Consider the following 57671-nt stretch of genomic DNA (forward strand, 5'->3'; position numbering starts at 1 on the left):
ACAACAAAAACATGCTTGGTTTCGTAGTGAAGAATTCATTGGACAAACCGTAGAAGTTTTAGTAGAAAAAGTTTCGAAAAAATCAACTGAGGAATTTTCAGGAAGAAATTCGCAAAGTATTACGGTGGTTTTTCCAAAGGAGAATTATAAAATTGGGGATTTTGTAAATGTGAGAATCACATCTTGCACCAGCGGAACTTTAAAAGGTGAAGCCGTTGGTTTTAGCAAAATGAATTGATTTTTTTACCACAAATTTCGCAAATTTCCGCAAATTAATTAAACTATAATATCGAGCATGACTGATTTTAATGAATATTATTATAAAAAAGACGAAAACTACGAAATAGTTGGTCTTTGTATGGAAGTACATTGAATACTCGGACCTGGCTTACTTGAAATCGTTTATAAAGATGCTTTAGAAATTGAATTCAAAAACCATAATATTCCTTACAAAAGAGAAAAAGAGTATAATGTAGAATACAAAGGAATTATTTTGCCTCATAAATTTTATGCCGACTTTGTGGTCTATAGCGATATTATTTTAGAAGTAAAATCAATAAAAGAAATCAGTAATGATCATCTTGCACAGACATTAAATTATATGAAACTAGCCGATACCCCCATTGGAATAATAGCAAATTTTCAAAACAAATCGTTGGTTCACAAAAGATTAATAAATACCTAAAATTATAAATTTGCGATAATTTGTGTAATTTGTGGTTGAGAAAAAAAATATGGAATCAGTTCAAAACATAAAACAACGATTTGAGATTATCGGGAATGACCCGAAGCTTAATCGTGCGATAGAAAAAGCCATTCAGGTTGCTCCTACTGACATTACTGTATTGGTAGCTGGAGAAAGCGGAGTTGGAAAAGAGAATATTCCCAGAATTATTCATTCTCTTTCACATAGAAAACATGGGAAGTACATTGCTGTAAACTGCGGAGCCATTCCAGAAGGCACGATTGACAGTGAACTCTTCGGACATGAAAAAGGCGCTTTTACTGGAGCAACAGGCACTCGTGAAGGTTATTTTGAAGTGGCTGACGGCGGAACGATTTTTCTAGATGAAGTGGGCGAATTACCCTTAACCACGCAAGTGCGCTTATTACGTGTTCTTGAAAATGGCGAATTTATAAAAGTAGGTTCTTCACAGGTTCAAAAAACTGACGTACGCATTGTAGCGGCAACCAATGTTAATTTATTCGATGCCATAGAAAAAGGAAAATTCCGTGAGGATTTATATTATCGTTTGAGTACTGTGGATATTACTTTACCTCCTTTGCGGGATCGAAAAGAAGATATTCATTTGTTATTCAGGAAATTTGTTGCTGATTTTGCGCATAAATATAAAATGCCTCCATTGAAACTGGATGAAAATGCGATTGAGCTGCTGCAAAAATTCCGTTGGAGCGGAAATATTAGACAATTGCGTAATGTAGCCGAGCAAATCTCTGTTTTAGAAACGAATCGTGACATAACTACAACTACACTACAGTCTTACTTACCTGAGCAAGGCAGCAACCTTCCGTCAGTCATTAAAGACAAGAAAAGTAAAAATGATTTCTCAACAGAAAGAGAAATTCTATATAAAGTACTTTTTGACATGAAAAGTGATTTGAATGATCTAAAAAAATTAACGTTGGAATTAATTCAAAACGGAAGCTCGAAAGTGCAAGAGACCAATCAAAATTTGATAAAAAAAATATATGGTTCCAAAGAAAACGATAGCGAGATCGATTTTGAGGAAGAACCTGGTTCATCGTTAATCTCAACAAAACAGAATAATGAAGAGCATTATCAAGAACATGAGGATAATTATCTTTTTGCAGAAACCATCGAGGAAGAAGAAACGTTACGTTTAGAACAGAAAGAAATCGAAATGATTAAAAAATCATTAGAAAAAAACAAAGGAAAACGAAAAGCAGCAGCAGATGAATTGGGTATTTCTGAACGAACATTGTACCGCAAAATCAAACAATTTGATTTGTAGCATTTTCAAAAAAAATGGCACGAGTGTTTAAACACAAAATGAATATCTTTGACAAAAGTGTTAACAAGTTTGCGAAGTAATTTAAAATAGAAAATGAAACATATAAAACGTATTCTTTTTTCCATAATTATATTGGGTATTAACAGTTGTTCCGTCTACAATTTTACGGGGACAGGAAAAATTGATGGAGAAACATTTCAAGTTGGTTTTTTTCAGAATAATGCTGAGCTAATTGAACCCGGAATAGACAGAACATTTACATTAGAACTCCAAGATTTAATTCAAAACCAAACTAATTTAAACTTAGTCAAAAATGGTGCAGATTTAACATATGAAGGTGAGATTGTGGATTATAGAATAAGTCCAATGACAGCAACTGCTGATCAACAAGCGGCTCAAAATCGTTTGACTATTCGGGTTAATGTTCGTTTTACAAACAAGAAAAAAGAAACAGATGATTTTGAAAAACCATTTGCCTTTTTCTACGATTATCCTGCAGAACAACAATTGACTGGCGCTACTTTGAATAGTGCTTTGAAAGATATTTTTGAAAGAATAACGCAAGATATTTTTAATGAGTCGCTTGCAAAATGGTAAATAAAATATTGATTCGTTAAATAAAATAACAAATTAACGAATAACTAAAATGCTACTAGCTTTTATGAATGTAACTGATTATACCTATTTGATTAATAAACCTGATGCTACTCAAGAAAAGCAAACGGAGGCTTTGGAAAAAGTACTCGATGAGTTTCCTTATTTTCAAAGTGCCAGAGCCATACAATTAAAAGGGCTTTACAACCAAAACAGCTACAAATACAACGAAGCATTAAAAACTACTGCTGCATATAGTACCGATAGAAGTGTTCTATTTGAATTCATTACTTCTGATACGTTTACTTCTATTCAAAAGGGACTATATGATAAAAAAGCATTAGAAATACTCGATATACAAGTAGTAGATAGCGAGATTATTGAAACTGAAGTTAAACAGGAAACAAAAATTAACGCAATAGAACGTTCAATACTTACCTCGATAAAAGAGGCTACTCCAATACAAGTCGATGAGCAAACTAAATCCACGGAAGAGAAATTGTCCATTGGTCAGCCGTTAGACTTCTCTAAAAGTGAACAACATTCTTTTCAGGAATGGCTTCAACTCTCGAGAAAACAACCTATTCAAAGAGAAAAAGAGATCCAAACTCCTTCAGAATACCCTTTACATGATGAAGATAAAAGAAAGAAATTAAAACTGATCGATAAATTCATTCAAGCAAGTCCAAAGATCTCACCAATTAAGCATGGCGTTGCCTCCACTATTACTTTTGAATCACATGCGACAGACACTTCGTTCTTGATGACAGAGACTTTAGCAAGAGTGTATTTAGAACAAAAAAAATATCAAAAAGCGATTCAAGCATATGAAATATTAATTTTGAAATATCCAGAAAAAAGTAGTTTCTTTGCAGAACGCATATCGGATATTAAGATTTTACAAAATAATAATAACAATTAAACAATGAGCACATTTTCAATTTTTTTAGTTTTAATAACTATAGTTTGTTTTCTATTAATCGTGGTTATCATGGTTCAAAATCCTAAAGGTGGTGGATTATCCTCTACTATAGGTGGATCTCAAATGTTAGGTGGGGTACAAAAAACAACAGACTTTTTAGATAAAAGTACTTGGACATTAGCTACAATATTAATAGTACTTATTTTATTTTCTAGCTTTAGCTTTACAGGAACATTTAGTGATACTGATTCTAAAATCATTGAAAACACAGGAAGTGCGACACCAGCTACAAACACGCCTGCTACTCCTGCTACAAATACACCTGCAGCCGCAAATCCAACAAAATAAATTATTACAATATATTCTAAAATGCCAGCCTGTCAAAGCTGGCATTTTTTATAAGAAATTATGTCAGTTTGATTAGGATGGCATAATTTCTGAAATAAATATATTGTAATAAAAATAAATACTAAAAAAATATAAAATCATGGCTTTAAACATTAAACCACTTTCAGACAGAGTTCTAATTGAACCTGTTGCTGCAGAGACAAAAACTGCTTCAGGGATTTTTATTCCAGATACAGCAAAAGAAAAACCACAAAAAGGAACTGTCGTTGCTGTTGGAAACGGAACAAAAGAACACACAATGACTGTGAAAATTGGCGATTCTGTTCTTTACGGAAAATATGCTGGTACTGAATTAAAACTGGAAGGAAAAGATTATTTGATCATGCGTGAAGACGATATTTTAGCAATAATCTAAAATCCCCTCCCACCTCCCCAAAAGGGAGGAGATTGGAATACATAAAAAATATTTACAAACAATATTCATCTCGACTCCCTCTCCTTTGGAGAGGGTGGGGTGATGAAAAATAAAGAATAAAATGGCAAAAGATATAAAATTTGATATTGAAGCACGTGACGGATTAAAACGTGGTGTTGATGCATTAGCAAATGCAGTAAAAGTAACTCTTGGACCAAAAGGTCGTAATGTAATTATTGGAAAAGCTTTTGGTGGACCAAACGTTACTAAAGATGGTGTAACAGTTGCAAAAGAAATAGAATTAAAAGATCCATTGGAAAACATGGGTGCTCAAATGGTAAAAGAAGTAGCTTCTAAAACTAATGACTTAGCAGGAGATGGAACTACAACCGCTACAGTTTTGGCGCAAGCAATTGTAAAAGAAGGATTGAAAAACGTTGCTGCTGGGGCAAATCCAATGGATTTGAAACGCGGTATTGATAAAGCAGTTGAAGCTATTGTAGCTGACTTAGCAAAACAAGCAAAAGTAGTAGGAAGTGATTCTGAAAAGATCAAACAAATTGCTTCAATTTCCGCTAACAATGACGAAGTAATTGGTGAGTTAATCGCTACTGCTTTCGCAAAAGTTGGAAAAGAAGGAGTAATTACAGTTGAAGAAGCAAAAGGAACAGATACTTATGTTGATGTTGTAGAAGGAATGCAGTTTGATAGAGGATATCTTTCTCCTTATTTTGTGACTAATTCAGAAAAAATGGAAGTAGAATTGGAAAATCCTTACATCCTTTTATATGACAAAAAAGTTTCTTCCTTAAAAGAATTATTACCAGTTCTTGAACCAATAGCTCAATCTGGAAAACCATTATTAATTATTGCTGAAGATGTTGATGGTGAAGCATTATCTACATTGGTGGTAAACAAATTGCGTGGAGCCTTGAAAATTGCTGCTGTAAAAGCACCTGGTTTTGGAGACAGAAGAAAAGCTATGTTAGAAGATATTGCTATCTTGACTGGAGGAACTGTAATTTCAGAAGAGAGAGGGTACACTTTAGAGAATACTACGATCGAAATGTTAGGTACTTCTAAAAAAGTAACTATTGATAAAGACAATACTACTATTGTGAGTGGTGCTGGTGAAGCGGACATGATTAAAAATCGTGTGAATCAAATTAAAGGTCAAATGGAAGCGACTACTTCTGATTATGACAAAGAAAAATTGCAAGAGCGTTTGGCTAAATTAGCTGGTGGTGTTGCTGTACTTTACGTTGGTGCTGCTTCTGAAGTAGAAATGAAAGAGAAAAAAGACAGAGTTGATGACGCACTTCACGCTACTCGTGCTGCAGTTGAAGAAGGAATTGTTGCAGGAGGTGGTGTTGCTTTATTAAGAGCTAAAAATGTTTTAAGCAGTATTAAAGCTGACAATGCTGATGAAGCAACAGGAATTCAAATTGTATCTCGTGCGGTAGAGTCACCATTGAGAACTATTGTTGAAAATGCAGGTCTTGAAGGTTCTGTAGTTGTTGCTAAAGTTGCTGAAGGTTCAGGTGATTTTGGATACAATGCCAAAACAGACGAGTACGTTGACATGCTTGCAGCAGGTATCATTGATCCTAAAAAAGTTACTCGTGTAGCATTAGAAAACGCAGCTTCGGTTGCTGGAATGATATTGACTACTGAATGTGCTTTGATTGATATTAAAGAAGATAATGGCGGCGGACACCCAATGGGTGGTGGTATGCCAGGAATGATGTAATTCCATTTTCTTTTAATCCTAAAAAAACCGTCTCAATAATTATTGAGACGGTTTTTTTACGCTTTGAATTTACTCTATTCTTGAACCTTAGATCTTTTACTAAACTTGTAAATTACTGGTAAAACTGTTATGGCGACAAGTGCAATAACAATAAGTTCGATGTGTTCTTTTAAATCGATTTGATAATTTTCTAGTAAAAAGCCATACAAATAATGCCCTGCGAAAATCAGTGTGAATGACCAAATAAAGGAACTTAAGATATTGTAAAACATAAACTTCTGTTTATCCATAGAAACGATCCCAGCAACTATAGGGGCAAATGTTCGGAATATTGGAAGAAACCGAGCGAAAATAATGGCTTTACCACCATATTTTTCGAAAAAATCTTTGGACTGAACCAAATATTTTCTTTTGAACCAAAAACTATCTTGCTTGTTGTACAAATAATAGCCACTTTTTGAACCAAACCAATAACCAACAACATTACCTAAAATCCCTGATAATGCTACAAATGTTGCTAAAAGAGCGACATTAATGAAATCATTTTCGATGAATAAAATATTTTCAATTAAATCTCTATTGTAGATTCCTGCCAAAAACAACAAACTATCACCTGGCAAAAAGAAACCTGCAAAAAGACCAGTTTCGGCAAAGACAATAAATAAAACTATATAAATTCCCAATTTAATTCCATTAATATCAAAATGAATATAAAAAAGTGGGTCAATCAAATTCTTCCAATCAAAATCGCTCATTCTAGGGGGTTTTATGCTACAATTATTCGTTCGTGAAAGTACGGATAATATATCTTAACCACAATTTATGAAACTATTTTAAAGTTTTATTAACTATTTAAATGAACTATAATAACGCTACATTTTTTTAAAGTCTAAAATTACTGCTCACAAAAAATTAATAGCACTCCAAACTATATAAGTTCCTTTCACTTTCCTCTAAGGGTAGCGACGCTAAAAAAATCGCTACAAAACACCCATAAAAAAACCAAAGCTTTCACTTTGGTTTACCACATTATTTCCGATCATATTGACAGCAGGAATGCAAACCATCATAAACCTCCTTAGATGCTTTAAATTCGCCAGTGTCGTGACCTACAGCAGCAATCACTTTTTGAATTGTTGTTACATCTGTTTTCTGCTCGTTTACGATTAAATAAAGCGTACCACAGTCCATGTGCCAATCTGAAGACTTTACTCCTGAAACACTCAATGCCGCTTTTTCGATCCTTTTTTTACACATTTCACAGTTTCCACTTACATGAAATTCAATCTTTGCATTTTTATTTTTTACTTCTTGTGCACTGCTTGTAAATACAGCAAATAACAATAAAACTCCAACAATAATATTTTTCATCCTTTATTTTTTTAAGATTATTTAATTTTAAATCGCAAACCCATGTAATACATTTGTCCAAAAACTGGACCATAAACTATTGACGCATCAAAAGTAGGTCCAAATGGGTTTTCATTACCCAGTATTACATTTTCCTGTTTGTAATTTCCAATATTTTCTCCGCCAATGTATATTTCAAAAGTGTTAGAAAAAATTCTTGTAACTTGAGCGTTCATTACAGAAAATGATGGCGAAAATTCAGGTAACCTGTCTACTTCTGGATTGGTTGTAGTAGTAGGCAATTGCTGCTTTCCTAGCCAATTCAACGTGTAATCAAACTTCCATTGTTTTCCCTTATCTAAAACAGGAGTTTCATATCCTAAATTCCCAAAGAAACGATGTTTTGCCTGCAACGGCCTTTGATAGGTTCCTGACAAATAATCAGTTTGAATATCATAGAATTTATAGGCTGTTCGCAAATTAAAACGCTTTTTCAACTCATAATTAAATTCTACTTGCAAACTATTCGCATACGAATTCCCTTTTAAATTATAAAACAAAACCTGTTGCGGACTTTGTAGCACATCAACAACAGCTTGATTTTGAAAATCGGTTCTGTAGAAATCAAAACCAACATCAGCACTTTTGTCAAAAAGTAAAAAACCCTGCATAAAACTCAACCCGTAATTCCATGCAATTTCAGGATTTAAACCGTATATTTTACCTTTGGTATCTAAAAAATCAAAGGTTCTTGAACTTGCTAAAAGCTGTTGATTTTCGGCAAAAACATTAGCGCTTCGTTTCCCTCTTCCTGCCGAAAATCGCAAAACTCCTTTCTCCCAGGGATTGTATCGCACATGTAATCTTGGCGTAGCAAAAATCCCCAAACGATTATGATTGTCTATTCTACCGCCAAGAACTATGCTAAAATCATCCGTGTTATCATAGGTATATTCAAAAAAAGCACCCACCGAGTTATCAATTCTGCTGTAATCATTCACATTGACAAATTCCCCGTATTTATCATAGGTAAAGTTCAAACCCGTTGAGAACTTATTCTTCGTATTATTGATAATCGAATTAAAAATTAGGTTTGAGTAATAACTTTTTTGTTTAATGTTATATTGGTTTAAACCAAAATACGACTTTTGATCATGACTATTGAAAGCATTCTGAAAACCAATACTCTGATAGGGCATATCCGGAAAAACATATCCTACTTTAGTGGAAACATCCACACGTTCAGTATTGATTTCGGAACCCCAATAATTAGTTGTTCCCTTATCTTTATCTGGGTCAAAATTTAATTCTCCCGTTTGTTTTTGATCATTCATATACCGGAAATTGATAAAACTTACCCATCCTTTTTCGGCATTAGTATATTGCCAACGGTTTAGAACATTAATTTGTTTGGCCAACGGATTATCGAGAAAACCATCGTCGTTCATATCATTTTTTGAAACTCTTGTGTTTCCATGCAGGAACAAACTACTACTCCACTTCTCAGAAATCTTTTTGTTGAAATGAGTATTTAATTCAAAACGAGAATCTGTCGCACCGTAGAAATTCAAAAAAAATGGAATATCACTGATTGGCTTTATTAATTCAGTATTAATTTGTCCCGAAATACTTTCGTACCCATTGACAACACTTCCAGCACCTTTGGTAATTTGGATGCTTTCTACCCAAGTTCCCGGGGTAAAGGACAATCCGTAGGCTTGAGAAGCACCACGTACCGAAGGAATATTCTCCTCGGTAATCATTAGATAAGGGCTCGTTAATCCTAGCATTTTTATTTGTTTCGTTCCCGTCAATGCGTCCGAAAAATTGACATCAATTGAAGGATTGGTTTCGAAACTTTCTGCCAGATTACAACAAGCAGCTTTGAGCAATTCTTTGCTTGTGAGAGTAGTCGTATTTGCCGTAAGGCTATATGATTTTTTTAAACTTTTACGGTCATTCTGCACTTTAATCTCTTGCAAAGTATCTTGCGAAAACGAATTAAAACTACAAAATAAGAACAATAAAAGTATTGAAATTTGTTTTTTCATTATTGATTTTTAATGTTTTAAAAAATATAAAATCACAAATAACGTGATTTAACTTTTGTAGAAACATTGAAACTACGCGTAGAAAATATATTGGTGGTATAATTTAAAAAAAGGAGACGCATTTGCATCGCAGTAATACGAAGTAAATGAGTCTTTTTTAAAATTTGAAACAAATGAAAACACGGAAGAATTCCATTCATTCGTTAGAAACATAAAATCCAAATGATAAGAGACTGTTTTTTGAATTAAATCATCTGTGTTCTTTTGAAATTTAACCTCTTTATCTTTGCAACAATGTGATTTTTTTTCAACAACTCCACAACAATCTTTTTCTAAATTCTGATCCTGAGCAGGCGTTTTCAGCGTAACCGAAGTAATATCGTTACCGCAATAACGAATATTAAATGCGAATCTCATATTGGAAAACAATATGAAAAATGCGAGAAAAATACAGATCTGTTTGGTTTGTTTCACGTTGTAAAATTAGCAATTAATACCTTAAAAAAATTAATTTTAATAAAAATTCACAACCTTAAAATTGCATGGAATGAATGCTTTACTATTTAAGATTTTAAAAAAAAGTATCATCCAAAACAATATAAATTGGCTTATTCTAAAGAAAAACGGAATCAATTTTTTTGTTTTTGATAATAAAATCCGGGAATAAATAATAAAACAAAAATAGGCTGAATCAAGAATCTACGAACATAGAATAAAAGCAAATTATTGCTTTCTCTATCTAGATTGATAACACAAAAAAAAGCAACTATTAAAATTAAAAAGAAAAAACAATACAGGACGAAGGCAAATTTGACCATCGTTACATCTTTGAAAAAGACATAAATAATTCCTAATGAAATAGTTGTATTCAATGTATAACGAAAGAATAGCCCTAAAAATAATTGTGTTGAATCAAAATATGGCAACCTTAATATCGTAAAATCTTTTTTGAAAAAATCAAGAAAAGGATCATAGAACAACTGATTTTCAAAAGCGCGAACAAGCACTAATAATACAACCAAAAAAAGAAATTGTACAAACGTCAGTTTGTCATTTAGTATCTTTTGAAGCATATCTTGAAAATTTACGAACCCAAATTAACCACAAAATAAAAACTACACCATAAATATACAAAGGGAACAGCACTCCGTGCAGAAATGGCTCTTGTTTTGGGAAATAAAAAATAAGTGCACTAAGAGCTGCTATTCTCATTACATTCAAAACATAAATAAGAAGGCTACCGCCAAAAATAAAAAACAGTGTCGTTTTTAATTTTCCAGAAAAAGCAATTACAAATGAGATGAATAAAATAATTACGCTAGTTGCATTACAACCTTCTACGATTCTCGCAACATATTTTTGATTGAAAAATAGTTTAATGTAAGGGTGCGAATCACTTTCTACTATTGAGGAACCTTCATCGAAGAGTAGCAATAGTTGTTCTGTATTCTCACTAACTAATCTGGTAATACCATCAACTTTATTCACTTCAAAACTATTAAGATACTGCTGATAGCAAACAGTCAGGATAATATACGTTAAAAAAAAAGATGCCAAAAAAAGCAAAAAAGGTTTGTAAAGAATAAAATATTTTTTCAAGATCTATTTTTTAACAAATTTATGTAATTTTTGAAACTGGCTTTAAATACTTTTGTATAAATAAAAATTTAAAAATATGACATTTCAAGAATTACAACCAAAAGTAACCGAAATCACATTAAATACAACACTTTCAAGAGACGAAAAACTACTCTCTATTTGTGAGCTACTAAGCAACTCTATTGACTATTACAATTGGGTTGGATTTTATTTTGCAAATCACGATACCAAAACATTGCACTTAGGGCCTTATGTGGGTGCTGAAACCGATCATACCGTTATCCCTTTTGGAAAAGGAATTTGCGGACAAGTGGCAGTTTCTAATGAAAACTTTGTAGTTCCCGACGTTGCAGCTCAAGACAACTATATCGCGTGTAGTTTTACCGTGAAATCAGAAATTGTTGTCCCATTATTTGTAGACGGTAAAAATATTGGTCAAATAGACATTGACAGCCACGTGTTAGATCCTTTTACTGCTGAAGACGAACGATTTTTAGAGTTTGTTTGTGCAGAAATATCAAAATTGTATTAAACTGATTGACAAAATTAATACAAGCATCCAACTATGAAATATCACTTTATTAATTTGCTCCTTTTATTTATTTTAACACCTTCATTTGGCCAAGAAAATAAAGATGCGGCATTCTATATTGATTCCTTAGGCAATATTAGCGAAGAAGTTAATTACAAATTCATAAGAACCGTGAAGGAATACTATGTAGAAAAAAAAGAGTACCAATTTTCAGAGTATTACAAATCTGGTCAAGTAGCATTAACAGGCACCACAAAAGATAGAGACAGAATACGATTGGATGGTACTGCAGTGACATTTTACGAGAATGGTACCAAAAAACAGATTTCGAATTATAATGATTCCCATTTAGAAGGAAAACAATTTCAATGGTACGACAATGGAGTTTTACAATTTGAGAAGGACATTACTTTTGATAAAATCAAAAACGAAAGTGTTGAAAAACTACTCCAGTATTGGGATTCCAACAATTCCCACCAGATTATTGACGGCAATGGAACGTACGCTGCATTAATTGAAAATGACAGTGAAGGCATCGAACACAAGAATTCCGTTTATGAAAAAGGTGAAATCAAGAATGGATATAAACATGGCGTTTGGAACGGAAATTCATCCCATCCAAAAATTACATTTCAAGAGGAGTACGAAAATGGTAAATTGATAACAGGCACCAGTACTGATGACAATAATATTCAATATACATACACTGAAGTTAGACAAAAACCAACTCCTAAAACGGGTATTAATGATTTTTATAAATACGTAGGTAGAAACTTTAAAACACCAAATATACAAGGTCTAAGTGGCAAAATATATTTAACGTTTATTGTAGATCTAGAAGGAAAATTAGTAGAAACTAAGATAATTCGTGATATAGGATTTGGAACCGGTGCAGAAGCGCTACGAATTATAAAGGAGGCCAAAAATTGGATTCCCGGTAAAATAAGAGGAATTCCTATTCGATTTTTTTATGCATTGCCCATAACGGTTAAAGTGCCTTAGTATTAAACACCTGAATATAAAGTTTTTAAAAACTTTTGAAAGTTTAATTTTAGTTTTAAAAAATAAATAGTACTTTTGCACTCGTCTTATAATAGATGTAAGACATACATAAAAATCATTAAACAAATATTGGAATGTATTTAACTAAAGAGATTAAAGAAGAAATCTTCGCTAAACACGGAGAAAAAACAAACACTGGAAAATCCGAAGCTCAAATTGCTTTGTTCACTTACAGAATTAGCCATTTGACTGAGCACTTGAAAAAAAATCGTCATGATTACAACACAGAGCGCTCATTAGTATTGCTAGTAGGTAAAAGAAGATCTTTGTTGGATTATTTGAAGAAAACAGAAATCAACAGATACCGTGAAATTATCAAAGTATTGAATATCAGAAAATAATCAATAGAAAAGAGGTGCGAAAGTGCCTCTTTTTTTATTTTATAATTTACAGTCAAATGATTTTATTGCAGTCCTGACACAAAAGGGATTAGAATCAAGGCTACACCGAAAAGTCATCATAATTTTGTGATGATGAATAAAAAAAGTTTGGTTTTTCATTGGGTTTTAGGCATTAACTACGCAAAACAACAACTACAACACAACTAGAACCCATGTTTAACTAATAAATTAAATTTATGATTCCACAATTATTTGTAGAAAGTATCGATTTAGGTGATGGCAGAAACATCACAATCGAGACAGGTCGTCTAGCCAAACAAGCAGATGGATCTGTAGTAGTAAGAATAGGGAAAACTGTTATTTTAGGAACAGTAGTATCCTCAAGAAAAGCAAGTCCAGGTATCGACTTTTTGCCGCTTACGGTAGATTATCGTGAAAAATTTGCAGCAGCAGGACGTTTTCCCGGTGGTTTTTTCAAAAGAGAAGCGCGACCAAGTGATAACGAAGTACTAACCATGCGTTTAGTAGACCGTGTATTGCGTCCACTTTTCCCATCAGATTACCATGCTGAAGTTCAAGTGATGATCCAATTAATGTCTTATGATGAGGATGTAATGCCAGACGCATTAGCAGGTTTAGCAGCATCAGCAGCATTAGCTTTATCTGACATTCCTTTTGAAACTTTAATTTCTGAAGCTAGAGTTGGAAGAATTGATGGTAAATTCATCATCAATCCAAGTCGTGCACAATTAGCATTGTCTGATATAGATATGATGATTGGAGCTTCTATGGATTCAATCGCAATGGTAGAAGGAGAGATGAAAGAAATCTCAGAAGCAGAAATGCTTGAAGCCATTAAATTTGCACACGAACACATCAAAAACCAAATCTCAGCTCAATTGCGTTTGCAAGCTGCATTTGGTAAAAAAGAAGTTCGTACTTACGAAGGAGAAAGAGAAGACGAAGCTATTTATGCAAAAGTAAAAGCGGCAGCTTACGATAAAATTTATACTATTGCAAGCAAAGGTTCAGCAAAACAAGAACGTACAGCAGCATTTGAAGAGGTAAAAGAAGAGGTGAAAGCTTTATTTACTGAAGAAGAATTGGCAGAAAACGGAGATTTAGTTTCTAAATACTTCAAGAAAACAAACAAAGAAGCAGTTCGTAACGTAACCTTAGATTTAGGAACACGTTTAGACGGAAGAAAAACTACAGAAATCAGACCAATCTGGTGTGAAGTAGATTATTTACCATCTGTACACGGATCAGCATTGTTTACACGCGGAGAAACTCAAGCATTGGCAACGGCAACTTTAGGAACTTCTAGAGAAGCAAACCAAATTGACTCTCCATCAGAACAAGGTGAAGAAAAATTCTACTTACATTATAACTTCCCTCCTTTCTCAACTGGTGAAGCACGTCCTTTAAGAGGTACTTCAAGAAGAGAAGTAGGTCACGGAAACTTAGCGCAAAGAGCATTAAAGAACATGATTCCTGCTGATTGTCCTTATACAATTCGTGTGGTATCTGAAGTATTAGAATCGAATGGTTCGTCTTCTATGGCAACCGTTTGTGCTGGAACACTATCTTTGATGGATGCTGGTATTCAAATGATTCGTCCAGTATCCGGAATTGCAATGGGATTAATTACTGATGGAGATCGTTTTGCTGTATTGTCTGATATTCTTGGTGATGAAGATCATTTAGGAGATATGGACTTTAAAGTAACTGGAACTTCAGTAGGAATTACAGCTTGCCAAATGGATATCAAGATTGACGGATTGAAGTATGAGATTATGGAAGCAGCATTAGCGCAAGCTCGTGACGGACGTTTACATATCCTTGGAAAATTAATCGAAACTCTTGCTGCTCCAAAAGAAGATGTTAAAGCATACGCTCCAAAAATCATAACAAGAAGAATTCCTAATGCATTCATTGGTGCCTTAATCGGACCTGGTGGAAAAGTAATTCAAGAATTACAAAAAGCTACTGGAACAACGATTGTTATCAATGAAGATCCAACTACAGAAGAAGGAGTAATCGAAATTTTAGGAACAGATCCTGCTGGAATTGAAGCAGTATTGGCTAAAATTAAATCGATCACTTTCAAGCCTCAAATGAATGAGTCATATGATGTGAAAGTTATCAAAATGCTAGATTTTGGTGCAGTAGTTGAATACCTAGATGCGCCAGGAAATGAAGTTTTACTTCACGTATCGGAACTAGCATGGGAACGTACAGAAAATGTTGCTGATGTAGTTAATATGGGAGATACTTTCCAAATTAAATACCTAGGAATGGATCCTAAAACTCGTAAAGAGAAAGTATCTAGAAAAGCACTTTTACCAAGACCTCCACGTGAGGAAAGAAAAGAGTAATCAGATCTTAGTTTACTAAAGGTTTATTTATAGAAAATCCCGTTCGCCCTGGCGAACGGGATTTTTGGTTTAATTAATGAAAGTATTACATTTGAATACTAAATCTCTAAAAATATGTTCTCTAAAGGATTCAAAAAAGCAATAGAAGAATTACCAAGTACCGAAAAAGACAAGTTGATATTCCGACTTTTAAAAAAAGACTTAGATCTGGCTAACCGTCTTCATTTTGAACTAGTCGCTACAGAAACCGTGGATGAAAAGAGAAATGATTTTGAAAAAGCAATGCTAAAAAAAATCAATTACCTAAGTAATAGATTTTATTCAGTTGGGTATTTATTACAAGATATTCGCTATGTAAGCGGCGACATTAATGAACATGTAAAAATCACTAAAGACAAGTTTGGTGAAATAAGCCTAAATCTTAAAATGTTAATTCATCTCTTAACAATTAACGGGGAAAGAATAGAAACTGTGCCTTATTCAAAAGCGTACACGTTGTGCATCTATGTAATTGCACGAGCTTTTAAAATTTTACTTTTAATAAAAGCTATTAACGAAGACTATTTTTTAGATTTTAAAGAAGATCTTTCCACATTAGGAAAACTAATTTATGACATTCCTTTTTTAATGCACACCGCTATTAATAATGAATTAGATGTTAATTGGCTGATTTCCGGAGAAATCCCTGAAGATATTGCGCGAATTCACAAAGAGATTAGAGCTAATGGATATTTAAAATAAAAATGCTACACATAATAAACATGATCGACTATAACCAATAAAAAACCCAGAGCAAGTCTGGGTTTATCTTATTTTTTTATAGTGCAGCACTAAAGCAAATGAATAGTAGGGCACTTAATAGAGCGCAAAGATATAAAGAAAACTATAATTATTATGATAGTCTTTCAATTTTATTTGGTGTAATTCTAAATGCAAATGGTCTATTATCTGATGATTTTTTTTTAATTTCTGGCCAACGTTTAATTAATTGTTCTACCATTTCCCAAAAACTAAAACCCGTAGATGGCGGTTTGAAAAAGAAAACACCTAGCCCGTGTTTTTTGTATAGCTCATTTTGATGTCTGGTGGTATGAATTCTTAAATCTTGTGTTATGACAATTCCTCTTTCTTCTCCTACTAACGGAATCCAATCTTCATCTTTGACTCCTTTTCCAAATACTTGTTTAATAGACAAAACTTGAATTTGTAATTTTTCATTTGAATTTAAATGTTTTTGAAAAACATTCAAGCCATCGGCAAGGTGATGTGAAAAATTTTCATCAATGTAAATGTTTGTCATTATGCTACGCTTTTACAATAATCAATAGCATCATTAACCTGTTTTAAAGATATTTCGTATGATTCTGCAATAAATTTTTTAGTCTCTTTTGATTTATATAGATTATAAATTGTTTGCGGATAAATATTGGTGTCTTTAATAACTGGTTGTCCAAACTGATGATCAGGATCTACAATTACACAATTAGATTTTCCTAATGGATAAAATTTATTCGCCAAATTATTTTTATCAAAATCTAAATTCTGAGCAAATTGTTTTATAAATTTTAAATTTAATTGTTTTGTAGCATCTAAATTTATAATTTCATTTTCATTAATCTCAAATAAAATTCTTTTTCCCGCACAGGTCATTTTTTCTATTATTTTAGAACTTGCAAAAGGAAAAGCCGTATCAAATCGTTTAGATAGCTGACTATGTGCATCTAAAATTCTTTGGGTTGGTACACCAACTTCTTTGAGTTGAAAAAAAATATAAAATTCAACTAAAGTGTGAAAACTTACCGCTTTACTATTATGAACTTTCCAAGAATATTTTTCACCATATTGGCTTGCAAATCTTTTATCCCAATATTCGTTTAGTAGACTATTAACTTTAGAATATTTTAAATTTAATATAGACGCAATGTCAGGAACTGTAAAAATCCCCAAACCTATTTCTATATGATTTTCAAACTCCATATTTTCTAATATTTTACACAAATCTAACGATTTATCTTTAAAGTCAAATTTTATTTAGCATTTGGCACCAAACTTATTTATGGAAAACAATACCTTTTTTTTATAAATTCTAATCAACTATATTTGCTACATAACTAAAATCAGTATTGAAAAGATAAATAGATAATAACAACATATAAAATTAGCGTTTAGCGAAAGAACCTGTATTCTGAAAATTCGACACTTCATAATACCTACAGGGAAGTTCAAGCTAACGTTCACGTGTAGGCGTGGGCGTTGCTTTGCTTTGTAGGTACGGGCGTCGAATCCCGCAGAATACGAGCATTGCAATTAGCCTGCGCCTATTTTTTGTTACTCCAACAAAAACATGAAACTATACGCTACGGTCGAAGCAGTCTTAAAAAAAGAACCCAATTATGTAACCGATGACGGTGACTTGAAAAAATGGGTAATCATTAGTAAAGCACAAAATTGCGATACAGAATTAATCTCCATATTACTAGAAAACCAAGAAATTAAAACTCATTTTTTTATTCCTATCAAAGACATTTTGGTTTTTAACCAAGCCTTGTTTATTGAATTTATGGAACAAAAGAATTATCTAAACGATAGTTTTACGGCTTATAAAAACAAAATAGGATTAACAATTGACGGCAAATTCTTAAACCAACGAAATGAAGTGGCTCTGGTTTGGCCCTATAAAGATTGTATTCTTGAAGGCGGACAAAGCCGAGAGGAAGACAAACGAGAAGAAATTTTCTTTAATGAAGTGTTGGCACAAGACGAAATCAACCAATTACTTGATCCGAAAGTATTAACCAATGCTAAAACATTTACTGCTGAAGGAGAAAAAGCATTTGATGGTTTTAATAGAAACGAACAAGGAACAATAACTGATAATTTGGTTATAAAAGGTAATAATTTATTGGCTTTGCATTCTTTAAAAGAAGAATTTGCTGGTAAAGTAAAGCTTATTTATATTGATCCACCGTATAATACAGGAAGTGATAGCTTTGGCTATAATGACAATTTTAATCATTCTACTTGGTTGACTTTTATGAAGAATAGATTGGAAGTTGCAAAGGAATTGTTAAGAGAGGATGGGGTTATTTTTGTACAATGTGACGATAATGAACAAGCTTATTTAAAAGTTTTAATGGATGGTATTTTTGGAAATAATAATTTTGACTCTTGCATAACTACTATTGTTAAAACTGAAGGAAGAAGGTATGGTAATCTTGCAAGAACTCACGAAAGCATTTTATTATTTACAAAAAACAAAGCATATGCCAAGATATATGAAGTTGAGAAAGAGAATCATAAATTCAAATTTACTGATAATATAGGAGGATATGATTTAACTGATTTGAGGAATCAAAACGCAGTCGCTTTTAATTCAAAAAACAGACCTAATCTCAGGTATCCATTTTATGTTGATTTAAATAGCGAAGATGAAAATAAATTATTTAAAGTAAAAGTTATAAATAATGAAAACGAAAATGAAGTTGTTTATCCAATAACCGTAAATGGATTAGATAGTGTTTGGAGATGGGGAAGAGATAAAGCAATTGAAAACGAAAACCATCACCTTGTTGCTAGAAGAAGTGCAGATGGAATTTTCAGAGTTTTTCAAAAATATAGGTCAAGTACCACAATGGAAAAAACAGTTTGGTTTGATAAAAATTTAATTTCAAATAAGGGGACAAAAGAATTAGATGAATTATTTAAGGATAAGATTTTCGATTTTCCGAAGCCAGAATTTTTACTTAAAAAAATCATTGATTTATCAACAATCGAAAGTGATATAATTTTAGATTTTCATTTAGGAAGTGGCACAACAGCAGCAGTAGCAAACAAAATGAACCGACAATACATAGGAATTGAGCAAATGGATTACATTGAAACCATAGCCGTAGAACGATTGAAAAAAGTAATTGCGGGTGAACAAGGCGGAATCTCTAAATCCGTCAATTGGCAAGGCGGAGGTTCTTTCACTTATCTAGAACTCAAAAAATACAATCAAACTTTTATCGATAAAATCTTAAAAGCCAAAAAAAGCAAAACTTTGTTAGTCATTTGGGAGGAAATGAAAAATAAATCTTTTTTGAATTACAATATTGCTATTCAAAAACAAGAAGAACACATTGAAGACTTCAAAAAATTAGAATTTTCAGCACAGCAAGAACTCTTGATTACTTTATTGGATAAAAATCAATTGTATGTGAATCTTTCTTCATTACAGGATAAAGATTTTGAATGTACTGATGAAGAATTAAAAGTAACACGGGATTTTTATCAATTGAAAAAATAACCCCAAACTTGTCATTTCGACAAAGGAGAAATCACATCCGATTGATTAGTGTGATGAGATTCCCCCTTCGTCGGAATGACAAAAAAACAACAATCATTTATGGCTTATTTATACGATACATTAAAGGATAATTTTGGTAAAATTGCTATTTCAAAAGTTGAAATTCCCAATTATATTTCTGACAATCTTAAACCAGGTTATGGAGAAAGAGAGTATCAAAAAGAAGCTTTTCAGCGTTTTATACTTTTTTATAATGAAGATTTTGAAGGCAAGCCAAGAAAACCATTTCATTTGATGTACAATATGGCGACCGGAAGTGGAAAAACACTTATAATGGCTGGATTAATGCTCTACTTGTATGAAAAAGGATATCGCAATTTTTTGTTTTTTGTACATTCTAATACCATTTTAGATAAAACCAGAGAGAATTTTTTGAATGCTATGGCGAGCAAATATTTATTCAATCAAGATATTGTTGTCAATGGACAGAAAGTATATATAAAAGAAGTCAGAAATTTTGATGAAGCAGATGATAGAAACATCAACATTCATTTTACTTCAATTCAAAAATTGCATTCAGATTTAGTGCAAAGCGAGAAAGAAAACGCTTTGAGTTTGGAGGATTTTAAGAATAGAAAAATAGTTTTATTAGGAGATGAAGCACATCATTATAATGCCAATACGCAAAGTCAAACGCAATTGTTTCAAAGTTGGGAAAAGTTAATCGAAGATATTCACCAGGCTGACTTTAATAATATTTTGTTAGAATTTACAGCAACTTTGGACTATGAAAAAGCGGATATTGTAAAAAAATACGAAGATAAAGTACTCTTTAAATATGATTTAAAACAGTTTCGATTAGACAAATTTTCAAAAGAAATCAATTTAATCCGGTCTAATTATGATGAAAAGGAACGTGTCATTCAAGCCATTATCCTTAATCAATATCGGCAAGAATTGGCAACCAAACAAAATATCAATTTAAAACCAGTTATTCTTTTTAAGGCGAAACAAACCATAAAAGAATCCGAACAAAACAAACAGAATTTTCATCAATTGATAGAAAGTTTAGATGGAGGTAGTATTGATGCTATTAGAGAAACTTCAACAGTGACTATTGTTCAAAAAGCTTTTTCTTTTTTTGACAGTATTCATTTGTCTTCAAACGAATTAGCAAAAAGGTTGAAATCTAATTTTCGTCCAGAAAATTGTTTGAGTGCCAATGATGAAAAAGAGACTGAAGCCAATCAGATAAAATTGAATACACTTGAAGATGCTAATAACCCAATTCGAGCAATTTTTGCCGTTCAAAAACTTAATGAAGGTTGGGATGTTTTAAATCTTTTTGATATTGTGCGCTTGTATGAAGGACAAAATTCAGGTGGTTCTAATAAAACATTCGGGAAAACTACCGTTGCTGAAGCACAGTTAATTGGTAGGGGAGCACGATATTTTCCGTTTACTTTGGATATTGACCAAGATAAATATAGAAGGAAATATGATGATGAAATAGATAATGATTTTAAGGTTTTAGAAGAATTGTATTACCATACCAAAGACGAAAGCAAATATATTTCGGAACTCAAAAAAGCATTGGAGCATTTTGGAAGTACAGAGAAAGAAGAAGATTTTGTTCAATTTTCTCTTGAACTAAAGGAAGATTTCAAAACAACTGATTTTTACAAAACAGGAACGGTCATTTTTAATAGGCGAAAAGAGAAGAGTTATGCTAATGTGAAATCATTTGCCGATCTAGGTGTTGTCAAAAAAAATTATGAGTATATTTTGTCTTCAGGAAGTGGCATAATGTCAGGAATGTTTAGTTCTGATTTTGAAATTTATGACAATACAAATACTGCAAAAGATGTCAAGCTGAGCGAGCTAATAAACCAACATATTATTAGATATGCATTAGCACAAAATCCATTTTTCCATTTCGATAAATTATCAAAATACTTTCCGAATATTCCGTCAATAAGTTTTTTTATAAACGATAAGAACTATTTAGGCAATCTTGAAATTGCTTTAGTAGGGAATAAAAAGAGACTAGAAACTATTTCAAATAAGGACTATTTACTGGCCATTCAAGGATTATTATCAGCAATTGAAATAGAGATTAAAGCAAATTTAACACAGTATGAAGGTTCAGATTATATTCTAAAGAAAGTACATGAAGTTTTTAGAGATAAACCTTTAAAAATAAATAAATATGATGAAAGAGCTGACGGACAAGAAAGCATAGTAGCTAATGAACCGTGGTATGTTTACAATGCGAATTATGGAACAAGTGAAGAGAAAGATTTTGTGAAAATGTTTGCCAAGAGATTTGAAAGTTTAAACAAGAAATTTGATAATATCTTTTTGATAAGAAATGAAAGAGAGATAAAAATCATTGATAAATTAGGTCGTGCATTTGAACCTGACTTTCTCTTATTTTGCAAGCAAAAAGAAGGAGAAGAACTGACTTTTCAAGTATTTATTGAACCAAAAGGAGGGCATTTAATTTCTCACGATAAATGGAAAGAAGATTTTCTTAAAGAAATTGAAGATGAAAAAAGAACGATAAAAATTAATACCGATAAATATAGAATTACGGGTGTTCCTTTTTATAATAATCGAGTGGCGAATGATTTTAAAAAATCATTAGAAAGCGTTCTAGAGCTTTAAAAAGATAGTTTTCAATTCTAGCGTCAGTTGCATTAGGGATAGTAGTGGAAATCCTTTTTATGCGCCACGGCGCATAAAAAGATTGCAACGTATAGCCCGGTTCGCCGCGGCGAAAATGCCCAAAAAAAAACTCTAAAAAATCTTTATAAAAAATTTTGTAACTTTTTTGAAACCTAATACGTATAACCATTTGTACACATAAAATTGAGGAGACAAAAACATGAGACAACTTAAAATCACCAAGCAGGTAACGAATCGTGAAACTGCATCATTAGACAAATATTTACAAGAAATTGGAAAAGTTGACCTTATAACTGCTGACGAAGAGGTAGAGTTAGCGCAAAAGATTAAAGCTGGTGACCAAAAAGCATTAGAAAAATTAACAAAAGCCAATTTACGTTTCGTAGTTTCGGTGGCTAAACAATACCAGAATCAAGGCTTGACGCTTCCCGATTTAATTAACGAAGGGAATTTAGGATTGATAAAAGCAGCACAACGTTTTGATGAAACACGTGGTTTCAAATTCATCTCGTATGCGGTATGGTGGATTCGTCAATCTATATTACAAGCATTGGCAGAACAATCTCGTATCGTTCGTTTGCCTTTGAACAAAATTGGTTCTATCAATAAAATCAACAAAATGTACGCCTTATTAGAGCAATCTAACGAGCGTCCACCATCTGCTGAGGAAATTGCAAAAGAACTTGACATGACCGTAAATGACGTAAAAGAGTCTATGAAAAACTCTGGACGTCACTTATCCATGGATGCGCCTCTTGTAGAAGGAGAAGATTCTAACCTTTATGACGTTTTACGTTCAGGTGAATCTCCTAATCCAGACAGAGAATTAATCCACGAATCATTGCGTACCGAAATCGAACGTTCATTAGAAACATTGACTCCAAGAGAAGCTGATGTAGTTCGTTTGTACTTTGGTCTTGGCGATCAACACCCAATGACATTAGAGGAAATTGGAGAAACTTTCGACCTAACTCGTGAGCGTGTGCGTCAAATCAAGGAAAAAGCAATCCGTAGATTAAAACACACTTCAAGAAGTAAAATACTAAAAACCTATTTAGGATAAAACCGTCAAAAGTCTTAAAGTCAAAAATCATATCGTCCAACAACAGTATGATTTTTGACTTTCGGCTTTCGACTAATAAGTAACGACGGTCTGATTAACTGTTCGTTTTTTGATTGATGATTGAAACTCCGGCTGATTACCGGAGTTTTGTTTTTTTATCAAACAAAACTCCAGCCTGTTCTCCGCCGCGGCGGATCGGGTTTAGTTTTGCTCTGTTCGACTTTCATTCTCAACTCCGGAGTTTTATTCTTTAAATCGGAATTGCTTTCACTATCACTTTTATGGCGTACCCCTTCGTAAAAACTTCGGGTCAGGCTTTCGGCTTTATCTCTCCGCTACGCTGCGAGGATACCGCCTTTATCCCTTACGCAAATCCGGTGGCCAATGACGAATTGAATCTCCAAAAACTTTCTTCAATTGCTGCAAAAAAACTACTTTTGCACAAACAACACAAACTGTAGAGCACTGCAGTGCATCTCTACATAACAACTACACAATGAAGAATACACTTATCGCACCATCAGTGCTTGCTGCCGATTTTGGAAATCTGCAACGCGACATCGAAATGATCAACAACAGTGAAGCCGATTGGTTTCATATTGACATCATGGATGGCGTTTTCGTACCAAACATTTCATACGGAATGCCAGTTCTGGAAGCCATTAACCGTCATGCCAAAAAAACAATTGACGTTCACTTGATGATTGTCGATCCAGACCGTTACATAAAAACTTTTGCCGAGTTAGGCGCAAATATTCTGAGCGTACATTATGAAGCGTGCACGCATCTTCACAGAACGCTACAAGCCATCAAAGCAAAAGGAATGAAAGCGGGGGTCGCTATGAATCCACATACTAATATTGACTTACTGGAGGACGTAATTAATGATGTTGACTTGGTTTGTATCATGAGTGTCAATCCAGGCTTTGGAGGACAATCATTCATCGAAAACACGTACGCAAAAGTTGAAAAACTAAAAGCATTAATCCTTAAAAAAGGAGCTACCACACTTATTGAAGTAGACGGCGGTGTAACTAGTAAAAATGCAAAACAATTAGTCGAAGCTGGAGCAGATGTTCTCGTAGCTGGAAGTTTTGTTTTTAAAGCAGAAAACCCAACACAAACGATACTTGATTTAAAGAAGCTAACAAACTTCTAATAAAAAATGGTGCTTTGAGCACCATTTTTTGTTTTTATTATCTTTCTTGAAAATTAATCATTCTTGAAACGTGAGTATAAAGCTCTGGATGTAGGTTTCTAAAAATCTGTGGAGTTTCATAAAAATGCTCCAACACCACCGATATAAACTCAAATTGATTTTCATAAGCATACTCCCTAAAATACTCCTTTTCAGTTAATTCATTATTTAAAAAAGGATCGTTATAATATTTTATCACTTCATTAAATTCATCAAAAAATATTATTGCACTTGGATCATTACTTCGTAAACAATGAAAATGCAATACATGCGAAAACTCGTGTAAGCCCAAATTAATATTATCATTTGATGCCGTATGTCCTAGTAAAAAATCTTCCCAGGAAAAAGCAATGACTTTCATTCTAGGATTAAATTCGCCTTTATGATAAGCTTCATTCACAGTAGAATAGTAGCTAGAAGGATAAATTATTATTTTATCGAATAAAGTAATCAAGTACTTCCTCATGCCAAAAGTTAGCATCACGTAGGTTCCGGCAATCAACATTTGCATTTGTTCTGAAATTTCAATTTCCTTTCCTATGAACTCATAATGCATTAGAAAATCTTTTACACGATGTTCGAAATACGTTTTCCGTTTTGGAGAAAGTCTATTGTAAAAATAAAAATCATCAGCTAAAATTTGGCGCTCGCTTGGTCTTAATTTCTTAGTAAAAGGGTAGCAGTGCACATACAGTGGTTTGTTAAAAAGAAACACATACGTTGGTTCAAGCACTCTGAAAATAAGAAGTACAAGAAAAAATGCTCCAAAAAGCACAAAGAAAAAAATTTGAAATACCATTTTACAGTACCGCTTTAAAATAAAAATGCTCCAAAACAATCTCAATGAAACTTGATTTTTTGAAGCATTTTTAATTGTTTTTGTGACCGCGACAGGGTTCGAACCTGCAACCCTCAGAGTCGAAATCTGATATTCTATCCAGTTGAACTACGCAGCCATTATTTTGTTGTTTTTTCTTTTAAAAATTCTCTTCCACTTCCTGTTTTAAAGTATTTTTCACGAAGAACTGCCTCGCTTCTTGAATCAAAAATTTCTAAATAAACCAATTTCCAAGGCTTAAAACCTTTGGTAGATTTTGTTTTACCTGTATTATGTTCTATTATTCTTTTATCTATGTTACTGGTCTGACCTTTATAAAGTCTTACATCAATCTCACTTTGTAAAACATACACAAAATATTCCATTTGTTGTCAAGATCTGATATTCCCTGCCTGCCGGCAGGCAGGTATCCAGTTGCCTGCCTGCCGGCAGGCAGGAACTACGCAGCCATTTGATTTTAGATTTTTGATTAACGATTTTAGATTTGTGAATTATTATCGTTAAGCTTGAATCATAAAATTTATGTCAATAATTTTTTAACTATTGTAGAAATAGTTTTTCCTTCGGCAGTTCCACCTAATTGTGCAGCTGCTAAACCCATTACTTTCCCCATTGATGCAATTCCTGACGCACCTGTTTCTGCAATAATTTTAGCAATTACAGCTTCAACTTCTGCTTCACTTAATTGCGCTGGCAAGAATTTTTCGATTACTGCAATTTGTGCTAATTCTGGTTCAGCTAAATCCAGACGATTTTGTTCAGTAAAAATTCTAGCGCTTTCCTTGCGCGTTTTTACTAATCTTTGAAGCAATTTAACCTCGTCATCTTCCGTTATTTCTTCTTTTGATCCTGTTGCTGTTTGTGCTAATAGGATTTCAGATTTAATAGCTCTCAAAGCTTCTAGTGCAACGGTATCTTTGGCTCTCATGGCGGTTTTCATTTCGTCCATGATTTGTACTGATAAACTCATATTCTTTATTGTTAATTTGGTTAATCGATTGTTGAATGAATCGATTGTTGAAAAGCTAATTGTGAAAATGATTCCTATTTTCTGCCCCAGATGGTAGTGGAAAGCCTTTTGAGAGGAACTATATTTTTTATTGAACTAGAAAAGCGACTAAAAGAAGCTCTTTCTTGTTCCTATAAAAAAATAGTTGCGGTAAAAAGCTTGAAACGACAGCTGGACTAAGGCCCGACAAATTTAAAGAAATTTACTGTAATTAACAATAAATTGCCTTGTTGCTCGAAACAAAAAAAATAACCCGAAAATGCTATAGATTTTCGGGCTACCTCATTTTGGTTTGAGTTAGTTAATCTACGTTGTCATGTAAATACGAGTTGTTTGAACGCAACTGTAAATCGTTGTTGCTGTCTGTTCCAACAGAAATTCTCGAATTTGTATTATTAGATTGATTGTTTGAAATGTCTATTCCCAATCTTTTGTAAGCGGGTTCTTTTTCATATTCATCAATTTTAGAAACATTATTATGAAACTTATAATTGAATTCTTTTAATTTTTTTCTTCTTTCATCAGCCCTCATTCGCAATGATTCCTCGATTGTCATTTCCATAGGAGAAATAGCCTCGAAGTCAACCGCTGTATTTACAGCTGTGTCCACTTGTTTCATTGTGATATTCAACTCAGCTGGCACAACAATTTCTGGAGTTTTAGCAACTGGCTTCGCCATGAAATCTGGTTCTGGATCCATGTATTCTTCAAGAGAATATTTAATAATTCCATTTTCAGTCAACTCTGTCACTGGAACAAATTGAACGGCTTCATTTACTTTGATGTCGCGAGTTTCATTTGTCAACTCAAACATTATCTTATTATCTTCAACTTGTGCAACTGGTTCCGCTTTGAAGAGTGGTAAGTCAAAAGAAAAAGTCGTTTGCTCTTGTCTTTCGATAATTTTTGGCTGTACTGCTTTTACTTCGGCTACTGGAGATGAAATTGTAAAATCGATATCAGTAATAGGAGAAACTATCTCGAATGTCACGTCTAAATTTTTAATAAACTCAGACATTACTATTAATTCTTCTTTATTAATAGTAGGAGACGTTACCACTGGTTCAGGAGCAACAACGGTATCTTCTAATAAATCAAAAACTATTCTTTCGTTTGAATTTGAAGCTGGAGATTCTGTATTTAAATCAAAAGCTGCAACCGTTTTACTACTTAGATTATGAACGCTTCTTTGCTCATCTTCTAAGGTGTGTATGATTTTTTTTGGTTCTGTATTTACAATTTCGTTCTGTTGTTCAATATCAAAACCGGTAGCAATAATGGTTACTGCAATAGCATCACCAAGTGATTCGTCTTCACCAACTCCCATGATAATATTGGCATTATGCCCTGCTTCAGCTTGAATATGATCATTGATTTCTCCAATTTCGTCAATTGTAATTTCATTGGTTCCAGAAACGATAAGCAACAATACGTTTTTGGCACCAGTAATTTTATTATCATTTAACAATGGAGAATCTAAAGCAGCAACGATAGCTTCCTTGGCTCTATTTTCACCAGAAGAAACAGATGATCCCATAATAGCCGTTCCGCTATTATACAATACGGTTTTAGCATCTCTTAAATCGATATTTTGAGTGTAATGATGAGTAATAACTTCGGCGATACCTCTTGAGGCTGTTGCCAAAACTTCATCCGCCTTAGAAAATCCTGCTTTGAAACCAAGATTTCCGTATACTTCTCTTAATTTATTATTATTGATAACAATTAAAGAGTCGACTTGTTTGCGTAATTTTTCAATACCAATTAAGGCTTGTTCTTGACGCACTTTCCCCTCAAATAAGAAAGGTAACGTCACTATCCCAACTGTAAGAATATCTCTTTCTTTGGCTAATTGTGCGATTACCGGTGCAGCTCCAGTTCCTGTTCCTCCGCCCATTCCGGCAGTGATGAATACCATTTTAGTATTTCTATCCAACATTTTTTCAATCTCAGAAATACTCTCAATAGCCGATTGCTGTCCTACATCTGGATTTGCTCCAGCACCAAGTCCTTCTGTCAAATGCACTCCCAACTGAATTTTGTTAGGCACGGAACTACTTTGTAAAGCTTGAGAGTCTGTGTTGCACACGATAAAATCTACGCCTTTAATTCCTTGCTTAAACATGTGGTTTATTGCATTACTTCCGCCTCCACCTACACCAATAACTTTTATTACATTTGATTGATTCTTTGGTAAATCAAATGAAATACTTCCAAATTCTGAGTTGCTCATCATTTTATTTGGTTTTTGATATTTATTATTATTTTTGATTTTATTTCTTTTTACTTGGGGCAAAAAGGAAAAAAAACAATATTCTTTATTACTTCTAAATTACTCTGCATTATCTAAGAAATCCTTAATCTTGTCTACATAACGATCAAAGAAATTTCTTTGTATCCTATTTACGGTAGAGTTGTGTTTCTCATTTGGGTTCTGATCCTCTTCTTCCTCTTTTTCAATAACTGGATTTTGCACAACTGCTTGTCTGTATACAGGAGCTTTAGGTTGTTCTAAAGCGTCAACTCGAATGGCGCTATGCGTTTTATTCTCAATGCTTTTCATCACCAATCCAACTGCTGTGGCATATAAAGGACTTGAAATTTCCTCATCTGAATTTCCTGCTAAATGTTCGTTTGGATATCCTATTCTCGTATCCATTCCTGTAATATATTCTACTAGCTGTTTGATGTGTTTCAATTGAGCACCTCCACCAGTAAGTACAATTCCTGCGATGAGTTTTTTACGCGGATCTTCATGTCCGTATGCTTTTACTTCTGTAAAAACTTGGTCAATAATTTCCACCACTCTAGCATGGATAATTTTAGAAAGGTTTTTCAAGGAAATCTCTTTTGGCTCTCTCCCTCTTAATCCTGGAATAGAAACAATTTCGTTGTCTTTATTTTCTCCTGGCCAAGCTGATCCAAATTTAACTTTCAATAACTCCGCTTGCTTTTCAATGATCGAACAACCTTCTTTGATATCATCTGTGATCACATTTCCTCCAAAAGGAATTACCGCTGTATGACGAATAATACCATCTTTAAAAATGGCTAAATCTGTCGTACCACCACCGATATCAATCAATGCAACACCAGCTTCTTTTTCTTCCTGACTCAAAACAGCATCAGCCGAAGCTAATGGTTCTAATGTTAAACCAGATAACTCAATCCCTGAACTTTGTATACATCTGCCTACATTCCTTATCGATGAAGCTTGCCCTACAACAACATGAAAACTGGACTCTAATCTTCCGCCATACATTCCTATTGGCTCTTTGATTTCAGACTGTCCGTCAATTTTAAATTCTTGTGGTAAGACGTGTATAATTTCCTCACCAGGCAACATTGCCAATTTATTTACTTGATCAATCAAAAGTTGTATGTCATTCCCGCCAATAACCTCTTCGGGATTGTTTCTACTGATATAGTCGGTGTGTTGAATACTGCGGATGTGTTGTCCCGCAATTCCTACCACAACATCTTTTATTTTATAGCCAGAGTTATTTTCGGCCTCTTGAATCGCTTGTTGAATAGATTGTATGGTTTGAGTAATGTTATTGACAACACCTCTTGCCACGCCTAAACTTTTGGATTTGCCTACACCTAAAATTTCTAATTTCCCGTACTCATTCTTCTTGCCTATCATGGCAACTATTTTAGTTGTCCCAATATCTAGACCTACTGCAATATTCTCTTTTTCCATTATCTATTATTTAGTACAAACTACTTGTTCCGTAAATCGGAGGTCAATTTTTTTATATTTATATAACGAACTATCTAAAACTGCTTTTTGAAAAAAAGCTTTGTAATTCTTTAATTTACGCTCCACATTGATCATTCTACCAAAATCAATTTGGTAATCAAAATTTCTATTGAGCATTTTTAAGCTTCCGTTAGGCATAATTTGGATTCCGATGATGTTTTTTTTTAAAAACGCATCGTCATAAATTAAGCGTAACAAATCAGATAAATCTTCGTTATTTTTTTTATTAATTCCCCCCAAAACAAGTGGAACTCTAGCTGTAAAATTACTTGATAACGACATTTTATTTCCTTCATAATCAATATAAAAGGAACTGTTATTATCAAAAACTCTAGCAATAGGAGTCTTTTGTTTTACCACTGCTTTTAACACACCGTCAACACTCACAAATACATCTGATTTTTCAATCATCTCTTGTGCGTTGAGCGTTTTTTCTAGTGTATTCAAATCTAGATTAACTTTTTGAATGCTAGATGCGTCTTTTTTATTTTCTATCAACAATTTATTAACCGTTTCTTGTTTTACAAAAAGAGCGTCATTTCCTTCAAAAAAAACAATAGATTTAGTCAATTTTCTATTTTCATTTCGATTTGACGTAAATGAAAATAAAAAAATCACCAACACAAACATCAGTATTAATCGAATATTTGTCCAATTAAATAGTTTCATTTATCGCTTTTTTAATTGATGGTACTAATTCTCCAATATCGCCTGCTCCTATTGTAACAATTATTGTTGCATCACTTTCTAAAATACGTGCAATTAAATCGTTTTTAGCTACTAGTTTTTTATTGGTGTTTATCATTTTATCCATCAACCATTGTGAGTTTATTCCTTCCATAGGCAATTCACGTGCAGGATAAATATCCAATAGAATGATTTCATCAAAGGCCGATAAACTTTTGGCAAAATCATCAGCAAAATCTCTCGTTCTACTAAACAAATGAGGCTGGAAAATGGCCAAGACTTTTTGATTTGGATACAACTCTCGAACTGCTTGATGCACCGCATTAATTTCTGTTGGATGATGTGCATAATCATCTATATACACCTTAACATCCGTTTTAATCTGATATGAAAATCTTCTTTTGATTCCCTTAAATGATGCAATGGCTTTTGCAATAGCATCTGTTGGAGTACCAAATAACTTTGCCATTGCGATAGCCATTAAAGCATTCATTAAATTATGTCTTCCCGGCAAACCAAAATGCAAATCTTGGATTATTTCCGTAGGCGTTTGTACATCAAAAACATAGCTGCCATTTCCAATTCTAACATTAAAAGCCTTGAAAACTGCATCTTCATTAACGGAACAGGTTACGCCTTCTAGCGGTAATTCTTTTGTTATAAAAAGATTGCTTTTGTCTTCAATTTTAGATGCAAATTCAACAAAAGATTCCTCGATTGCTTCACTGGTTCCATAAATATCCAAATGATCTGCATCCATAGAGGTTATGCACGCAATATTGGGATGCAAGTGCAAAAACGAACGATCAAATTCATCTGCTTCAACAACAGTCATCGTTTTGCCGCTTCCTATCAAATTCGAATTATAATTCTCAACAATACCGCCGATAAAAGCGGTAACATCTGCGCCGCTCTCCTGCAAAATATGTCCTAAAATACCTGAAGTAGTCGTTTTACCATGCGTTCCAGCAACGGCAAAACAAAAAGTATCTTTGGTAATTATTCCTAAAACCTCCGCTCTTTTTTTTACTTGAAAGTCTCTTTCTAAGAAATAATTCCACTCTGAATGTGTCTTCGGAACCGCCGGTGTAATAATAACCAACGTATTTTCTAAGTAAAAATCTTTAGGAATTGCATTTATATCATCTTCAAAATGAATTGAAATACCACTTTCAATCAATTCATTTGTAAGTACAGATGGTGTTTTATCGTACCCCGAAACATTCTTTCCAAGATTCTTGAAATAACGAGCCAAATTACTCATCCCAATCCCTCCGATTCCTATAAAATAGACGTTATGTATTTGATTTAAGTTCATTTTATTTTAAGTCTTTGGTATATTATCTTTTTATTTCTATCTAATTAGCTTTACAATTTCATCAACAATTTGTTTTGTTGCTTCTGGCATAGCCAATGCTTTTATATTTTCACTGAGCTGATTTTGCTTTCCTTGATCTTTCAATAAGACTTCAAAAACAAGGCCGAATTGTTCATCAAGCTCCGATTCTTTGAGCATCAATGCTCCTTTTTTATCGACTATGGCTTGCGCATTTTTAGTTTGGTGATCTTCAGCCACATTAGGTGACGGAATAAAAATCACTGGTTTTCCTACTATGCATAACTCTGACACAGAAGAAGCGCCTGCACGCGAAATGACAATATCTGCCGCAGCATACACTAAATCCATTCTTTCAATAAAAGCTACAACCTGAACGTTTGCGGAATTGTATTTTTTATAGTCTTCTAAATACAATTTTCCGCATTGCCAAATCACCTGAACATTTTGAGAAAGCATATTTACCAACTCTTTTTCGATTAATTGATTGACTCTTCTTGCTCCAAGACTGCCTCCAAGAACCAATACTGTTTTTTTATTTGAATCTAAATTAAAGTGCTGAATCGCTTCTTCTCTTTTGCTTTCGATATCGATTAAATCCTGTCGAACTGGATTTCCAGTTAGTATCATTTTCCCTTTTGGAAAAAAGCGTTCGAGATTTTCGTAAGCCACACAAATTTTGTTAGCTTTTTTACTCAATAGTTTATTGGTAATTCCAGGAAAAGAATTTTGCTCCTGAATTACTGTCGGAATACCTGCAATTGCTGCTACTTGCAATAACGGGCCACTTGCGAAACCTCCTGTTCCAATAACCACATCTGGCTTAAACTGTTTGATTATGGCTCTAGATTTTAATAAGCTTGAAAGCAACTTAACTGGAAATAGCGCATTATCAAATGTCAGTCTGCGCTGTAATCCTGAAATCCAAAGCCCTTTAATTTTATAACCTGCCTGAGGTACTTTTTGCATTTCCATTTTATCTTGGGCCCCTACAAAAAGAAATTCGGCATTAGGAAAACGAGCCTTTAATTCATTTGCAATAGCAATTGCAGGATAGATATGTCCTCCCGTTCCGCCACCACTAAATATGAATTTATACTGTTTCATTTTTTATTAATTTCTAATTTTCTAAACAACTTATTTATTTAAAACCGCTTGCATTGGTTTACTAGCTTTATATTCGATCGAATAGCTCCCTACTGCGACTTCTTCCACTTCATCCTCCATAGCCCGATCAATTAATTTTTGAAGTGCTTCTTCTCTTTTGGCTGCGTCTTTTAATTCTTGTACAATTTCTTCATCTTTTTTCGTGACACTAATAATGATTCCAAGTGCAAAACAAGTCATCCATATAGAGCTTCCTCCACTACTGATTAAAGGCAATGTCTGTCCTGTAACAGGCAGCAATTCTACTGCAACTGCCATATTTACCATGGCTTGAAATATCATAGGAAAACCCAATCCTACGACTACTAATTTTCCAAAAAGCGAATTAGCTTTATGCGATGCAATTACAAATCGAAACAACAATAATAAATACAATGCCAATACTCCTAAACCGCCAACAAGACCATATTCTTCAACGATGATGGCAAAAATAAAATCAGAAGAAGATTGTGGTAAAAAGTTTTTTTGAACACTTTTACCAGGACCTAATCCATATATTTTACCTGAAGCTATTGCAATTTTAGCCTTCTCTATTTGATAATCATCTTCATCGGGTTTATCGCTCGTAAAATTGTCAATACGACTAATCCAAGTATCTACACGATTGGGAAAAGCATCTGGAAACGCTTTGGCAATCAAAATAAAAAACGTGAGAAATACAATTCCAGATCCTACAATAATTCCAATGTACCGCAGCGGATATTTACCAATGAAAACCAACATCAATACCATGGAGAAAATTAATGCCGTTGTGGAAAAATTTGCAGGAAGAATAAATAGTAACGTAATAAATACAGGCAACCAAAGCTCCCAAATGGAGGCTTTAAAAGTAATCGGAACTGTTCTCGTCTTAGATAAATAGCGTGCAACAAAAATAAATAACACCATTGCAGCCAATGTAGAGGTTTGAAATGTAACTCCTATAAATGGAACTTGAATCCAACGACTGGCGTTGGCACCAGCAATTACGGTTCCTTTAATTAAGGTGTAGGCCAATAAAATCCATACAATATAAAGTGCTCCTTTAGAAATAGCTTTAAAATAGTGATAAGGTACTTTATGCACCATGAAAATAATGGTAAAACCAATACAAATATGCACGATGTGTTTCACCAAATAACCTAATGTATTTCCGGTTCCTTGACCAATATAAGCCAGGTTACTACTAGCGCTAAAAACAGGCATAAAGGAAAACAAGGCCAATAAGGCTACAAATGACCAAATCCCTTTATCTCCTTTTAAGTTGCTGACTAGTTGTTTCATTTTTTATTTGTTTAAAGTTTCATTTTGTTTAAAGTTTAAAGTTGCTCAACCTTAAACTTTAAACATTAAACTTTTCTATAAATTCTTAACCGCTTGTTTAAATTGTTTTCCTCTATCTTCATAGCTTTCAAATAAATCGAAACTAGCACAAGCTGGTGATAATAATACAGTATCTCCCTTTTCTGATAATCGTTGTGCCATTTGTACAGCATCGCTCATATTATCAACCTCAATCATCATGTCTACTACATTACCAAATACATCGATGATCTTTTTATTATCCACACCAAGGCAAATAATAGCTTTCACTTTCTCACGAACCAATGACATCAATTCGTTGTAATCATTTCCTTTATCAACACCTCCTACAATCCAAACCGTAGGTGTGTTCATACTGTCTAATGCAAAAAAAGTAGCGTTTACATTTGTTGCTTTAGAATCGTTGATGTATTGTATGTTTTGAATTTTCAATACTTTTTCAAGACGGTGCTCAACACCCTGAAAATTAGATAAACTCTCTCTTATTGTAGATTTTCTAATCTGCATTAATTTTGCCACAGAGGTTGCTGCCATTGCGTTTTTCATATTGTGTTTCCCTTCTAAGGCAATGTATTCGGTGTCCATTGTAAATTCTTCTTGATTGATTGAAATTTCCATTTTGTTATTTTTTATATAGGCTCCTTCACTGAATGTTTTTGTCAATGAAAAAGGAATTAATTTGGCTTTTGTTGTATGTGTTTTTAACCATTCTGCAATGGCCTCATCATCGGCATCATAAATAAGGTAATCTTCCTCGTTTTGATTCCTCGTTATTCTAAACTTTGCATCAATGTAATTTTCATATTTGTAATCGTATCGATCAAGGTGATCCGGACTAATATTGGTAATAATAGCAATATGTGGCTTAAAATTCACAACTCCATCAAGTTGAAAACTACTTAGCTCCAGCACATAGAAATCATATTTGTTATCCGCAATTTGCCAAGCAAAACTCTTTCCTATGTTTCCTCCCAACCCAACATTTAGTCCAGCTGATTTTAATACATGATAAGTCAACATTGTCGTTGTTGTCTTTCCGTTACTACCCGTAATTCCTATTATTGTAGCATCCGTAAAAGGGGCTGCAAACTCAATTTCAGACAATACTGGAATTCCTTTTTCAATAAGCTTCTTCACTATTGGAGATTTATCTGGAATACCAGGGCTTTTCATAACCACATCTGCATTCAAAATCAAATCTTCGGTATGCTTTTCCTCTTCCCAAGCTATTCCATTAATAATAAGAACTTCTTTATAATTCCCTTTTATCTTTCCGAAATCAGATACAAAAACTTCATATCCTTTTTTCTTACCCAGAATAGCAGTCCCAACACCACTTTCTCCTCCACCTAAGATGACTAGCCTCATGTTATCTTAATTTTAAAGTAACAATTGATAAAATGGCCAGCATAATCGCAACAATCCAAAAACGGGTAACAATTTTGCTTTCATGATAGCCTTTCTTCTGATAATGATGATGTAAAGGCGACATTAAAAATATTCTTCGGCCTTCGCCAAAGCGTTTCTTGGTGTATTTGAAGTAACTTACTTGTAATACCACAGATAAATTTTCGACCAGAAAAATACCGCACAATAAAGGGATCAGCATTTCTTTTCGGACAGCAATTGCCAAAACAGCTATAATTCCACCAATAGTCAAACTTCCTGTATCACCCATAAAAACCGATGCTGGATAGGAATTGTACCAAAGAAATCCAATCAATGATCCCACAAAAGCGGCTATAAAAACTGTCATTTCCCCAGAATTAGGGATATACATAATATTCAAATAATTGGAGAAAATTATATTTCCAGAAACGAACGTAAAAATTCCCAGCGCCAACACTGATACCGCCGAAGTTCCTGCAGCCAATCCATCAATACCATCTGTTAAATTGGCGCCATTAGATACCGCAGTAATAATAAAAATAACAACTGGAATAAAAATCAACCAAGCCCATTTTTCATATCCTTCGCCAGTCCACGCTAATAATTCAGCATAATCAAATTCATTATTTTTAAAGAATGGTATGGTAGTGGCCGTAGATTTTTCCTCGGTTAGCGCAGGCTGAATAACGGTTTCAGTTGTTACTTTAAAAATATCTGAAGTAGATGTATCTGTACGTACGGTAACACTTGGACTAAAATAAAGAACGGTACCTACAATTATACCCAGACCAACTTGTCCTACCACTTTAAATATTCCTTTTAGACCGGCTTTATCTTTCTTGAAAATTTTAATATAATCATCTATAAAACCAATTGTCCCCATCCATAGTGTCGTTACAATGAGCAAGACAATATAAATGTTGTGTAATTTTGCGAAAAGAAGAACAGGTACCAAAGTTGCAAATATGATAATCAATCCTCCCATTGTTGGTGTACCCGCTTTTTCATTTTGACCGGCCAAACCCAGTTCTCGAACGGTTTCACCCACTTGCTGTCTTTGCAAAAAACGAATAATTCTTTTACCGTAAATGGTAGACAACAACAAAGAAAAAAGCAATGCTAATGCTGATCTAAAAGTAATGTACTGGAAAACACCTGTTCCAGGAACATCTAATATTTTGTCTAAATATTCAAATAAATAGTATAGCATATATCTTGGTTTATTTGGTTAATTGTTGATTTGTTATTTGTTACTTCTTAAATTGACAATTGACTATTTTTAAATAAATATCTCAATTGTCTATTTATTTTCTATTTTCCTATTTGCTCTAAAATTTCCCTTACAGTTTCCATATCATCAAAATGATGACGAACACCATTAATTTCTTGATACGTTTCATGGCCTTTACCCGCAATTAATATAATATCATTGGGCTGAGCCAATTGAATCGCAGTCTTTATGGCTTGTTTTCTGTCGGTTATACTCAATGTTTTTTTATAGTTTTGAGGGGCAATGCCCACTTCCATTTCGGCAATAATAACTTCTGGGTCTTCATTTCTTGGATTATCAGATGTGAAAATTGCTTTATCACTCAAATTCGAAGCTATGTCAGCCATTATTGGTCGTTTAGTTTTATCTCTATTTCCTCCACAACCTACAACCGTAATTAATTGTTCGTTTTTTGTACGAATGTCATTAATGGTTTTCAGTACATTTTCTAAGGCATCAGGAGTATGTGCATAATCTACAATCGCCGTAATATTTGAAGCAGAAACAATAAATTGAAAACGACCTGAAACGCTTTCTAAATCGGATAATAATCGAAGTACTTCCAGACTGTCCATTCCAAGTTCAACCGCAGTACCATAAATCGCCAATAAATTATAAGCATTAAATGTTCCTATCAATTTTACCCACACTTCATTTCCGTTTATTTTCAATAGCAAACCTGACAATTGATTTTGCAGAATTTGCGCTTTATAATCCGCATAGGATTTTAAGGCATATGTCAATTTTTTCGCCACAGTATTCTGTAACATCACTTGCCCATTTTTATCGTCAATATTGGATAATGTAAAGGCCGTTTTAGGTAAATCATCGAAAAACGATTTTTTTACATCTCTGTATTCTGCAAACGTGGGGTGATAATCTAAATGATCGTGAGACAAATTGGTAAAAATACCGCCAACAAAATGCAATGCTTCCGTTCTTTTTTGGTGAATTCCATGAGAACTCACTTCCATAAAACAGTATTCAACTCCGTTTTCTACCATTTCATTCAAATACTGATTTATCGTAATTGAATCTGGAGTTGTGTGCGTCGCTTTATATTCAACAGTATCTACCATTATTTTCACGGTAGACAGTAATCCTACTTTAAAACCAGCTTTTTTAAATAACTGATATAATAAAGAAGCGATAGTCGTTTTACCATTTGTTCCTGTAATTCCAACTAATTTTAAGTTTTGTGATGGATCACCATAATAATTGGCAGCCATAAATGCCAAGGCTGAATTCGTATCTCTTACCTGAACATAGGTAACTCCTTTAGCAATATTTTCTGGAAATGTGTCGCATATAACGGCAACTGCACCTTGCAAGATTGCTTTTTCTATAAAGTCATGACCATCGCTAATTGTTCCACGGATAGCCACAAAAACATCATTTGATTCGATTTTTCTAGAATCAAAATTCATTTTGTTAACTGCTACATCTGTCGAACCTTGTACCGCTTCGATAGCTACTTTGTATAATATGTCTTTTAATGTACTCATGATAACTCCAATAAAATCGTTGCATTTTTATCTAAATTCTGCCCTGCTTGCACCGATTGTTTTTTAACTTTTCCAACTCCAATCACTTTCACTTTTAAACCTAAATTGCCTAATAAAGCCACGGCATCCATTCCTGACATTCCTTTAAGATTGGGGACAAACCTTTGCTTTTTCTGAGATTTGCTATAGTAGGATTCATAATTATCTTCTTGTTTTGCAATCTTTTTATTCAAATTTTTAATTTCATTTGTTGAAGGCGCATCGGTAAATATTTTTTGTGCAATTCTCTTGAAAACCGGACCCGCAACATCTGCACCATAATAGTTATTGAGCGCTGTACTTGGTTTATGCACAACAACTATACACGAATATTTAGGTTCTTCAGCAGGAAAGTAACCCACAAAAGAAGAGGCGTAATATTTTCCAACTCCACCAGCTTTTCCGTAATTCACCGCCGCTGTTCCTGTTTTTCCGGCCATAGAAAAATCCTTAGAATATAGTTTCGAAGCCGTTCCTTTTTTTACTACGTTGGCTAAAACCGCTTTTAACTTTAAAATAGTCTCGGGAGAGCAAACTCTAGGATTCAAGACTTCCTTTTCATATTTTTTGATCGTTTTATTCCATTCTTTTATTTCAGAAACAAACTGCGGCTTAACCATTTCGCCATTATTTGCCACCGCATTATAAAAAGCCAACGTTTGCATAGGTGTAATCGAAACTCCATAACCAAAAGCCATCCAAGGAAGCGAAATTTTTGACCAGTGCTTATCACTTGGCCGCGGAATATAGGGTCTTCCCTCTCCTTTAATAGAAAGTCCGAGTGGTTTGTTTAATCCAAAATTATTAAGGTGATTAACAAAAGTTGAAGGTTCGTTTTTGTACGCATTGTACACGGCTTGCACCAAAACGGTATTCGAAGACACTTCAAAACCACGCCCTAACGAGATTTTACCATATCCACCTTCATGCGAGTCCCTTACCTTGCGTCCGAAATACGTTATTTCTCCACCTTTACTGTCGAAAACGGAGCTTGTATCTGCTTTTCTATCTTCAAAGAGCGCCATTAGATCCGCCAATTTATAAGTAGAACCTGGCTCATGCGATTCAGCTACTGCATAATTTGTGGTTTCATAATATGTACCATCATTTGCTCTTCCTAAATTCGAAATTGCTTTTACATGACCCGTTTTAGTCTCCATAACCACCACGCAACCATGATCCGCTTCATACAATTCTAACTGTTTTAGTAGTGCATGATGTGCAATATCCTGAATATAAACATCAATTGTAGATATAACATCATACCCATCTTGAGGATCAATTTCATTAACATCGCGAATGGGTTTCCACTGTCCTTTTGCTATTTTTTGTTTTAATATTTTACCGTCTTTACCATTTAAATAGTTTCGAAAAGCCCACTCAATACCTTTTCCATCATACGATTGTCCTTTTGAAGTTCGCTCGTAACCCACAGTGCGTTCTGCAATTTTTCCAATTGGATGCTCTCTTACCGTTTCTTGTTGAATGATAATTCCACCTTTATAGGCTCCTAATTTAAATAATGGAAAACCTTTAATTTTAAAATATTGGGTATAACTCAATTTGCGAGCAATCAAATAATATCGATTTTTATTGGCTCTCGCTTTTCGCAGTTCGTTTTCAAAGAAATTAGAAGATTTCCCTAAAACAGTTGCTAATGAATCTGATAGCGACTTGACATTTTTTTCGAATGTCTCTGCTTTTGGAGCGACCGCATCAAAACGTATTTCATAATTAGGAATAGAAGTAGCCAAAAGACTGCCATCAGCAGAATATATATTTCCTTTATTGGCGGGAATCACAAAATTCTTAACCGTTCTTTCCTTGGCTAATTTTCTGTAATAATCGCCCTCAACCCACTGGATATTGGTCAATTTTACAGCAATCGCAATAGCCATCAAAAAGATAGCGCATGCAACCAGATAAATTCGGTACGATATGTATTTATCTTCTACTACCATAATTTTTTGAAAAAGCTTTTCTCTTCTTCTTTGACTACTTTTATTTTTACTGGTGGCACTGTGGATGGATAAATTTGTCTTTGCAACATTTTATCAGATATAGTGGACTCCAATTTTAATTTCATTAACTCTGATCTTCTATCAAAAAACTCTGATCGTAATTCTTTCACCTGATTTGATAGTGCTGTTATTTCAAAAACTTTTTGCTCAAATCGCTGCGTATTTGCAATCATTATAATTGCTAGAAGAATTAAAAAAACAATAAAACGCCAGTTTTTCAAGGCATCATCATTGATTAGAAACCGTGCTTTTAAAAGGCTGTATACTCCGTTTTTCATTTATGCAACAAATTATATCTTCTCAGCAATTCTTAATTTGGCACTTCTTGCTCTATTGTTCTCTTTGATCTCAGCATTATCTGGGACAATTAATTTTCCAACCGTTTTAAATGGCACTGAAAAATTACCAAAAAAATCACGTTCAGGCTCTCCTTCAAACATTCCGTTTTTCATGAATCTTTTCACCAATCGATCTTCTAGTGAATGGTAGGATATTACACTTAATCGTCCGCCAGTATTCAATACTTCTAAAGATTGTTCAACAAACTCTTTCAACACATCCATTTCTTGATTTACTTCAATACGGATCGCTTGATAAATTTGTGCCAATATTTTATTCCGAACTCTTTCTGGTAAATATCTCGCTAAAACCTCTTTCAATTCATCTGTGGTATTGATCGGTTGTTCCTCTCTCGCCTCTATAATTGTTCTTGCCAAAGCAGGTGCATTTTTCAATTCACCATAATCCAAGAACACCCTTTTTAAATTAACATCATCATATTCATTGACTACTCGATAGGCATTCAAATCATTTTTCTGACTCATTCTCATGTCCAACTCCGCATCAAAGCGAGTAGAAAAACCTCTTTCGGGTACATCGAATTGATGCGATGAAACTCCTAAATCTGCCAAGATACCATCTACACTTTTCACCCCATAAAAACGCAAAAACCGTTTTATAAAACGGAAATTCTCATTGATAAGTGTAAATCTTTCATCAGGCAAGGCATTCGCCAAAGCGTCTTCATCCTGATCGAAAGCAAATAGCTTTCCGTTTGGCCCGAGTCTTTTCAGAATTTCTTTTGAATGTCCTCCGCCACCAAAAGTTACATCTACATAAATGCCGTCTGGCTTAATATTTAAACCATCTACCGATGCCAGTAGCAAAACTGGATTATGATATTCCATTGTCGTCGTCATTTATATTTCCCATTACTTCCTCTGCTAAATCTGCAAAATCAACATCCTCACCGTCTATTGATTTTTCGTATAAATCTTTATCCCAAATTTCAATAATATTCACTGCCGATGAAAACACGACCTCTTTAGCAATACTCGCAAAAATCACTAAATCTTTCGGCACCAATAACCTGCCTAAAGCATCAATCTCGACCACTTTAACTCCTGCGGTAAACCTGCGTATAAAGTCATTGTTTTTCTTTACGAACCGATTCAGTTTATTGATTTTTTGCATCATCAAATCCCACTCTTTCATAGGGTACAACTCCAGACATGGCTGAAAAACGGAACGCTTCAAAACAAAACCGTTTTGAAGTGACGCAGCCAACTGCTTTTTTAAAGGAGCCGGTAACAGCAACCTTCCTTTAGCATCGACTTTACATTCATATGTTCCAATTATTGCATCCACACAAAAAATATTAAATGATGTAGAGCAAAAATATAAAAAATATTACCACTATTTACCACTATCTACCACTTTGTTAATAAGTTTAACCACTTTTGATCAAAAACCCCTAATTTTTAGACAATCAGATCATTAGCTCGATTTTATTTCTTTGTAAGAATGATAATTATATAAAAAAAAGACCTTACAACATAACAAATTATAGATTAAAAATGCTATGAATAAATGTCTGAAAATCCAAAAGAAGAACTCAAATATGAAAATAAAACCATTTGATTTTTTAAATCAATCAGTATATTTTGCAATTAAAAATTGTTGTAAAAATTCATTTTTATATATTAAATCCTATATTTGTCAAAATTGAAAATTCGCATTCAAAAAAAATGGACAAACACTACAAAACAGAAGGAAGATATAGCTATTACGAAGCTGGTGAAGGTACCCCAATTGTCATTTTACACGGGCTAATGGGCGGACTTAGCAACTTTGACGCTGTTGCCAATTACTTCTCTACAAAAGGATATAAAATAATCATTCCCGATTTGCCAATATACACGCAAAACATTTTAAAAACGAATGTGAAAAGTTTTGCAAAATATGTTAAAGATTTTATCACATTTAAAGGTTTAGACAGAGTTATATTACTAGGAAATTCATTAGGCGGACACATTGCTTTGTACCATACTAAAATGTATCCAGAAAAAGTAGCGGGCTTAGTTATTACAGGAAGCTCAGGGCTATACGAGAGTGCCATGGGCGACAGTTACCCAAAAAGAGGTGATTATGAATACATCAAGAAGAAAGCTGAAGATGTATTTTATGATCCAAAAGTAGCTACTAAAGAACTTATCGATGAAGTATACGAATCTGTAAATGATCGAATAAAATTGATAAAAACGCTAACAATTGCCAAAAGTGCCATTCGTCATAATATGGCAAAAGATTTACCAAAAATGCATGTGCAAACCTGTATTATTTGGGGAAAAAATGATAAAGTTACACCACCTGATGTTGCAGAAGAATTTAATAAATTATTACCTAATTCTACCTTATATTGGATCGATAAATGTGGCCATGCCGCAATGATGGAGCATCCTGAAGAATTCAATCGTTTGCTAGAAGACTGGTTAACTCATACACACTTATCCGTACACTAGCTCTAGAAATAGGATAATTTTACACCTTGAAGAAATGAAAATTAATACTGCCGAATTTGTTATCAGTAACTCTGATGTAACGAAGTGTCCTAAGGACTTTATGCCAGAATACGCTTTTATTGGTCGATCAAATGTTGGAAAATCTTCCTTGATCAACATGTTAACCAACCATAAAAAGTTAGCTAAAACCTCAGGAAGACCGGGAAAAACACAATTAATCAATCATTTTTTAATAAACAGCAATTGGTTCTTAGTCGATTTACCTGGTTATGGTTACGCTAAAGTTTCTAAAAAAACCAAATCAATTTTTCAAGAATTTATTACTGATTATTTTGAAACAAGAGAGCAATTGGTTTGTGCTTTTGTTTTGATCGATATTCGTCATGAAGCTCAAACGATTGACATTGAATTCATGTCGTATATGGGCGAAAGTGAAATTCCTTTTTGTATCGTTTTCACCAAAGCAGACAAAATAAGTAAAGTAAAAATTGATTCTCATATTGCTGCGTATAAAAAGCAAATGTTTGCCAACAATTGGGCTGAAATGCCGCATTATTTTGTAACATCAGCCACAGAATCTACTGGAAAAGAAGAATTACTGAGTTATATTGACGAAGTAAATCAAGAGGTTTTTAAGAATAATACTCAGTTTTAAAGGTGTTTTAAATCAAGAGAAAAACTAAGTATGCATAAAAAAACCATTTATTTTTTTATCAAAACAGTATTTATTTTAGTAGTTTTTATTTCTTGCAAAAGCAATACGTACATTTTAACCAACAACAATTATAAAACAGGCGTTGACTTTACAAAAGGCAGATGGCTATTAAACCAATTAGATTGTCCAGGCACTAATATCCAAAAACTTAATGAGGAAGCGATTGTTTTCTTTAAAAAAAATTTAAATGATCGTTATTACCACAGAGAAAATACCAGCGGCTTATTAATTCCCTATCAAATACCATTAAATCCTAGTAAACAAAAACTCAAAGAATTAAAAATTGGAACAGGCTTTGATTTTTTTATCAATATATCTTCTAAAAAAAATAAAGACGAACTTGGAACTTTAGGATTATATGAAGATGAAAATTCAAGAGGTAAAAACCAAAGTGAAGTTAGCTTAGAAATATATGATTTAAATCTTCAAGAAATTATTTATTCACAAAAAGCCATTGGCACTGAATCCGCAACAAAAGAAAAATCAGTTTGGGAAACTACAAAATCTAATAAATTGATTGATAATATTTCTTTTCACAGAAGCTCGAATAAATTAATGATGGGCTCTTTAAAAAAAATATTAAAAGATTTAGAAAAAAAATCTACAGCAAAGTAAAAAAAGGAGCTTACTAATTATAGCTCCTTTTTTAAAAGCTATTCTATTTGGTCAACTCCAATTTTTCAGCAAAATAATCACAGAAATCTTTCATTGTGTCAGCCATTTTTTCGTCATCTGTCGCACGTTTAAAAGTTTCAGACATGGCCACCAAAGTTTGGTGAAAAAATATTTTCATTTCATCAACTGGCATATCCTTCGTCCATAAATCAATGCGCATGCTCTCTTTTACCTTGCTGTCCCAGATAGACAACATAATTGCTTTGGCCTCTTCTTGCTCTACTCCGCCATCTTTTGCAGACCACATTAATTTTTCTGGAACACGGTTTTCGTCTAATTCAATTAGAAACTTAATTTCTGATGTATTTTTATTTGACATTACTTTTTAGGTTTGTATTTTGATTTTATAAATATTTCTTTGGCATTGGTTTTCATTAGGTTTTCTAATGGCATATCATTATTTTGCACAAACGAACGTACCATTTGCCACCCAATCCAAGCACCTACCTGACCCGGTGATTCATTATCAATTTCCAAATAAAATTTAGAAAAAGGAGCAGGATTTATAAACCTGGCAATCAACTTCTGATCGTTGCTGTACAACATTTCTTTTTCTATAAAATAACGCCACATATAACTTTCATTCTCTTGACACCAAGCAATTTGTTTTGGAGAATACCCCATTTTTTCAGCATCGGTATAGTCTGGCAAAAGCAAGTCTTTTAGATACAATTGCTTACCATGATAAATCATTTGACTTAATAAATCTTTATCAATAACAGGGGATATTTTAAGTCCAGCAAAACTAGAAACAATATCTGGCGCGATTTGTCTTTGCTCAAAATTTTGTTTTAAATAATTTGGAAACTGATAAAATTTATGATTTTTTCCCAAATACAATTCTAGTGAAATAACAACTAAACTATCCGCATAAATGGCCTTACTTTTATAATCCATTTCAGAGATTATAGTTATTACTTTTGGGGGTTTTGTTTTTGGAAAATAATATTTGATGTGTTTAAAAAGCTCTTCAACTTCTTTTTTAACAGGATCGAAATTACCATACTTCTTTTGAACTTCTGCATACAACTCCCGCCATAAAGGATCTTGCATTTTACTCAACCACACGCTATCCGCTATTCCATCAGGAAAAAAATAAGGGAATTCTTTTTTGACTTTTTCTAAATCCTCTGGTTGGGTTTCAAAAAATATTTTATCAAATCGGGTTACATTTAAATCCAAGGGAATGGCTGTGACTTCATTTTCAACTTTATTTTTTTTATCGCAGGATAAAACAAAGAGAAAAATGACTACAAGAAACAGATATTTTTTCATATATATTTTTTAAATTTGTGTCTCAAGAGTGTAAGGTCACCAAGTTCCAACAAATTGCTTTTGCAAATATACATTCCTGATTTTTAAAACGTAATTATTATGACTAAAAAAATTACATTACAGATTGAAAAAGTGAATGATCATATTGTACACTGGTTGAAAACTTACGCAGAAAATGCAAAAGTAAACGGTTTTGTAATTGGGATTTCTGGAGGAGTAGATTCTGCTGTTACCTCAACGTTGTGTGCACAAACAGGACTGCAAGTATTATGTGTAGAAATGCCCATACACCAAGCACAAAGTCATGTAACCCGAGGACGTGAGCATATACAACAATTAAAAAATAGATTCCCTAATGTTAGTAGTATCGAAGCTGATCTAAGCTCCGTTTTTGACACCTTTACAACTGTAGTTCCAGAAATTGAAGATACTGCTAAGCTTCATTTAGCACTTGCCAACACACGTGCACGATTGCGCATGACCACTTTGTATTATTTTGCGGGAATTCATGGCTTGTTGGTCGCAGGAACGGGAAACAAAGTCGAAGACTTTGGAGTAGGGTTTTATACTAAATATGGTGATGGCGGAGTAGATTTAAGTCCAATTGCCGATTTAATGAAGTCAGAAGTCTTTCTTTTAGGAAGTTATTTAAAAGTTCCAGAGTCTATCTTGACTGCATCACCAACTGATGGTCTATTTGGTGACGACAGAACAGATGAAGATCAACTAGGAGCGACCTATAACGAGCTAGAATGGGCAATGACTCAAGATGAAGCAGGACAAACTGCAGCTTCTTTTTCAGGAAGAGAGCGCGTTGTATTTGAAATTTATAAGCGATTGAACAATGCAAATAGACATAAAATGGACACAATTCCCGTTTGTTTTGTGACAAAATGATAAAAAAATCACATTTTATATTGATTTACAATTAATTACAGAATTTATTTATTAATTTTACAATTCCAATTACAATTAATTCTAAAAATTTAAAATCATGATTAAAGTATGTATAGCCGATAATTATCCTGTTGTGCATTTTGGAGCAAAATCTTATTTTAAAGATAATGCTGAAATATCAATAGTTGCCAATGTTGGTAATTTTTTGATGGTACGGGATATACTTTTAACTAAAGAGATCGATGTCTTAGTTATCGATTTGGAACTGGAAGGTCTTTCCAGTATTTTTGAGGTCAAAGCACTCTTGAAAAATTTTCCAAAAACTAAAATTATCATTTTTAGTGGTCTTTCCGAACAAATTTATGCTCCAAATGCTATTAAAGCTGGTGTTTCAGGATTCATCCACAAAAAAGAGAAACTAGAAACTTTAGGTATTTCAATTATCAAAGTCCACCAAGGAAAGATAATTATGAATGAAACCGTAAAGAAAAATCTTGCTCTAATCGCCAAACAAAGCAAAAGCGAACGTTTGTATCGAAAGCTTTCTAACCGTGAAGTAGAAGTTTTGCGTTATTTAAGTGACGGAAAGAAAAATCATGAAATAGCTGATATTCTGAAACTAAACGAAAAAACAATTAGTACGTATAAATTACGATTACTAACCAAACTAAATGTTACCAACTTGGTAGATTTAGTAAATAAAGCAAAAACTTTAGAGATCGTTTAGTACCGCGACATAACTCTCCCTAATTTTTTTGAAAAAGAATGGATCAATAAATTATAGTCCATCACCATTGATAAAGGCTCTGTATTATCTGAATTACCTTCGGATGATAGAGAGCTTTTTAATGATATCTCACTACTACTCTACCAGTTTTATAAGAAAATTTTGTTTTAAGTTTAATATAATCCATTATTTCCGCTATTACCTCACTATTATCTATTTCAGATTCTTTTGAAACTGAGTTCTTAGCATTTTCTATAAATTGACTAATCAAATACCATCTTAACGTAAACAAATTATCTGTTACATTTTGATTCAATTGCTCTAATTTAGTTTTCGGAAAAATATTTTGTCCTTCCCAATTATGCAATACATATTTCTCATTATTCATTACAATATCAGTGATTATTTGAGCGAATTCCGGTTTCAAATGCATTAGATATCTCTCCAAATTAAAATTATCATTTTCCAAATAAACACTTATTAAATCATTATAAATTTCTTTAAACAAACCAGTTGCAAATTCTATTTCATCCTCCTGTAGACTTAAATATATTTCTTCATAAACCTTTCTTTCTTTCTTTACAACTACTTCACCAACTTCCCCTTCAGGATTAGTTCCAATCAATACCCCTTCAAATTTTTCAGAAATATTTCCGTATGATAAAAGTATGTTTATAATTTCACATTCTACAATACCCAAAGTATCTACTTTTTCGACATCAATAGGATTCTCATTTTTTACAACTTCAAATGGTTTTTGACCCGAAGCATCTGGATTTTTTTGTTTTTTTGCAACCTCAACACTATCTTTCTGAATCAATTGCGCTAAAGTACTCACGAGCACTTGCTCTGAAATATCCATGATTCGGGAACATTCCTGAATGTAAATTTCGCGTTGAATACGATCTGGAATTTTAGAAATACTAACAACCATATCCCGAATCAAATCGGCTTTTTTTATGGGATCATTCTTGGCTTCATTCATTAAAAGCGATGCTTTGAATTGAATGAAATCCTTGGCATTGTTTTCTAGATACAACACTAAATCCTCATAAGATGTTTTCTTGGCAAAACTGTCTGGATCTTCTCCGTCAGGAAACGTACAAACTTTAACGTTCATTCCTTCTTCCAGAATTAAATCGATTCCTCGAATGGAAGCCCGCAAACCGGCTGCATCACCGTCAAAAAGAACGGTAATGTTTTTTGTCAATCTATTTATTAAACGAATTTGATCTGGCGTCAAAGCTGTCCCTGAGGAAGCGACAACATTTTCAATTCCAGATTGATTGAACTGAATTACATCTGTATACCCTTCGACTAAATAGCAATTGTTTAATTTTGCGATGGCCTGTTTGGCCTGAAAAATACCATACAACACCTTACTTTTATGATACAATTCGCTCTCTGGTGAATTGAGGTATTTAGCTGCTTTTTTATCATTGGTGAGAATCCTACCGCCAAAACCCAGTACTCTTCCAGACATACTTTGTATAGGGAACATCACACGCCCTTTGAACCTATCAAAAGGCCTATCTTCTCTGGGAATTGTGAGTCCTGTACTTTCCAGAAATTCTAATTTATAGCCTTTACCTAATGCTTCCTTGGTAAAAGCATCCCAAGCTTCAGGAGAATAACCCAATCCAAATTTCTTTATGGTATCATTGGTAAAACCTCTTTCTTTGAAATAAGAATAGCCAATTGCTTTCCCTTCTTCAGAGTTTAAAAGGGTGTCATGAAAATAGGTTTTTGCAAATTCAGAGACCAAATACATACTTTCCCGAACATCAGTATTGGCTTTTTCTTCATCTGTTTGCTCTGTTTCTTCGATTTCGATATTATACTTTTTGGCTAAATACCGAATGGCTTCCGGATACGTAAATTTCTCGTGTTCCATCAAGAACGCGACCGAATTCCCCCCTTTTCCTGAACTAAAATCTTTCCAAATTCCTTTAGCAGGAGAAACCATAAACGATGGCGAACGTTCTTCAGAAAACGGACTTAATCCTTTGAAATTGCTTCCTGCACGTTTCAAATTTACGAAATCACCTATTACCTCCTCAACACGAGCAGTTTCGAAAACAGTATCTATTGTGGCTTTTGAAATCAAATTAGTATGGGCTAAAGTTGGAAAAGGTCAAAGTTACAAAGTTTTTAAAGATATAAACCCTTTCAGAGTTTGAAACTCTAAAAGGGTTCTAAAAAAACTAACTAAAACAATTGCTAATTAAAATCAAATCGTACTCCTAAAGAAACGTTGTTTTGTTTCACACTATTATCTTTAAACAGTGTATTTAAATCATATTTCAAGTATAAACTAGTTGCTTTATAACCAATGTACGTACTCAAACCATATATAAAATTGCTGGTATTGAAATCTCCTCTCGTTATCACTCTAGACTTATAGGAATCACTATCATAATTAATGTATTGCTTCGATTTTAGATTGACACCCACAAATCCTCCTACTCCAAAACGAAAACTTTCATGCGTTTTATAATAGGTCTTTCCATCCCTATCTTGTGTTTTTGTAAAATCAAATTCTAGATGCGCCGGAAATACCAAATTGACATTTTTGAAACGAGAATCTTCTTGCTGCAATGCATTTACTTCTAAATTGGTCTGGTTACCGTTTACTACTAAGTTTCTATTATCAGTAGCTCGCAAATTATTATATTGTAATGATAATCCATATTTGGCATGGAGTAAATTGCCTTCAGGTAATATTCTAGTATTATAAGTCACACCCAATTCATAAAAATGAGACCCTAAATACCTGAAATCAGACTTCTCAACTGATCCATCTGTAACTACATTATTCAAACCAGCTGCAAATACGAGTTGTGAAGTTGTTCTTTTCGATTGGCGTTCTTCTTTATCTTCCTGACCATTATACACTTTCATAGAAGAGATATTAAATTCTGTTTGAGAACCAATAGAATTAGGATTACTTCCAAATACAATGGTCCTGCCTTTGCTACGGTAATCTTTTGCATCTTCTACTTTCCCATCTACTTTATCTTGTACTAATTGCTCTAATTTTTCTTGCTCTACAGCTACTTTGGTATCTATTGCAGAAGCATGTTCTTGTGCCTTTTTTAATTTCAGTACTTCAGCTTGTTCTTTAGAAATAATTCCTTTTTCAAGATCCTTTTCTATTAATTGTATGTCCTCCTTTAGAGCGGCTTTTTCTGAACTCGTTATTGATTTTATTTCATTACCAATTGCTTTTGCTTTCGTCTCGAATGGAATTAATTTATGTTCTCTACCTCTTGTAAATCCAGTTTCAGGAGTAGTTTCATCAACTATTTCTAGTACAATGTCTTTGAACCAAACCTGACCTGTTTCATCTAATAAAACTCCGTATGAAATAGAAGTTGCTTCAGTTGGTACGTGCAAGACAATCTCATATTTAGCCCAATCTTTTGTGCTTTTTATGGGGTTTTTTCGCATGTTATCAAAAGCTAAAACAGCCACATCATAATAATCCACACGCATCCACAAACCTGCCCAAGATTTAATATTTTCAGATTTTAAATATCCAGACATTTTTACTGTTTTACCTGAGTACAGGACTGGTTTTATTGTTTTCATGATTGTACCAAAACCATTGATTTTGTTTTTAATTGATTTAATGGTTAAAATATTTTCATCTTTGAACTCGGGGTTCTTTTCAATACTCCTTTCATAATTTGGTGAAATAGGTTCCCAATAAGTCCAATCTAGAATATTTTTATAATTGCCTTTTTCTTGCGCATTTACTTTTGTTAAAAAGGCAGATAAAAGCAATACTGTAATTAAAATAATTTTTTGCATGATTTTCGTTTTTTGATTGATGATTGATTTTTGTTTATTCTTCGTAATTTCTATTTACTAAAACTGTTTTTATAGCATTAAAATTCTTGTTGAATTTATTCAATGCAGATTCTCTAAATGATTGATTTAATTCCGTTTCTACATTTTGTAATAAAAGGTTAGGGCTAACCGCAAGTATTGTTGTTGTTTTATTGACCGACTTGTCCATACTTTTTGGTTCCAATTTTGTATTTGTAACTTCAGCTAAAAGTTTTTCTGCTGAAACATATCTGTTTTTATCAGTTACTTTATAATTTAGCTCTTGAATAGAATTATCACTGATAGTATTTTCTTTTAAGAGATTATTGATTGAAACTGCAACTACTTGATTTTGATTGATATTAGAACTAACAATATCCGATTTTTGTTTTAAAATTGAATTTTTGATACTTCTTCCCTGATTTGTTTTAGACACGACTGCGACGGCTTTTTCTGATTCTGTTTGAAGGTTGGTATCATTATCAGAAACTACAATCGATTTAGTCGCAGCGTCATTTTGAATAACAACATCATTTTTTTGATTGATAATTTCGCTGTTATTTTGATTGAAATACACTGTTCCTAGCAATAGAAACCCAACAAAACTTGCTGCAACATACATCCAAGGGAATTTAGTTTTTGGTTTTTGCTTCGCCTGTTCGCTATTACCCGAGTCAGCAGCCATAAGCATTGCATCCAGTTTACTCCAAGCCATTTCTGAAGGATGAATTTCCCGAGAATTTAATTGCTCTTTGAACTGTTTTTCTAATTTATTCGGTTCCATTACTGTAATTTTTTAGCTTGTTAATCTGTCCCTGTAGTATTTTTCGAGCATGTGACAATTGCGATTTAGAGGTTCCTTCATTAATCCCTAACATACTGGCAATTTCTTGATGCTTATATCCTTCAATAGCATATAAATTGAAAACCATTTTGTAGCCATCTGGTAAACTATCAATTAGATACTGAATATCTGCTATTGAAAATTGACTTTCAATGTTGTTAAAACTTTCTTCAACATAGTTTTCCTCCTCACTATATTTCAACTTTTTTTCCACTCGAATAAAAGAAATACATTCGTTGACCATAATTCTTCTTATCCAACCTTCGAAACTTCCTTTGTGCTGAAAGTTCTTCAAATTTGTAAACACTTTCATAAAAGCAGTAATCATGATATCTTCGGCCTGATGAATGTCTTTTATGTATTGACGGCAAACGCTTAACATTTTTGGAGAAAACTTGGTATAAATCTGCTGTTGTGCCTGCCGATTGTTTTCGACAGCTAACTGGATTAATTCATTTTCCTCCTGATGTAAGTTGATTACTTTCAAAATTTTATAAAGTGTTTCTATAAGTATAGACGATTAACAATGCAAAAAGGTTGCATTGAAATATAATTAATTGAAAAAAAATCTCGTGAACTGAGATTCTTCCTTCGTGAGAATGACAAAATGGGGACTATTTTTTTCTTTCAATCACGTAATTCACCATTAAAATCAGCGCGTCTTTAAACTCCGAGTCTGTATAATTATCCAGCAATACAAGTGCTTCTTGCTGAAATTGAATCATTTTATTTTCAGCATAAAGCAATCCGTTATTGTTTTTTACAAAAGCAATAACTTCTTTGACGCGTTTTTTATCTTTATTATGGTTTTTAATAGAATTGATAAGCCATGTTTTCTCTTTTGAAGTACACGTATTCAAAACATGAATAAGAGGCAGAGTCATTTTTTGTTCTTTGATGTCAATTCCGGTTGGTTTACCAATGGCATCTTCTGAATAATCAAATAAATCGTCTTTGATCTGAAAAGCCATTCCTATGAGTTCGCCAAATTTGCGCATGTTTTCTACCTGAACTACATCTTCAATTACAGATTGTGCGCCAAGTGCACAACAAGCCGCAATAAGTGTAGCAGTCTTTTTTCGAATGATTTCGTAATAAACATCTTCTGTGATATCAAGTCTTCGAGCTTTTTCAATTTGGAGTAACTCGCCCTCACTCATTTCGCGCACAGCGACAGAAATAATACGGAGTAAATCGAAATCTCCATGATCAATAGAAAGCAGCAATCCTTTAGACAATAAATAATCACCTACCAGAACGGCAATTTTATTTTTCCAAAGTGCATTGATAGAGAAAAAACCTCTGCGACGGTTACTATCATCAACCACATCATCATGAACTAATGTAGCTGTATGAATCAATTCAATTACGCACGCACCGCGATAGGTTCGCTCATTTACTATACCTGACGATACCATTTTTGAAGTTAAGAAAACAAACATGGGACGCATTTGCTTTCCTTTTCTATTTACGATGTAATAGGTGATTCTATTTAACAAAGCCACTTGTGAAGTCATTGATTCATAGAACTTTTTTTCGAAAAGTTCCATCTCATCAAAAATGGGCTGTTTTATTTGTGAAGTGACATTCATTTGCCTTTCAAAGATACAATTTTGAAATAAAAACAGTTATGAAATGGAGCGAAGTATTTTTTTTGAAAGCTATTCTTCTCAATTACAGCATAATTCCGTATTCTTTCTAACGATACAGCAACTATTTAACTTTATTTTAGTACTTTAGAACATTATTTTAACACATACATTAAACCTTTTTCCCAAAAATCAATCCAAATACAATAACCTAAAACCCCTTATTATGAAAACAAAATTTTTAGCACTCAGTATGGCTTTGAGCTTTCTAGCCTTTACAAGTTGTACTAACGAGGCAGAACCAGCTGCAGCAGAAGCAGCCGTAACTACCAGTGACGTTGCTGTCTCACAAAAAATGGATAACGCCATCGATGACGTTGTTGTCCTGGTAGAAAATCAATATGAAATAACTGAAGGAACTTCAGCCGGAAGATTACAAGCGGGTTATTTCTCGATTTTACCAACCTGTGCAACCGTTAGCGATTTGGGATCTACGTCAACAGTAAGGAAAATAACGATCACTTTTGGTAATCCAAACACACCGACTTGTTTGTTTAGAGGGAATCTACTAAAAGGGCAAATTATCTTGACACGTACATTAGGAACAACTTTTCCTAAAATCATGACTGTAACTTTTAATAACTTTTATATTAATGAAAATAAACTAGAGGGAACATCCACTTGGAAAAGAGAAATGATTGGTACGGGAACTGATCTGCATCCAAAAAACACTTTTACCATGAACGCAATGACATGGACTTCAACCGAGGGGATTTACACTAGAAATGGAGAAAGAATACGAGAAATGACTGCCGGATTTGCTACTCGTTCATCTCCTACTGATGACATATTCTCTACTTATGGCACGTTTACTACCACACATCCAAATGGATCTAATTACACTTGGTTAGTAGAAAAAGGAACTGCATTAATCCATAAAACAGCTTGCAGCTTACAAACCGCTCCTATGCCTTTTCCTGTCTCTGGAAAACTAAAAATAAGCAAGAACTCGCACTATGCAATTATTGAATATGGCAATGGCGAATGTGATAATCTTGCAATGTTAGCAATTGATGGCGGAACGGCAAAACCAATAATTTTAGGAAATTAATTTTTGATTAGATCTAAAACTAAAAATGGAGTTCAAAATTGAACTCCATTTTTTTATGCTTCTTTATTGGCTAACTGTCCACAAGCAGCATCAATATCTTTACCTCGACTTCGCCTTACTTTAACCACAATTCCGCTTGCCTCTAATGCTTTAATATAAGCGTTTATTGCTTCCTCAGAAGCTTGTTGAAATTCTCCATCATCGATTGGGTTGTACTCTATCAAATTTACCTTGCAAGGAACGTATTTACAAAATTTCACTAGCGCATCAATGGAAGCTTTATTATCATTAATATCTTTCCAGACTACATATTCGTAGGAAATTTTGCTTTTGGTTTTTCGATACCAATATTCTAAGGATTCTCGCAAATCCGCTAAAGGAAAATTGGCACTAAAGGGCATGATTCGGGAACGGATTTCATCAATTGCGGAGTGCAAAGAAACTGCCAATTTGAATTTGACGTCGTCATCTGCCAATTTTTTAATCATTTTAGGAACACCAGAAGTAGAAACCATTATCCGTTTTGGAGACATCCCTAAACCTTCTGACGATGTTATCATTTCAATCGCTTTAAGTACATTATTATAATTCATCAAGGGTTCTCCCATTCCCATAAAAACGATATTCGAAAGCGGGTGATTGTAGTACAAACGGCTTTCTTTATCTATAGCAAGTACTTGATCGTAAATTTCTGCTGGCTCTAGATTTCGCATTCTTTTTAATCGCGCTGTAGCGCAAAAATTACAATCTAGACTACAGCCTACTTGACTGGAAACACAAGCAGTTGTTCTGGTATTCGTAGGGATCAAAACCGATTCGACCACCAAACCATCATGCAATCGTACCGCGTTTTTCACCGTACCATCTTCACTGCGCTGCATCGTATCTACTTTGATGTGGTTGATCACAAAATTACTTTCCAGCATGATACGTGTTTGCTTGGAAACATTAGTCATATCCTCAAAACTATGCGCCCCTTTGCTCCACAACCATTCATATACTTGATTCCCACGAAAAGGTTTGTCTCTATTAGCAACAAAAAAGTCTCGCAATTGTTCTTTTGATAAGGATCGTATGTCTTTTTTCTCGATTTCCATGATGCAAAGTTAGTAAGTATTTTGAGGTTTTCGTTATTTGTGAATTTGGTTATTTGTAATTTTGTGAAAAATTTAAAATAAGGCATTTCATTTCCCAAGAATTAAAGGTTTGAAATTAGAAAAAACGAAAATAGTAGACCAAACGCAATAAAAAAACTTATTATAATTTTTTGTAAATTTGTATATAAATTAATAAAAATGGGACTTCCAGAATTAAAACATAAAATCCAACTTCAATTAGATCTTGCAGATGAAAGAGTACTTCGTATTGTATCCTCTGTATTTGATAATTATTTGAATGAAATTGTTTCTTACGATGCAAAAGGAAATGCCTTATTACTCTCAGAATATCATAATACGATTGAAGAAGGGTTAGAAGATATTAAAAACAATAGGGTAATTTCTCAAGAAAATCTTATTGAAGAAATGAAAACCTGGAAAAATGACTAATTCAATTTATGAAATTTTCTGGACTACAAATGCAAAACTTGATTTAAAAGACATTTATCTTTCATTAATACATAAATTTTCTCTCTCAATTGCCTCTAAAGTAACCGATGAAACTTTTGAAAGTATAAATTCAATAACTTTTCCTGATCAATTTCAAACTGATGAATACCGAATTGATTGCAGAAGAATGATTACAAGAAACTACAAAATACTTTACCAATTCCATCACAACAAAATTTACGTTATTAGAATATTTAATACTTTTCAAGATCCAATAAAAAGTTTAAGATAATGCATTTCATTTCCCAAGAATTAGAAGATTATATCGAGCAGCATTCTCAAAAAGAACCTGCTTTACTTGCTGCTCTAAATAAAGAAACCTATCAAAAAATTCTTTTGCCGAGAATGTTAAGCGGCCATTTTCAGGGACGGGTTTTGAGTATGTTATCAAAATTGATTCGGCCTGTAAATATTCTCGAGATTGGAACATATACCGGCTATTCTGCTTTGTGCTTGTGCGAAGGAATGCAGAAAAACGGCTCACTTCATACGATTGACATTAAAGAAGAATTAGTGGATTTTCAGCGCAAGCATTTTGATAAATCATCTTGGGGAACCCAAATTTTCCAACACTTAGGGGAAGCTGTTACAATAATTCCAACATTAGATCTAAAATTTGATTTGGTTTTTATTGATGCTGATAAAGAAAATTATCTGAACTATTTTGAACTGATTATACCAAAAATGAATCAAGGCGGAA

General features: G+C 33.4%; 59 protein-coding genes and 1 tRNA gene (2 of these 60 cut by a window edge). 27 read left to right on the plus strand and 33 right to left on the minus strand.

Translation table 11 applies throughout. The annotated features are described in order from the left end of the window. The 8 genes from miaB to groL form a co-directional block, all read left to right on the plus strand. A protein-coding gene (miaB, locus tag ACNQGB_RS00275) for a tRNA (N6-isopentenyl adenosine(37)-C2)-methylthiotransferase MiaB (protein ID WP_417943596.1) crosses the window boundary here: on the plus strand, positions 1 to 238 show its 3' portion. It extends 1208 nt beyond the left edge of the window; the window shows 238 of its 1446 coding nt (coding positions 1209-1446); its start codon lies off the left edge, out of view; its stop codon occupies positions 236 to 238. A gap of 135 nt (positions 239 to 373) precedes the next feature. Next, on the plus strand, positions 374 to 685 hold the full coding sequence (locus ACNQGB_RS00280; RefSeq protein ID WP_417943602.1) for a GxxExxY protein: 312 nt from the start codon (positions 374 to 376) through the stop codon (positions 683 to 685). Between the two features lie 49 nt (positions 686 to 734). Continuing rightward, positions 735 to 1994, plus strand: a complete 1260-nt coding sequence (locus ACNQGB_RS00285) for a sigma-54 interaction domain-containing protein (protein ID WP_417943595.1) — start codon at positions 735 to 737, stop codon at positions 1992 to 1994. Between the two features lie 93 nt (positions 1995 to 2087). Continuing rightward, a complete protein-coding gene (locus tag ACNQGB_RS00290) occupies positions 2088 to 2591 on the plus strand; it encodes an LptE family protein (RefSeq protein ID WP_417943594.1) in 504 nt (167 codons plus the stop codon). A gap of 49 nt (positions 2592 to 2640) precedes the next feature. Further along, positions 2641 to 3510: a tetratricopeptide repeat protein gene (locus ACNQGB_RS00295; protein WP_417943593.1), complete on the plus strand. Its 870-nt coding sequence runs from the start codon at positions 2641 to 2643 to the stop codon at positions 3508 to 3510. Between the two features lie 3 nt (positions 3511 to 3513). Further along, complete coding sequence (gene secG, locus ACNQGB_RS00300) at positions 3514 to 3858, plus strand: preprotein translocase subunit SecG (RefSeq protein WP_417943592.1); 345 nt, start codon at positions 3514 to 3516, stop codon at positions 3856 to 3858. 139 nt (positions 3859 to 3997) lie between these two features. Continuing rightward, entirely contained in the window at positions 3998 to 4273 is a 276-nt protein-coding gene (locus ACNQGB_RS00305) for a co-chaperone GroES (protein ID WP_007137725.1), read from the plus strand. Between the two features lie 121 nt (positions 4274 to 4394). Next, the gene (groL, locus tag ACNQGB_RS00310) at positions 4395 to 6023 is read left to right on the plus strand and encodes a chaperonin GroEL (protein ID WP_417943591.1); all 1629 of its coding nucleotides are present in this window, start codon (positions 4395 to 4397) and stop codon (positions 6021 to 6023) included. A 74-nt stretch (positions 6024 to 6097) separates the two neighbouring features. Here groL and ACNQGB_RS00315 read toward each other — a convergent pair whose 3' ends face one another. The 6 genes from ACNQGB_RS00315 to xrtF all read right to left on the minus strand — a co-directional run bounded on the left by ACNQGB_RS00315 (position 6098) and on the right by xrtF (position 11023). Then, positions 6098 to 6778 carry a DedA family protein gene (locus tag ACNQGB_RS00315; protein ID WP_309759995.1) on the minus strand — a complete coding sequence of 227 codons (681 nt, stop codon included), beginning with the start codon at positions 6776 to 6778 and terminating at the stop codon, positions 6098 to 6100. Between the two features lie 274 nt (positions 6779 to 7052). Then, positions 7053 to 7394 (minus strand): heavy-metal-associated domain-containing protein, encoded by a 342-nt coding sequence (locus ACNQGB_RS00320; protein WP_417943590.1) that lies wholly within the window; start codon positions 7392 to 7394, stop codon positions 7053 to 7055. A gap of 17 nt (positions 7395 to 7411) precedes the next feature. Beyond that, positions 7412 to 9424: a TonB-dependent receptor plug domain-containing protein gene (locus ACNQGB_RS00325; protein WP_417943589.1), complete on the minus strand. Its 2013-nt coding sequence runs from the start codon at positions 9422 to 9424 to the stop codon at positions 7412 to 7414. A 72-nt stretch (positions 9425 to 9496) separates the two neighbouring features. Next, on the minus strand, positions 9497 to 9898 hold the full coding sequence (locus tag ACNQGB_RS00330; protein WP_417943588.1) for an HYC_CC_PP family protein: 402 nt from the start codon (positions 9896 to 9898) through the stop codon (positions 9497 to 9499). 155 nt (positions 9899 to 10053) lie between these two features. Continuing rightward, positions 10054 to 10497, minus strand: coding sequence for an exosortase F system-associated membrane protein (locus ACNQGB_RS00335; RefSeq protein ID WP_417943587.1), 444 nt, complete (start codon positions 10495 to 10497; stop codon positions 10054 to 10056). Beyond that, on the minus strand, positions 10475 to 11023 hold the full coding sequence (xrtF, locus tag ACNQGB_RS00340; RefSeq protein ID WP_417943586.1) for an exosortase family protein XrtF: 549 nt from the start codon (positions 11021 to 11023) through the stop codon (positions 10475 to 10477). The genes ACNQGB_RS00335 and xrtF overlap by 23 nt, the downstream gene beginning before the upstream one ends. 76 nt (positions 11024 to 11099) lie before the next feature. Here xrtF and ACNQGB_RS00345 point away from each other — a divergent pair, with 76 nt between their 5' ends. The 5 genes from ACNQGB_RS00345 to ACNQGB_RS00365 all read left to right on the plus strand — a co-directional run bounded on the left by ACNQGB_RS00345 (position 11100) and on the right by ACNQGB_RS00365 (position 16077). After that, entirely contained in the window at positions 11100 to 11555 is a 456-nt protein-coding gene (locus tag ACNQGB_RS00345) for a GAF domain-containing protein (RefSeq protein WP_417943585.1), read from the plus strand. Between the two features lie 33 nt (positions 11556 to 11588). Further along, positions 11589 to 12557, plus strand: a complete 969-nt coding sequence (locus ACNQGB_RS00350; RefSeq protein ID WP_417943584.1) for an energy transducer TonB — start codon at positions 11589 to 11591, stop codon at positions 12555 to 12557. Positions 12558 to 12691: 134 nt separating this feature from the next. Continuing rightward, complete coding sequence (rpsO, locus tag ACNQGB_RS00355) at positions 12692 to 12958, plus strand: 30S ribosomal protein S15 (RefSeq protein ID WP_121924099.1); 267 nt, start codon at positions 12692 to 12694, stop codon at positions 12956 to 12958. Positions 12959 to 13194: 236 nt separating this feature from the next. Next, positions 13195 to 15336: a polyribonucleotide nucleotidyltransferase gene (locus tag ACNQGB_RS00360; RefSeq protein ID WP_417943583.1), complete on the plus strand. Its 2142-nt coding sequence runs from the start codon at positions 13195 to 13197 to the stop codon at positions 15334 to 15336. 114 nt (positions 15337 to 15450) lie between these two features. Further along, positions 15451 to 16077, plus strand: a complete 627-nt coding sequence (locus ACNQGB_RS00365; RefSeq protein WP_417943582.1) for a hypothetical protein — start codon at positions 15451 to 15453, stop codon at positions 16075 to 16077. A 151-nt stretch (positions 16078 to 16228) separates the two neighbouring features. On the opposite strand, the gene ACNQGB_RS00370 is transcribed toward ACNQGB_RS00365, so the two are convergent. Both ACNQGB_RS00370 and ACNQGB_RS00375 read right to left on the minus strand, forming a co-directional pair. After that, positions 16229 to 16636: a PIN-like domain-containing protein gene (locus ACNQGB_RS00370; RefSeq protein ID WP_417943581.1), complete on the minus strand. Its 408-nt coding sequence runs from the start codon at positions 16634 to 16636 to the stop codon at positions 16229 to 16231. Beyond that, complete coding sequence (locus ACNQGB_RS00375; RefSeq protein ID WP_417943579.1) at positions 16636 to 17313, minus strand: DUF433 domain-containing protein; 678 nt, start codon at positions 17311 to 17313, stop codon at positions 16636 to 16638. Before ACNQGB_RS00375 ends, ACNQGB_RS00370 begins: the two co-directional genes overlap by 1 nt. 367 nt (positions 17314 to 17680) lie before the next feature. Here ACNQGB_RS00375 and ACNQGB_RS00380 point away from each other — a divergent pair, with 367 nt between their 5' ends. The 5 genes from ACNQGB_RS00380 to rpe all read left to right on the plus strand — a co-directional run bounded on the left by ACNQGB_RS00380 (position 17681) and on the right by rpe (position 24534). Further along, the gene (locus tag ACNQGB_RS00380) at positions 17681 to 19624 is read left to right on the plus strand and encodes a DNA methyltransferase (protein WP_417943578.1); all 1944 of its coding nucleotides are present in this window, start codon (positions 17681 to 17683) and stop codon (positions 19622 to 19624) included. 99 nt (positions 19625 to 19723) lie between these two features. Next, positions 19724 to 22291, plus strand: a complete 2568-nt coding sequence (locus ACNQGB_RS00385; RefSeq protein ID WP_417943577.1) for a DEAD/DEAH box helicase family protein — start codon at positions 19724 to 19726, stop codon at positions 22289 to 22291. Between the two features lie 220 nt (positions 22292 to 22511). Further along, positions 22512 to 23375, plus strand: coding sequence for a sigma-70 family RNA polymerase sigma factor (locus ACNQGB_RS00390; RefSeq protein WP_007137700.1), 864 nt, complete (start codon positions 22512 to 22514; stop codon positions 23373 to 23375). A gap of 281 nt (positions 23376 to 23656) precedes the next feature. Then, the gene (locus ACNQGB_RS00395) at positions 23657 to 23836 is read left to right on the plus strand and encodes a hypothetical protein (protein ID WP_417943576.1); all 180 of its coding nucleotides are present in this window, start codon (positions 23657 to 23659) and stop codon (positions 23834 to 23836) included. A gap of 35 nt (positions 23837 to 23871) precedes the next feature. After that, positions 23872 to 24534, plus strand: coding sequence for a ribulose-phosphate 3-epimerase (gene rpe / locus ACNQGB_RS00400; protein ID WP_417943575.1), 663 nt, complete (start codon positions 23872 to 23874; stop codon positions 24532 to 24534). Positions 24535 to 24571: 37 nt separating this feature from the next. On the opposite strand, the gene ACNQGB_RS00405 is transcribed toward rpe, so the two are convergent. The 17 genes from ACNQGB_RS00405 to mraZ all read right to left on the minus strand — a co-directional run bounded on the left by ACNQGB_RS00405 (position 24572) and on the right by mraZ (position 42546). Continuing rightward, the gene (locus ACNQGB_RS00405) at positions 24572 to 25372 is read right to left on the minus strand and encodes a zinc-dependent peptidase (protein WP_417943574.1); all 801 of its coding nucleotides are present in this window, start codon (positions 25370 to 25372) and stop codon (positions 24572 to 24574) included. An 83-nt stretch (positions 25373 to 25455) separates the two neighbouring features. After that, positions 25456 to 25529, minus strand: a tRNA-Arg gene (locus ACNQGB_RS00410). Position 25530: 1 nt separating this feature from the next. Further along, positions 25531 to 25776, minus strand: a complete 246-nt coding sequence (locus tag ACNQGB_RS00415; RefSeq protein WP_417943573.1) for a GIY-YIG nuclease family protein — start codon at positions 25774 to 25776, stop codon at positions 25531 to 25533. A gap of 155 nt (positions 25777 to 25931) precedes the next feature. Next, positions 25932 to 26381 carry a GatB/YqeY domain-containing protein gene (locus ACNQGB_RS00420; RefSeq protein WP_099714450.1) on the minus strand — a complete coding sequence of 150 codons (450 nt, stop codon included), beginning with the start codon at positions 26379 to 26381 and terminating at the stop codon, positions 25932 to 25934. Positions 26382 to 26721: 340 nt separating this feature from the next. After that, a complete protein-coding gene (gene ftsZ, locus ACNQGB_RS00425; protein WP_417943572.1) occupies positions 26722 to 28656 on the minus strand; it encodes a cell division protein FtsZ in 1935 nt (644 codons plus the stop codon). Between the two features lie 96 nt (positions 28657 to 28752). Then, entirely contained in the window at positions 28753 to 30123 is a 1371-nt protein-coding gene (ftsA, locus tag ACNQGB_RS00430) for a cell division protein FtsA (protein WP_417943571.1), read from the minus strand. A gap of 6 nt (positions 30124 to 30129) precedes the next feature. Further along, a complete protein-coding gene (locus tag ACNQGB_RS00435) occupies positions 30130 to 30852 on the minus strand; it encodes a cell division protein FtsQ/DivIB (RefSeq protein WP_417943570.1) in 723 nt (240 codons plus the stop codon). Then, on the minus strand, positions 30839 to 32188 hold the full coding sequence (gene murC, locus ACNQGB_RS00440; protein ID WP_417943569.1) for a UDP-N-acetylmuramate--L-alanine ligase: 1350 nt from the start codon (positions 32186 to 32188) through the stop codon (positions 30839 to 30841). Before murC ends, ACNQGB_RS00435 begins: the two co-directional genes overlap by 14 nt. A gap of 36 nt (positions 32189 to 32224) precedes the next feature. Then, positions 32225 to 33313, minus strand: coding sequence for an undecaprenyldiphospho-muramoylpentapeptide beta-N-acetylglucosaminyltransferase (murG, locus tag ACNQGB_RS00445; RefSeq protein ID WP_417943568.1), 1089 nt, complete (start codon positions 33311 to 33313; stop codon positions 32225 to 32227). A gap of 30 nt (positions 33314 to 33343) precedes the next feature. After that, positions 33344 to 34636 (minus strand): FtsW/RodA/SpoVE family cell cycle protein, encoded by a 1293-nt coding sequence (locus ACNQGB_RS00450; protein ID WP_417943567.1) that lies wholly within the window; start codon positions 34634 to 34636, stop codon positions 33344 to 33346. Between the two features lie 75 nt (positions 34637 to 34711). After that, positions 34712 to 36043 (minus strand): UDP-N-acetylmuramoyl-L-alanine--D-glutamate ligase, encoded by a 1332-nt coding sequence (murD, locus tag ACNQGB_RS00455; protein ID WP_417943566.1) that lies wholly within the window; start codon positions 36041 to 36043, stop codon positions 34712 to 34714. A gap of 1 nt (position 36044) precedes the next feature. Next, positions 36045 to 37274 carry a phospho-N-acetylmuramoyl-pentapeptide-transferase gene (gene mraY, locus ACNQGB_RS00460; protein ID WP_417943565.1) on the minus strand — a complete coding sequence of 410 codons (1230 nt, stop codon included), beginning with the start codon at positions 37272 to 37274 and terminating at the stop codon, positions 36045 to 36047. A 101-nt stretch (positions 37275 to 37375) separates the two neighbouring features. Beyond that, positions 37376 to 38839 carry a UDP-N-acetylmuramoyl-L-alanyl-D-glutamate--2,6-diaminopimelate ligase gene (locus ACNQGB_RS00465; RefSeq protein WP_417943564.1) on the minus strand — a complete coding sequence of 488 codons (1464 nt, stop codon included), beginning with the start codon at positions 38837 to 38839 and terminating at the stop codon, positions 37376 to 37378. After that, positions 38836 to 40839 (minus strand): penicillin-binding protein, encoded by a 2004-nt coding sequence (locus ACNQGB_RS00470; RefSeq protein WP_417943563.1) that lies wholly within the window; start codon positions 40837 to 40839, stop codon positions 38836 to 38838. The genes ACNQGB_RS00465 and ACNQGB_RS00470 overlap by 4 nt, the downstream gene beginning before the upstream one ends. Next, a complete protein-coding gene (locus ACNQGB_RS00475; RefSeq protein WP_417943562.1) occupies positions 40833 to 41177 on the minus strand; it encodes an FtsL-like putative cell division protein in 345 nt (114 codons plus the stop codon). Before ACNQGB_RS00475 ends, ACNQGB_RS00470 begins: the two co-directional genes overlap by 7 nt. A 12-nt stretch (positions 41178 to 41189) precedes the next feature. Continuing rightward, complete coding sequence (gene rsmH / locus ACNQGB_RS00480) at positions 41190 to 42098, minus strand: 16S rRNA (cytosine(1402)-N(4))-methyltransferase RsmH (RefSeq protein ID WP_417943561.1); 909 nt, start codon at positions 42096 to 42098, stop codon at positions 41190 to 41192. Then, positions 42073 to 42546, minus strand: coding sequence for a division/cell wall cluster transcriptional repressor MraZ (mraZ, locus tag ACNQGB_RS00485; protein WP_417943560.1), 474 nt, complete (start codon positions 42544 to 42546; stop codon positions 42073 to 42075). Before mraZ ends, rsmH begins: the two co-directional genes overlap by 26 nt. 380 nt (positions 42547 to 42926) lie before the next feature. Here mraZ and ACNQGB_RS00490 point away from each other — a divergent pair, with 380 nt between their 5' ends. Genes ACNQGB_RS00490 through ACNQGB_RS00500 form a run of 3 tightly spaced genes read left to right on the plus strand, consistent with a single transcriptional unit; the run spans position 42927 to position 45030 of the window. Beyond that, positions 42927 to 43700, plus strand: a complete 774-nt coding sequence (locus ACNQGB_RS00490; protein ID WP_417943558.1) for an alpha/beta fold hydrolase — start codon at positions 42927 to 42929, stop codon at positions 43698 to 43700. A gap of 34 nt (positions 43701 to 43734) precedes the next feature. Next, on the plus strand, positions 43735 to 44355 hold the full coding sequence (yihA, locus tag ACNQGB_RS00495) for a ribosome biogenesis GTP-binding protein YihA/YsxC (protein WP_309760385.1): 621 nt from the start codon (positions 43735 to 43737) through the stop codon (positions 44353 to 44355). A 30-nt stretch (positions 44356 to 44385) separates the two neighbouring features. Further along, positions 44386 to 45030, plus strand: a complete 645-nt coding sequence (locus tag ACNQGB_RS00500) for a hypothetical protein (RefSeq protein ID WP_417943557.1) — start codon at positions 44386 to 44388, stop codon at positions 45028 to 45030. A 43-nt stretch (positions 45031 to 45073) separates the two neighbouring features. On the opposite strand, the gene gldC is transcribed toward ACNQGB_RS00500, so the two are convergent. Continuing rightward, positions 45074 to 45409, minus strand: coding sequence for a gliding motility protein GldC (gene gldC / locus ACNQGB_RS00505; protein WP_417943556.1), 336 nt, complete (start codon positions 45407 to 45409; stop codon positions 45074 to 45076). Then, positions 45409 to 46365 carry a gliding motility lipoprotein GldB gene (gene gldB, locus ACNQGB_RS00510; protein ID WP_417943555.1) on the minus strand — a complete coding sequence of 319 codons (957 nt, stop codon included), beginning with the start codon at positions 46363 to 46365 and terminating at the stop codon, positions 45409 to 45411. Before gldB ends, gldC begins: the two co-directional genes overlap by 1 nt. A 99-nt stretch (positions 46366 to 46464) precedes the next feature. Between gldB and nadE the strand changes: the two genes are divergently transcribed. Continuing rightward, complete coding sequence (gene nadE, locus ACNQGB_RS00515) at positions 46465 to 47262, plus strand: NAD(+) synthase (RefSeq protein ID WP_417943554.1); 798 nt, start codon at positions 46465 to 46467, stop codon at positions 47260 to 47262. Positions 47263 to 47359: 97 nt separating this feature from the next. Continuing rightward, positions 47360 to 47989 carry a LuxR C-terminal-related transcriptional regulator gene (locus ACNQGB_RS00520; RefSeq protein ID WP_309758036.1) on the plus strand — a complete coding sequence of 210 codons (630 nt, stop codon included), beginning with the start codon at positions 47360 to 47362 and terminating at the stop codon, positions 47987 to 47989. Positions 47990 to 48107: 118 nt separating this feature from the next. Here ACNQGB_RS00520 and dnaG read toward each other — a convergent pair whose 3' ends face one another. The 5 genes from dnaG to ACNQGB_RS00545 all read right to left on the minus strand — a co-directional run bounded on the left by dnaG (position 48108) and on the right by ACNQGB_RS00545 (position 54256). Next, entirely contained in the window at positions 48108 to 50096 is a 1989-nt protein-coding gene (dnaG, locus tag ACNQGB_RS00525; RefSeq protein WP_417943553.1) for a DNA primase, read from the minus strand. Between the two features lie 113 nt (positions 50097 to 50209). Beyond that, entirely contained in the window at positions 50210 to 51802 is a 1593-nt protein-coding gene (locus ACNQGB_RS00530) for a hypothetical protein (RefSeq protein WP_417943552.1), read from the minus strand. 34 nt (positions 51803 to 51836) lie between these two features. Continuing rightward, positions 51837 to 52604, minus strand: coding sequence for a hypothetical protein (locus tag ACNQGB_RS00535; RefSeq protein ID WP_417943551.1), 768 nt, complete (start codon positions 52602 to 52604; stop codon positions 51837 to 51839). Beyond that, complete coding sequence (locus ACNQGB_RS00540; protein ID WP_417943550.1) at positions 52591 to 53151, minus strand: RNA polymerase sigma factor; 561 nt, start codon at positions 53149 to 53151, stop codon at positions 52591 to 52593. Before ACNQGB_RS00540 ends, ACNQGB_RS00535 begins: the two co-directional genes overlap by 14 nt. A 127-nt stretch (positions 53152 to 53278) precedes the next feature. Next, positions 53279 to 54256, minus strand: a complete 978-nt coding sequence (locus ACNQGB_RS00545) for a polyprenyl synthetase family protein (protein ID WP_417943549.1) — start codon at positions 54254 to 54256, stop codon at positions 53279 to 53281. Positions 54257 to 54479: 223 nt separating this feature from the next. On the opposite strand from ACNQGB_RS00545, the gene ACNQGB_RS00550 reads away from it, so the two are divergent. Next, on the plus strand, positions 54480 to 55364 hold the full coding sequence (locus ACNQGB_RS00550) for a hypothetical protein (protein WP_417943548.1): 885 nt from the start codon (positions 54480 to 54482) through the stop codon (positions 55362 to 55364). Between the two features lie 53 nt (positions 55365 to 55417). Here the strand turns inward: ACNQGB_RS00550 and rlmN are convergent, their stop codons facing one another. Further along, positions 55418 to 56461, minus strand: coding sequence for a dual-specificity RNA methyltransferase RlmN (rlmN, locus tag ACNQGB_RS00555; protein WP_417943547.1), 1044 nt, complete (start codon positions 56459 to 56461; stop codon positions 55418 to 55420). A 198-nt stretch (positions 56462 to 56659) separates the two neighbouring features. On the opposite strand from rlmN, the gene ACNQGB_RS00560 reads away from it, so the two are divergent. The 3 genes in view from ACNQGB_RS00560 to ACNQGB_RS00570 are tightly spaced (each overlapping or abutting the next) and all read left to right on the plus strand, a layout consistent with a single transcriptional unit that may run on beyond the window. Beyond that, entirely contained in the window at positions 56660 to 56911 is a 252-nt protein-coding gene (locus ACNQGB_RS00560) for a hypothetical protein (RefSeq protein WP_417943546.1), read from the plus strand. Further along, positions 56904 to 57203, plus strand: a complete 300-nt coding sequence (locus ACNQGB_RS00565; protein ID WP_417943545.1) for a type II toxin-antitoxin system RelE/ParE family toxin — start codon at positions 56904 to 56906, stop codon at positions 57201 to 57203. Before ACNQGB_RS00560 ends, ACNQGB_RS00565 begins: the two co-directional genes overlap by 8 nt. Next, positions 57203 to 57671: the 5' portion of an O-methyltransferase gene (locus ACNQGB_RS00570; RefSeq protein ID WP_417943544.1), read on the plus strand. Its footprint extends 173 nt past the window's final position; only the first 469 of its 642 coding nucleotides appear in the window; it begins with the start codon at positions 57203 to 57205; its stop codon lies beyond the right edge, outside the window. The genes ACNQGB_RS00565 and ACNQGB_RS00570 overlap by 1 nt, the downstream gene beginning before the upstream one ends.

This window comes from Flavobacterium frigidum, from assembly GCF_048286795.2.

What these genes read in the sequence shown, in the direction of transcription:
- ACNQGB_RS00285 (WP_417943595.1), top strand. Translation starts at nt 735, where the DNA reads ATGGAATCAGTTCAAAACATAAAACAACGATTTGAGATTATCGGGAAT.
- ACNQGB_RS00290 (WP_417943594.1), top strand. Translation starts at nt 2,088, where the DNA reads ATGAAACATATAAAACGTATTCTTTTTTCCATAATTATATTGGGTATT.
- ACNQGB_RS00295 (WP_417943593.1), top strand. Translation starts at nt 2,641, where the DNA reads ATGCTACTAGCTTTTATGAATGTAACTGATTATACCTATTTGATTAAT.
- secG (WP_417943592.1), top strand. Translation starts at nt 3,514, where the DNA reads ATGAGCACATTTTCAATTTTTTTAGTTTTAATAACTATAGTTTGTTTT.
- ACNQGB_RS00305 (WP_007137725.1), top strand. Translation starts at nt 3,998, where the DNA reads ATGGCTTTAAACATTAAACCACTTTCAGACAGAGTTCTAATTGAACCT.
- groL (WP_417943591.1), top strand. Translation starts at nt 4,395, where the DNA reads ATGGCAAAAGATATAAAATTTGATATTGAAGCACGTGACGGATTAAAA.
- ACNQGB_RS00315 (WP_309759995.1), bottom strand. Translation starts at nt 6,778, where the DNA reads ATGAGCGATTTTGATTGGAAGAATTTGATTGACCCACTTTTTTATATT.
- ACNQGB_RS00320 (WP_417943590.1), bottom strand. Translation starts at nt 7,394, where the DNA reads ATGAAAAATATTATTGTTGGAGTTTTATTGTTATTTGCTGTATTTACA.
- ACNQGB_RS00325 (WP_417943589.1), bottom strand. Translation starts at nt 9,424, where the DNA reads ATGAAAAAACAAATTTCAATACTTTTATTGTTCTTATTTTGTAGTTTT.
- ACNQGB_RS00335 (WP_417943587.1), bottom strand. Translation starts at nt 10,497, where the DNA reads ATGCTTCAAAAGATACTAAATGACAAACTGACGTTTGTACAATTTCTT.
- ACNQGB_RS00345 (WP_417943585.1), top strand. Translation starts at nt 11,100, where the DNA reads ATGACATTTCAAGAATTACAACCAAAAGTAACCGAAATCACATTAAAT.
- ACNQGB_RS00350 (WP_417943584.1), top strand. Translation starts at nt 11,589, where the DNA reads ATGAAATATCACTTTATTAATTTGCTCCTTTTATTTATTTTAACACCT.
- rpsO (WP_121924099.1), top strand. Translation starts at nt 12,692, where the DNA reads ATGTATTTAACTAAAGAGATTAAAGAAGAAATCTTCGCTAAACACGGA.
- ACNQGB_RS00360 (WP_417943583.1), top strand. Translation starts at nt 13,195, where the DNA reads ATGATTCCACAATTATTTGTAGAAAGTATCGATTTAGGTGATGGCAGA.
- ACNQGB_RS00365 (WP_417943582.1), top strand. Translation starts at nt 15,451, where the DNA reads ATGTTCTCTAAAGGATTCAAAAAAGCAATAGAAGAATTACCAAGTACC.
- ACNQGB_RS00370 (WP_417943581.1), bottom strand. Translation starts at nt 16,636, where the DNA reads ATGACAAACATTTACATTGATGAAAATTTTTCACATCACCTTGCCGAT.
- ACNQGB_RS00375 (WP_417943579.1), bottom strand. Translation starts at nt 17,313, where the DNA reads ATGGAGTTTGAAAATCATATAGAAATAGGTTTGGGGATTTTTACAGTT.
- ACNQGB_RS00380 (WP_417943578.1), top strand. Translation starts at nt 17,681, where the DNA reads ATGAAACTATACGCTACGGTCGAAGCAGTCTTAAAAAAAGAACCCAAT.
- ACNQGB_RS00385 (WP_417943577.1), top strand. Translation starts at nt 19,724, where the DNA reads ATGGCTTATTTATACGATACATTAAAGGATAATTTTGGTAAAATTGCT.
- ACNQGB_RS00390 (WP_007137700.1), top strand. Translation starts at nt 22,512, where the DNA reads ATGAGACAACTTAAAATCACCAAGCAGGTAACGAATCGTGAAACTGCA.
- ACNQGB_RS00395 (WP_417943576.1), top strand. Translation starts at nt 23,657, where the DNA reads ATGGCGTACCCCTTCGTAAAAACTTCGGGTCAGGCTTTCGGCTTTATC.
- rpe (WP_417943575.1), top strand. Translation starts at nt 23,872, where the DNA reads ATGAAGAATACACTTATCGCACCATCAGTGCTTGCTGCCGATTTTGGA.
- ACNQGB_RS00405 (WP_417943574.1), bottom strand. Translation starts at nt 25,372, where the DNA reads ATGGTATTTCAAATTTTTTTCTTTGTGCTTTTTGGAGCATTTTTTCTT.
- ACNQGB_RS00415 (WP_417943573.1), bottom strand. Translation starts at nt 25,776, where the DNA reads ATGGAATATTTTGTGTATGTTTTACAAAGTGAGATTGATGTAAGACTT.
- ACNQGB_RS00420 (WP_099714450.1), bottom strand. Translation starts at nt 26,381, where the DNA reads ATGAGTTTATCAGTACAAATCATGGACGAAATGAAAACCGCCATGAGA.
- ftsZ (WP_417943572.1), bottom strand. Translation starts at nt 28,656, where the DNA reads ATGATGAGCAACTCAGAATTTGGAAGTATTTCATTTGATTTACCAAAG.
- ftsA (WP_417943571.1), bottom strand. Translation starts at nt 30,123, where the DNA reads ATGGAAAAAGAGAATATTGCAGTAGGTCTAGATATTGGGACAACTAAA.
- ACNQGB_RS00435 (WP_417943570.1), bottom strand. Translation starts at nt 30,852, where the DNA reads ATGAAACTATTTAATTGGACAAATATTCGATTAATACTGATGTTTGTG.
- murC (WP_417943569.1), bottom strand. Translation starts at nt 32,188, where the DNA reads ATGAACTTAAATCAAATACATAACGTCTATTTTATAGGAATCGGAGGG.
- murG (WP_417943568.1), bottom strand. Translation starts at nt 33,313, where the DNA reads ATGAAACAGTATAAATTCATATTTAGTGGTGGCGGAACGGGAGGACAT.
- ACNQGB_RS00450 (WP_417943567.1), bottom strand. Translation starts at nt 34,636, where the DNA reads ATGAAACAACTAGTCAGCAACTTAAAAGGAGATAAAGGGATTTGGTCA.
- murD (WP_417943566.1), bottom strand. Translation starts at nt 36,043, where the DNA reads ATGAGGCTAGTCATCTTAGGTGGAGGAGAAAGTGGTGTTGGGACTGCT.
- mraY (WP_417943565.1), bottom strand. Translation starts at nt 37,274, where the DNA reads ATGCTATACTATTTATTTGAATATTTAGACAAAATATTAGATGTTCCT.
- ACNQGB_RS00465 (WP_417943564.1), bottom strand. Translation starts at nt 38,839, where the DNA reads ATGAGTACATTAAAAGACATATTATACAAAGTAGCTATCGAAGCGGTA.
- ACNQGB_RS00470 (WP_417943563.1), bottom strand. Translation starts at nt 40,839, where the DNA reads ATGGTAGTAGAAGATAAATACATATCGTACCGAATTTATCTGGTTGCA.
- ACNQGB_RS00475 (WP_417943562.1), bottom strand. Translation starts at nt 41,177, where the DNA reads ATGAAAAACGGAGTATACAGCCTTTTAAAAGCACGGTTTCTAATCAAT.
- rsmH (WP_417943561.1), bottom strand. Translation starts at nt 42,098, where the DNA reads ATGACGACGACAATGGAATATCATAATCCAGTTTTGCTACTGGCATCG.
- ACNQGB_RS00490 (WP_417943558.1), top strand. Translation starts at nt 42,927, where the DNA reads ATGGACAAACACTACAAAACAGAAGGAAGATATAGCTATTACGAAGCT.
- yihA (WP_309760385.1), top strand. Translation starts at nt 43,735, where the DNA reads ATGAAAATTAATACTGCCGAATTTGTTATCAGTAACTCTGATGTAACG.
- ACNQGB_RS00500 (WP_417943557.1), top strand. Translation starts at nt 44,386, where the DNA reads ATGCATAAAAAAACCATTTATTTTTTTATCAAAACAGTATTTATTTTA.
- gldC (WP_417943556.1), bottom strand. Translation starts at nt 45,409, where the DNA reads ATGTCAAATAAAAATACATCAGAAATTAAGTTTCTAATTGAATTAGAC.
- gldB (WP_417943555.1), bottom strand. Translation starts at nt 46,365, where the DNA reads ATGAAAAAATATCTGTTTCTTGTAGTCATTTTTCTCTTTGTTTTATCC.
- nadE (WP_417943554.1), top strand. Translation starts at nt 46,465, where the DNA reads ATGACTAAAAAAATTACATTACAGATTGAAAAAGTGAATGATCATATT.
- ACNQGB_RS00520 (WP_309758036.1), top strand. Translation starts at nt 47,360, where the DNA reads ATGATTAAAGTATGTATAGCCGATAATTATCCTGTTGTGCATTTTGGA.
- ACNQGB_RS00530 (WP_417943552.1), bottom strand. Translation starts at nt 51,802, where the DNA reads ATGCAAAAAATTATTTTAATTACAGTATTGCTTTTATCTGCCTTTTTA.
- ACNQGB_RS00535 (WP_417943551.1), bottom strand. Translation starts at nt 52,604, where the DNA reads ATGGAACCGAATAAATTAGAAAAACAGTTCAAAGAGCAATTAAATTCT.
- ACNQGB_RS00545 (WP_417943549.1), bottom strand. Translation starts at nt 54,256, where the DNA reads ATGAATGTCACTTCACAAATAAAACAGCCCATTTTTGATGAGATGGAA.
- ACNQGB_RS00550 (WP_417943548.1), top strand. Translation starts at nt 54,480, where the DNA reads ATGAAAACAAAATTTTTAGCACTCAGTATGGCTTTGAGCTTTCTAGCC.
- rlmN (WP_417943547.1), bottom strand. Translation starts at nt 56,461, where the DNA reads ATGGAAATCGAGAAAAAAGACATACGATCCTTATCAAAAGAACAATTG.
- ACNQGB_RS00560 (WP_417943546.1), top strand. Translation starts at nt 56,660, where the DNA reads ATGGGACTTCCAGAATTAAAACATAAAATCCAACTTCAATTAGATCTT.
- ACNQGB_RS00565 (WP_417943545.1), top strand. Translation starts at nt 56,904, where the DNA reads ATGACTAATTCAATTTATGAAATTTTCTGGACTACAAATGCAAAACTT.